Origin of the sequence: Pseudooceanicola marinus (assembly GCF_020177265.1) — a bacterium.
Classification (GTDB): Bacteria; Pseudomonadota; Alphaproteobacteria; order Rhodobacterales; family Rhodobacteraceae; genus Pseudooceanicola; species Pseudooceanicola marinus_A.
This window is the reverse complement of record NZ_JAIVMC010000004.1, coordinates 222236-277607: the sequence shown is the minus strand read 5'-3', so window position 1 is coordinate 277607 and position 55372 is coordinate 222236. Positions and strand designations below refer to the sequence as shown.

53 protein-coding genes (1 of these 53 only partly in view) are annotated in these 55372 nt (G+C 67.9%); 25 read left to right on the top strand and 28 right to left on the bottom strand.

What is annotated here, in order from left to right:
- Positions 1-114 precede the first annotated feature (114 nt).
- Positions 115-465 carry a DUF2794 domain-containing protein gene (locus tag LC066_RS08405; protein ID WP_085889041.1) on the top strand — a complete coding sequence of 117 codons (351 nt, stop codon included), beginning with the start codon at positions 115-117 and terminating at the stop codon, positions 463-465.
- Between the two features lie 7 nt (positions 466-472).
- Here the strand turns inward: LC066_RS08405 and LC066_RS08400 are convergent, their stop codons facing one another.
- From LC066_RS08400 to LC066_RS08390, 3 genes are all read right to left on the bottom strand, one after another.
- On the bottom strand, positions 473-1321 hold the full coding sequence (locus LC066_RS08400) for an NlpC/P60 family protein (RefSeq protein ID WP_224897930.1): 849 nt from the start codon (positions 1319-1321) through the stop codon (positions 473-475).
- Positions 1318-2724 carry a leucyl aminopeptidase family protein gene (locus LC066_RS08395; RefSeq protein WP_224897928.1) on the bottom strand — a complete coding sequence of 469 codons (1407 nt, stop codon included), beginning with the start codon at positions 2722-2724 and terminating at the stop codon, positions 1318-1320. Before LC066_RS08395 ends, LC066_RS08400 begins: the two co-directional genes overlap by 4 nt.
- Before the next feature lie 123 nt (positions 2725-2847).
- Positions 2848-3228 carry a hypothetical protein gene (locus LC066_RS08390; RefSeq protein WP_085889043.1) on the bottom strand — a complete coding sequence of 127 codons (381 nt, stop codon included), beginning with the start codon at positions 3226-3228 and terminating at the stop codon, positions 2848-2850.
- Positions 3229-3498: 270 nt separating this feature from the next.
- Here LC066_RS08390 and LC066_RS08385 point away from each other — a divergent pair, with 270 nt between their 5' ends.
- The gene (locus LC066_RS08385; RefSeq protein ID WP_222477488.1) at positions 3499-4149 is read left to right on the top strand and encodes a carbonic anhydrase; all 651 of its coding nucleotides are present in this window, start codon (positions 3499-3501) and stop codon (positions 4147-4149) included.
- A 299-nt stretch (positions 4150-4448) separates the two neighbouring features.
- On the opposite strand, the gene LC066_RS08380 is transcribed toward LC066_RS08385, so the two are convergent.
- The 7 genes from LC066_RS08380 to LC066_RS08350 form a co-directional block, all read right to left on the bottom strand.
- Complete coding sequence (locus LC066_RS08380) at positions 4449-6128, bottom strand: DUF4139 domain-containing protein (protein ID WP_263625022.1); 1680 nt, start codon at positions 6126-6128, stop codon at positions 4449-4451.
- A gap of 173 nt (positions 6129-6301) precedes the next feature.
- Positions 6302-7324 carry an aspartate-semialdehyde dehydrogenase gene (locus LC066_RS08375; protein ID WP_224897923.1) on the bottom strand — a complete coding sequence of 341 codons (1023 nt, stop codon included), beginning with the start codon at positions 7322-7324 and terminating at the stop codon, positions 6302-6304.
- Positions 7325-7558: 234 nt separating this feature from the next.
- Positions 7559-7795 (bottom strand): DUF2798 domain-containing protein, encoded by a 237-nt coding sequence (locus tag LC066_RS08370; RefSeq protein WP_222477484.1) that lies wholly within the window; start codon positions 7793-7795, stop codon positions 7559-7561.
- 169 nt (positions 7796-7964) lie between these two features.
- Positions 7965-9554 carry an ABC transporter ATP-binding protein gene (locus tag LC066_RS08365; RefSeq protein WP_224897921.1) on the bottom strand — a complete coding sequence of 530 codons (1590 nt, stop codon included), beginning with the start codon at positions 9552-9554 and terminating at the stop codon, positions 7965-7967.
- Entirely contained in the window at positions 9551-10429 is an 879-nt protein-coding gene (locus tag LC066_RS08360) for an ABC transporter permease (RefSeq protein WP_224897919.1), read from the bottom strand. Before LC066_RS08360 ends, LC066_RS08365 begins: the two co-directional genes overlap by 4 nt.
- Positions 10429-11373, bottom strand: coding sequence for an ABC transporter permease (locus tag LC066_RS08355; protein WP_224897917.1), 945 nt, complete (start codon positions 11371-11373; stop codon positions 10429-10431). Before LC066_RS08355 ends, LC066_RS08360 begins: the two co-directional genes overlap by 1 nt.
- Before the next feature lie 220 nt (positions 11374-11593).
- Positions 11594-13093 carry an ABC transporter substrate-binding protein gene (locus tag LC066_RS08350; RefSeq protein WP_224897914.1) on the bottom strand — a complete coding sequence of 500 codons (1500 nt, stop codon included), beginning with the start codon at positions 13091-13093 and terminating at the stop codon, positions 11594-11596.
- Between the two features lie 172 nt (positions 13094-13265).
- Here LC066_RS08350 and panC point away from each other — a divergent pair, with 172 nt between their 5' ends.
- Entirely contained in the window at positions 13266-14156 is an 891-nt protein-coding gene (gene panC, locus LC066_RS08345) for a pantoate--beta-alanine ligase (protein ID WP_224897912.1), read from the top strand.
- Between the two features lie 73 nt (positions 14157-14229).
- Here the strand turns inward: panC and LC066_RS08340 are convergent, their stop codons facing one another.
- A complete protein-coding gene (locus tag LC066_RS08340; protein ID WP_224897910.1) occupies positions 14230-15513 on the bottom strand; it encodes an acetylornithine deacetylase/succinyl-diaminopimelate desuccinylase family protein in 1284 nt (427 codons plus the stop codon).
- A gap of 72 nt (positions 15514-15585) precedes the next feature.
- Here LC066_RS08340 and LC066_RS08335 point away from each other — a divergent pair, with 72 nt between their 5' ends.
- Entirely contained in the window at positions 15586-16143 is a 558-nt protein-coding gene (locus tag LC066_RS08335; RefSeq protein ID WP_224897908.1) for a PAS and helix-turn-helix domain-containing protein, read from the top strand.
- Between the two features lie 232 nt (positions 16144-16375).
- Positions 16376-17488 (top strand): sensor histidine kinase, encoded by a 1113-nt coding sequence (locus tag LC066_RS08330; protein WP_224897906.1) that lies wholly within the window; start codon positions 16376-16378, stop codon positions 17486-17488.
- A gap of 75 nt (positions 17489-17563) precedes the next feature.
- Here LC066_RS08330 and LC066_RS08325 read toward each other — a convergent pair whose 3' ends face one another.
- The 5 genes from LC066_RS08325 to LC066_RS08305 all read right to left on the bottom strand — a co-directional run bounded on the left by LC066_RS08325 (position 17564) and on the right by LC066_RS08305 (position 22711).
- Complete coding sequence (locus tag LC066_RS08325) at positions 17564-18592, bottom strand: LLM class flavin-dependent oxidoreductase (protein ID WP_224897904.1); 1029 nt, start codon at positions 18590-18592, stop codon at positions 17564-17566.
- Positions 18593-18712: 120 nt separating this feature from the next.
- Positions 18713-19327, bottom strand: coding sequence for an alpha/beta family hydrolase (locus tag LC066_RS08320; protein WP_224897902.1), 615 nt, complete (start codon positions 19325-19327; stop codon positions 18713-18715).
- Positions 19328-19387: 60 nt separating this feature from the next.
- Entirely contained in the window at positions 19388-20077 is a 690-nt protein-coding gene (gene rpe / locus LC066_RS08315; RefSeq protein WP_224897900.1) for a ribulose-phosphate 3-epimerase, read from the bottom strand.
- 189 nt (positions 20078-20266) lie between these two features.
- Positions 20267-21208: a class 1 fructose-bisphosphatase gene (locus tag LC066_RS08310; protein WP_224897898.1), complete on the bottom strand. Its 942-nt coding sequence runs from the start codon at positions 21206-21208 to the stop codon at positions 20267-20269.
- A 282-nt stretch (positions 21209-21490) separates the two neighbouring features.
- Complete coding sequence (locus LC066_RS08305; protein WP_224897897.1) at positions 21491-22711, bottom strand: acyl-CoA dehydrogenase family protein; 1221 nt, start codon at positions 22709-22711, stop codon at positions 21491-21493.
- Between the two features lie 157 nt (positions 22712-22868).
- On the opposite strand from LC066_RS08305, the gene LC066_RS08300 reads away from it, so the two are divergent.
- The 4 genes from LC066_RS08300 (at position 22869) to LC066_RS08285 (ending at position 27783) form a co-directional block, all read left to right on the top strand.
- Complete coding sequence (locus LC066_RS08300; RefSeq protein ID WP_224897895.1) at positions 22869-24422, top strand: class I adenylate-forming enzyme family protein; 1554 nt, start codon at positions 22869-22871, stop codon at positions 24420-24422.
- Between the two features lie 3 nt (positions 24423-24425).
- Positions 24426-25208 (top strand): SDR family NAD(P)-dependent oxidoreductase, encoded by a 783-nt coding sequence (locus LC066_RS08295; RefSeq protein ID WP_224897893.1) that lies wholly within the window; start codon positions 24426-24428, stop codon positions 25206-25208.
- Positions 25205-26884, top strand: coding sequence for a long-chain-fatty-acid--CoA ligase (locus tag LC066_RS08290; RefSeq protein WP_224897891.1), 1680 nt, complete (start codon positions 25205-25207; stop codon positions 26882-26884). Before LC066_RS08295 ends, LC066_RS08290 begins: the two co-directional genes overlap by 4 nt.
- 80 nt (positions 26885-26964) lie before the next feature.
- Positions 26965-27783 (top strand): IclR family transcriptional regulator, encoded by an 819-nt coding sequence (locus LC066_RS08285; protein ID WP_222477462.1) that lies wholly within the window; start codon positions 26965-26967, stop codon positions 27781-27783.
- Between the two features lie 140 nt (positions 27784-27923).
- Here LC066_RS08285 and LC066_RS08280 read toward each other — a convergent pair whose 3' ends face one another.
- Positions 27924-28892, bottom strand: a complete 969-nt coding sequence (locus LC066_RS08280) for an NADPH:quinone oxidoreductase family protein (protein ID WP_224897889.1) — start codon at positions 28890-28892, stop codon at positions 27924-27926.
- Positions 28893-29159: 267 nt separating this feature from the next.
- On the opposite strand from LC066_RS08280, the gene LC066_RS08275 reads away from it, so the two are divergent.
- Positions 29160-30800: a long-chain fatty acid--CoA ligase gene (locus LC066_RS08275; RefSeq protein ID WP_224897887.1), complete on the top strand. Its 1641-nt coding sequence runs from the start codon at positions 29160-29162 to the stop codon at positions 30798-30800.
- A 191-nt stretch (positions 30801-30991) separates the two neighbouring features.
- On the top strand, positions 30992-31315 hold the full coding sequence (locus tag LC066_RS08270; RefSeq protein ID WP_224897885.1) for a DMT family transporter: 324 nt from the start codon (positions 30992-30994) through the stop codon (positions 31313-31315).
- A 143-nt stretch (positions 31316-31458) separates the two neighbouring features.
- Here LC066_RS08270 and LC066_RS08265 read toward each other — a convergent pair whose 3' ends face one another.
- The 5 genes from LC066_RS08265 to LC066_RS08245 form a co-directional block, all read right to left on the bottom strand.
- Entirely contained in the window at positions 31459-32181 is a 723-nt protein-coding gene (locus tag LC066_RS08265) for an ABC transporter ATP-binding protein (RefSeq protein ID WP_224897883.1), read from the bottom strand.
- Positions 32178-32945, bottom strand: coding sequence for an ABC transporter ATP-binding protein (locus tag LC066_RS08260; RefSeq protein WP_085889063.1), 768 nt, complete (start codon positions 32943-32945; stop codon positions 32178-32180). Before LC066_RS08260 ends, LC066_RS08265 begins: the two co-directional genes overlap by 4 nt.
- Positions 32942-34192, bottom strand: a complete 1251-nt coding sequence (locus LC066_RS08255; protein ID WP_224897881.1) for a branched-chain amino acid ABC transporter permease — start codon at positions 34190-34192, stop codon at positions 32942-32944. Before LC066_RS08255 ends, LC066_RS08260 begins: the two co-directional genes overlap by 4 nt.
- Before the next feature lie 5 nt (positions 34193-34197).
- On the bottom strand, positions 34198-35130 hold the full coding sequence (locus LC066_RS08250; protein WP_224897879.1) for a branched-chain amino acid ABC transporter permease: 933 nt from the start codon (positions 35128-35130) through the stop codon (positions 34198-34200).
- 102 nt (positions 35131-35232) lie between these two features.
- Entirely contained in the window at positions 35233-36471 is a 1239-nt protein-coding gene (locus LC066_RS08245; RefSeq protein WP_222477452.1) for a branched-chain amino acid ABC transporter substrate-binding protein, read from the bottom strand.
- Positions 36472-36613: 142 nt separating this feature from the next.
- Here LC066_RS08245 and LC066_RS08240 point away from each other — a divergent pair, with 142 nt between their 5' ends.
- The 9 genes from LC066_RS08240 (at position 36614) to LC066_RS08200 (ending at position 44523) form a co-directional block, all read left to right on the top strand.
- Complete coding sequence (locus LC066_RS08240) at positions 36614-37807, top strand: acyl-CoA dehydrogenase family protein (protein ID WP_224897877.1); 1194 nt, start codon at positions 36614-36616, stop codon at positions 37805-37807.
- A gap of 10 nt (positions 37808-37817) precedes the next feature.
- Complete coding sequence (locus tag LC066_RS08235) at positions 37818-38939, top strand: acyl-CoA dehydrogenase family protein (RefSeq protein WP_224897876.1); 1122 nt, start codon at positions 37818-37820, stop codon at positions 38937-38939.
- Positions 38939-39763, top strand: a complete 825-nt coding sequence (locus LC066_RS08230) for an SDR family NAD(P)-dependent oxidoreductase (protein WP_224897874.1) — start codon at positions 38939-38941, stop codon at positions 39761-39763. Before LC066_RS08235 ends, LC066_RS08230 begins: the two co-directional genes overlap by 1 nt.
- Positions 39760-40224, top strand: coding sequence for a MaoC family dehydratase (locus LC066_RS08225; RefSeq protein WP_224897872.1), 465 nt, complete (start codon positions 39760-39762; stop codon positions 40222-40224). The genes LC066_RS08230 and LC066_RS08225 overlap by 4 nt, the downstream gene beginning before the upstream one ends.
- Positions 40221-41144 (top strand): SDR family NAD(P)-dependent oxidoreductase, encoded by a 924-nt coding sequence (locus LC066_RS08220; RefSeq protein ID WP_224897870.1) that lies wholly within the window; start codon positions 40221-40223, stop codon positions 41142-41144. The genes LC066_RS08225 and LC066_RS08220 overlap by 4 nt, the downstream gene beginning before the upstream one ends.
- 69 nt (positions 41145-41213) lie before the next feature.
- A complete protein-coding gene (locus LC066_RS08215) occupies positions 41214-42416 on the top strand; it encodes an acetyl-CoA C-acyltransferase (protein WP_224897868.1) in 1203 nt (400 codons plus the stop codon).
- Positions 42416-43078 carry a histidine phosphatase family protein gene (locus LC066_RS08210; RefSeq protein ID WP_224897866.1) on the top strand — a complete coding sequence of 221 codons (663 nt, stop codon included), beginning with the start codon at positions 42416-42418 and terminating at the stop codon, positions 43076-43078. Before LC066_RS08215 ends, LC066_RS08210 begins: the two co-directional genes overlap by 1 nt.
- A 9-nt stretch (positions 43079-43087) precedes the next feature.
- Positions 43088-44113: a phosphotransferase family protein gene (locus tag LC066_RS08205; RefSeq protein WP_224897864.1), complete on the top strand. Its 1026-nt coding sequence runs from the start codon at positions 43088-43090 to the stop codon at positions 44111-44113.
- An 8-nt stretch (positions 44114-44121) separates the two neighbouring features.
- Positions 44122-44523: a PaaI family thioesterase gene (locus LC066_RS08200; protein ID WP_224897862.1), complete on the top strand. Its 402-nt coding sequence runs from the start codon at positions 44122-44124 to the stop codon at positions 44521-44523.
- A gap of 202 nt (positions 44524-44725) precedes the next feature.
- Here the strand turns inward: LC066_RS08200 and LC066_RS08195 are convergent, their stop codons facing one another.
- Complete coding sequence (locus LC066_RS08195) at positions 44726-45766, bottom strand: NAD(P)/FAD-dependent oxidoreductase (RefSeq protein ID WP_224897860.1); 1041 nt, start codon at positions 45764-45766, stop codon at positions 44726-44728.
- A gap of 70 nt (positions 45767-45836) precedes the next feature.
- On the opposite strand from LC066_RS08195, the gene mnmD reads away from it, so the two are divergent.
- Positions 45837-46535, top strand: coding sequence for a tRNA (5-methylaminomethyl-2-thiouridine)(34)-methyltransferase MnmD (gene mnmD / locus LC066_RS08190; protein ID WP_224897857.1), 699 nt, complete (start codon positions 45837-45839; stop codon positions 46533-46535).
- Positions 46532-47398: a DMT family transporter gene (locus LC066_RS08185; protein ID WP_224897855.1), complete on the top strand. Its 867-nt coding sequence runs from the start codon at positions 46532-46534 to the stop codon at positions 47396-47398. Before mnmD ends, LC066_RS08185 begins: the two co-directional genes overlap by 4 nt.
- Here LC066_RS08185 and LC066_RS21515 read toward each other — a convergent pair.
- Entirely contained in the window at positions 47363-49366 is a 2004-nt protein-coding gene (locus LC066_RS21515; protein ID WP_224897853.1) for a transglycosylase SLT domain-containing protein, read from the bottom strand. The genes LC066_RS08185 and LC066_RS21515 overlap by 36 nt on opposite strands.
- A gap of 149 nt (positions 49367-49515) precedes the next feature.
- On the opposite strand from LC066_RS21515, the gene dapA reads away from it, so the two are divergent.
- Positions 49516-50403, top strand: a complete 888-nt coding sequence (gene dapA, locus LC066_RS08175) for a 4-hydroxy-tetrahydrodipicolinate synthase (protein WP_224897851.1) — start codon at positions 49516-49518, stop codon at positions 50401-50403.
- Between the two features lie 207 nt (positions 50404-50610).
- On the top strand, positions 50611-51426 hold the full coding sequence (locus LC066_RS08170) for a zinc-dependent peptidase (RefSeq protein ID WP_224897849.1): 816 nt from the start codon (positions 50611-50613) through the stop codon (positions 51424-51426).
- Here LC066_RS08170 and LC066_RS08165 read toward each other — a convergent pair.
- The 4 genes from LC066_RS08165 to smpB all read right to left on the bottom strand — a co-directional run bounded on the left by LC066_RS08165 (position 51423) and on the right by smpB (position 54720).
- Positions 51423-52010, bottom strand: coding sequence for a VOC family protein (locus LC066_RS08165; protein ID WP_224897847.1), 588 nt, complete (start codon positions 52008-52010; stop codon positions 51423-51425). The two genes, LC066_RS08170 and LC066_RS08165, sit on opposite strands and share 4 nt — an antisense overlap.
- A gap of 113 nt (positions 52011-52123) precedes the next feature.
- Positions 52124-53308 (bottom strand): aromatic amino acid transaminase, encoded by a 1185-nt coding sequence (locus LC066_RS08160; protein WP_224897845.1) that lies wholly within the window; start codon positions 53306-53308, stop codon positions 52124-52126.
- A 7-nt stretch (positions 53309-53315) separates the two neighbouring features.
- Complete coding sequence (gene sseA / locus LC066_RS08155) at positions 53316-54167, bottom strand: 3-mercaptopyruvate sulfurtransferase (protein ID WP_224897844.1); 852 nt, start codon at positions 54165-54167, stop codon at positions 53316-53318.
- Between the two features lie 79 nt (positions 54168-54246).
- A complete protein-coding gene (gene smpB / locus LC066_RS08150; protein ID WP_222477424.1) occupies positions 54247-54720 on the bottom strand; it encodes an SsrA-binding protein SmpB in 474 nt (157 codons plus the stop codon).
- A 157-nt stretch (positions 54721-54877) separates the two neighbouring features.
- Between smpB and LC066_RS08145 the strand changes: the two genes are divergently transcribed.
- On the top strand, positions 54878-55372 hold the 5' portion of the coding sequence (locus LC066_RS08145) for an NADP-dependent oxidoreductase (RefSeq protein WP_224897842.1). It continues 528 nt past the right edge of the window; 495 of the gene's 1023 nt are visible here — the first part of the coding sequence; the start codon lies at positions 54878-54880; its stop codon lies beyond the right edge, outside the window.

Genomic DNA, 55372 nt, shown 5'->3' with positions numbered 1-55372 from the left:
AGGGCTCCGCTCACGAAGATTTCGCCCTCATTTGAGGCATCGCGCGCGCCGGGGCGGGCCTTCTGTCCGGGAAACCCGCTTGCTTTTGCCCCCTGCCGGGCGCAGGCTTGGGCCATGAACATGCAGACCAATGCCCCGATCCCGGGTGTCTCCGCCGACCAGGTGGTGTTCCACCGGACCGAGCTGAACGTCATCCTGTCGCTCTACGGCCGCTTTGTCGCCGCCGGCGAATGGCGCGACTACGGCATTTCCAGCCTGCGGGAGGTGGCGATCTTCTCGGTCTTCCGCCGCTCGGCCGAATATCCCCTTTACCGGATCGAGAAGCGCCCCAAGCTGCGCAACAAGCAGGGCATGTACGCGGTGGTCGGCATGGACGGGCAGGTGCTGCGCCGGGGTCACGACCTGAAGACGGTGCTGCGGGTCCTGGAACGCAAGCTGATCCGTTCGGTCGATACGCCCGACTGATGCCCGTCTAGAGGCGCCGCCGCGCTGTCACCGGCCCCTCGCCTGCCGCCGCGATGCGGTGGATGGCGCCCGACAGCGCCTCATGTGCGACGCTCATCGTGTGGGCATTGGCGTGCAGGATCCGGTCCGGTCCCGACACCCAGGCCACGTGGCCTTTCCAGAACACCAAATCGCCACGCCGCAGGGGCGCCTCCTCGGGCAGGGCCTCGCCCAGTTCCGCCGCCTGCTGGTCGCTGTCGCCCGGACAGTCGATGCCGCAGGCGCGGCAGGCTTCCTGCACCAGTCCGGAACAGTCGATGCCGCCGGCACCATTGGCGCCCCAGAGATAGGGCAGGCCCAGCAGGCGTTCCGCCAGGGCCACCGGATCGGCGCCCTGCACCGCGGACTGGCTGAGGTGCGACAGGGGAACATGGCCCGCATCGGTCTCTGCCCAGCCGTCGGCCGCACCCAGCACGGTCACCCCCGCCCCGAAGGACAGACGCGCCTGCGCCATGGCCCGGGCCTTCGGCGCCTCCCAGGCCAGGGTTTCGCGGATCGCCACCCAGGCCGACGGCGCCGGCGCGCCCTCCGGCGCCAGCGCCTCGGCCACGACATAGCCGGTGTAGCCGTCGTATTCGGCCTCGACGAAGGCATGGCCCTCGTGGATCTCGTAGACCCGCAGCGCGGCACCGCGCAGCAGCTGGCGATCCCGCGCCCCGCCGGGGGCGGCCAGCAGGTCGGCGGCCGCAGCGCCCAGCACCCGCCGCGTGCCCTCGGTATGGGACACCTCCCCCGCACGCCCCTTCAGGCGCAGGGCGGCGACACGGGTATTGGCGGGCCAGCGGCGCCGGTCCTCGCCGGCGGGAACGGGGCTCAAAGCCCCAGGATCCCCGGCAGGGCGGCGTGCAGCGCGCGAATGCCCTGCCCGGCCCCGCCCTTGGGCCGCGCGGGCTGGGCGGCAGGCACCCAGCCGTAGATGTCGAAATGGGTATAGCGCGCGCGCGGCCCGGCGAAGCGACGCAGGAACAGCGCGGCGGTGATCGCCCCGGCAAAGCCACCCTTGGGCGCATTGTCCAGATCCGCGATCCCCGGCTCGATCATCGTCTCATAGGGCTCGTGGAAGGGCATCCGCCAGACCGGATCGGCCACCACCGCGCCCGCCGACCCGAGGGCAGAGGCGACGTTGACGTCATCGGTGAAGAAGGGCGCGATGTCGGGCCCCACGGCCACCCGCGCCGCGCCGGTCAACGTCGCGAAGGAGATCATCAGGTCGGGGTTTTCCTCCGCCCCGAAGGCCAGGGCATCGGCCAGCACCAGCCGCCCCTCGGCGTCGGTGTTGTTGATCTCGACCGTCAGCCCGTTGCGCGCCGTCAGGATGTCCTGCGGACGGAAGGCATCGCCCGCCACGGCGTTTTCCACCGCCGGGATCAGCACCCGCAGGCGCAGGGGCATGCCGCGCGCCATCAGGATCTTCGCCAGGCCCAGCACGTTGGCCGCCCCGCCCATGTCCTTCTTCATCAATCCCATCGAGGCCCCACCCTTCAGGTTCAGCCCGCCGGTGTCGAAACACACGCCCTTGCCCACCAGGGTCAGCGCCGGGCCGTCATCGCCCCAGCGGATGTCGATCAACCGGGGCGCGCGGGCCTCTGTCGCGGCGCGGCCCACGGTATGGAGCATCGGGAAGTTCTGCTCCAGCAGCTCCGCGCCGGTGGTCACGGCGATGGTCGCGCCATGGGCCTCTGCCAGGGCACGCGCGGCCGCCTCCAGCTCGGCTGGCCCCATGTCGGAGGCGGGCGTGTTGATCAGGTCGCGCGCCAGGGCCTCGCCCGCCGCGATCGCCTCGATCCGGGCGGCGTCCACGCCCTCGGGCGCCACCAGCCGGGCGCCATGGGCGGGCTGGGCACGGTATCGCTCGAAGGTATAGGCCGAGAAGAGCCAGCCGGTCGCCTCGGCCTCCAGCGTCTCATGCGGCAGATCGGTGGCCAGCCGGTAGGCGCCCGCCGGCAGCTTGGGCGCCGCGCCACCCAGCCAGAAGCGTCCGCGCGCCCGGGCCGTCGCATCGCCATAGCCCACCAGGGCCATCGCCGGTGCGCCGCCCTCGCCCGGCACCATCAGGACCTGGCCGAGCCCGCCGGCGAACCCGTTGGCCCGTACCCAGGCGGCCACGCTGTCGGGCTGGCCCTCGACGAAGGCCTCCAGGCCATCGGCCTCGACCAGGTGAAGCGGCAGGGCATCACCCGCGGCATCGGCGGGCAGGAAGGACATCATGTCGGCGGTCATAGCGGGCTCCGGATCTTGTTCGCCCCTCAGCCTAGCCCGGGCATCGCCCGCCGCAAGGGCCTTCGACCGGCCGGCGCATCACCGCCCGAAACCTGGTCGGACCGCTGCGGTCCGGCACCGGGTTCAGAGAGACGCGTCCTGCAGGTCCCAGACGGCGGTGAGAGATCGTTCGCCCACGCGCAGCAGCCGGGCCAGCGTCGCGGCCAGGGCGACCGGATCGCAATCGTCGATACAGCGGGTCACATCCTCGGCCACAGCGGCCAGGTTCTTCATCCCCACCTGGTCGGCGATGGCCACCAGCGACCGGGCGGATTTGCGCATCTCGCGCAGCCGGTCCTGGCGGTAGAGCCGTTCGGTATGCGACAGGCGCACGGCGATCTCCTCCATCGCGCGACAGACCACGTCTTCGGCGCCGGCCTCTCCCAGCCGCATGTACAGCTCGCGCAGCCGCTCCGGGTCCACCCGGACCGGTTCGTCCTGCGTCAGCACCAGGATATGCTCCACGGTTTCACCCCTTTCCCATTCACCCCCACGGCGGCAGACACCATGGCGGGCGGAAGTTCTCAATTCCTTGAAAGCGGGCCGGCAAACGCGCCGGATTTTGCAGGTGTTTTAGGGGGATTTGTCCGGTCTGCCGCCCTGTCGACCACCCGGCTGGCCCCGATCAGGCCAGCCAGGTGCCCATCCGCCCCCGTCAGAACGCCCATTCCCATTTGCCGTGGGGCGGCAGAAGATTATAACGACCGTCACGTATAGCATCCTTAGGAGTCGTTCATGCACAGAGCCAAGCCCCTGCCCTCGCTGCTGGTCCAGCGCTACCATGGCTGGAAAGCGACGACCTATACGGAGAACAAGTCGTGGTACAAACGCCTGGCCGACGAAGGCCAGCGCCCGAAGACCATGATCATTTCCTGCTGCGACAGCCGCGTGCATGTGACCTCTCTCTTCGGCGCCGACCAGGGGGAGTTCTTCATTCACCGCAACATCGCCAACCTGGTCCCGCCCTACGAACCCGACGGCAACCAGCACGGCACCTCGGCGGCAGTGGAATACGCCGTGACGGCGCTGAAGGTGGCGCATCTGATCGTCATGGGCCACAGCTCCTGCGGGGGTGTCGCCGGGTGCCATGCCATGTGTTCCGGCCAGGCGCCCGAGCTGGACGAGAAATCCTCCTTCGTCGGTCGCTGGATGGATCTGCTGCGCCCGGGCTACGAGCGGGTGAAGGACATCGAGGGCGAGCAGGCGCAGCGTGATGCGCTGGAACGCCAGGCGGTGCTGATCTCGCTGGAGAACCTGATGACCTTCCCCTTCTTGCGCGACCGCGTGGAATCGGGCGACCTGTCGGTGCACGGGCTGTGGCACGACATCGGCAACGGCACCCTGGAACAGTATCTGCCCAGCGAAGACAGCTTCGCCGTGATCTGATCCGGCCACGGCGCCGATAGGCGCCGCGGCACAGCCTGAACCAAATGGCCCCGTCGGATGCCTCCGGCGGGGATATTTTTTGGCAAGGAAACGCCGGGACGCGCATAGCCGATGGCCCGTGCCCGCCCAGTCATTTCAATGGAAAGTTAACCCTGCCAGCGCAGTCTCGGCTCTGCGGGACAGGCAGCAATGCCGAAAACCGCGCATAAATGGACCCCCGGTTTCCTCGCTGGCAGCCGGGGGTCGGCCCGGCGCCACCCGCGCCCCTATGAGGGCCGGGAGGCGCCAGGACGCACGGTTCAGCGCAGGACCATGTCCTCGGGCCAGGTCACCTCGTGCGACAGGGCGATCTCCTGCTCGGCCCCCGGCGCCAGCTCGAACTGCCATTCCAGCACCCCGCGCCGGTCGTCGAAATCCTGCACGTCGGGCATCGGCGTGGCCTCCCAGGCGATATCCAGGTCCTCCTGCTCGGAATAGGGCACGCGGTCCAGCAGGCGCAGATCCCAGGCCTGATCGGTGCGGTTCTCGGCCGTGATCGTCACTGCCTCGCGGCGGTCGTTGGCGCGGCGGATGACGCCCCGGTCACCTTCCATCCGGTCGTCCAGCCGGCGGGTGACGCGCAGCCCGTCGATGGGACCGAAGGCCCATTCGACCTCCTCGTCCACCGGCAGCATGTCGAGATGCGTGCGCCCGACATAGGTGCCATCGCGGAACAGCTGCGCCGGGCCGGGCAGCAGCATCTCGCCGCTGTCGTTGGTCAACTGCGCCACGAGGTAGGCCGACGGATCGTAAAGCGGCACCGCACGGGCGAAGACCTCCGGGGTCATCTCCAGCCGGCCCAGCTCGATCTTGGCGGCATCGGCGCCATTGGCCAGGCTGACGGGCTGCGGCGCGGCATAGGTCACGTTGATCCCGTCGAAACCGGCCTGCGCTTCCTCCATCACCGGCTCAGCCATGGGGGCCATCGCCATGTCGGCGCCAGCCGCGCGGGAGAAGAGCTCCGGCGCCTTGGGTTGCGGTGCTTCCGGGTCGACGATGCGCAACAGTTGCCCCGAGATCCCGCTGGGCGCGATCCGCCCCGAGGGGCGCGCGGTCGAGAGGGTCACCGCCACCTCCGACCAGTCCTCGCCGGTGGCCTGGCTGAGGTAGGCGCCACGGCGGACCTGCAGCGCCGGCGTCTCGCCCGTCTGCAGATGCAGGTCATAGGCGGGATACCAGGAAGCCTCCCAGCTGGTGTAGTGCAGGGTCAGCACGCCGGAAACCGGGGCCTCGGCGATGACCTCCACCGCCAGAACGCTTTCGTCCCCGGAGGCGGTCAGCAGCGCATCCAGGGCGGCCTCGGCCTCGGCCAGATCCTCTTCCAGCGGGGTCTTCTCCTCGCGGATCTCGCGGGCCCGCAGGTCCGCCTCGCGGGCGGCGCGGCGGGCGGCAAGACCCTCCTCTCCCACCAGTTCCAGCAGCATCTGCAACCGGTCCCGATCGGCGCCGCCGGCGGCGTCGGATCCGCCCAGCCCGGTGAGGAAGGCGATGCGGTCGCGGCTTGCTTCGGCTTCCAGTTCGGCCGCCCGGGCGCGGTCCTCGACCGCCTGGATCCGGTCCTCTATCTCCTCGATCCGGTCGCGGGCCGCGGCGATCTCGGCCGGCTCCTCGGCGCCCGACGGGGGCACCTGGCGGTCGCGGTAGGACAGGGTGCCGATGGTCAGCCCCTCGGCCGCCAGGCGCAGGCTGTCCAGCTCGATCAGCGGCATGTCGGTCAGCACCAGGGTGTGCCGCCCGGCGGGCAGGTCGAAGGCGGCCTCCCGCGTCAGCGTGGCGCCTTGGGGGTAGAGCACCGCCTCGGTCACGGCGCTGTCGGCGTCAAAGCTGTCGGCCATGGCGGCGCTGCCCGCCAGGGCGGCGGCCAGGGCCAGGGCGCTGGTGGTCCGCGCGGTGAGGGGGCGGGCAAAGGGGGAACGGGCAAACAGGGGGCGGGTGGTCATCGGCTCTCCTCCGGGTGGTCTTTTCCCCAGAGGACATGAGCGCGCCGGAAAGGCCAAGTGACGTTTTGCGTTACCAGCGGTGATGGGCGGGTTTCGGCACGCCGCCAAAAGCAGAACGGCGCCCCCTTCGCAGGGGACGCCGCTTTGGAAATCTGGGGCCGTCAGGCGGGGCGTCAGCCCTTCTGCAGCACGCGCTTGCCCAGGGTCTCGGCGATCTGCACGGCGTTCAGGGCCGCGCCCTTGCGCAGGTTGTCCGAGACGCACCACAGGTTGATGCCATTCTCGACGGTCACGTCCTGACGGATGCGGCTGATGAAGGTGGCGAAATCGCCGACGCATTCGATGGGGGTGACGTAGCCACCGTCCTCGCGCTTGTCGATCACCATGATGCCCGGCGCCTCGCGCAGGATGTCACGGGCCTCGTCCTCGTCGAGGAAGTCCTCGAACTCGATGTTGATCGATTCCGAGTGGCCGACGAAGACCGGCACGCGCACGCAGGTCGCGGTGACCTTGATCGACGGATCGACGATCTTCTTCGTCTCCGTGACCATCTTCCATTCTTCCTTGGTGTCGCCGCTGTCGAGGAACTTGTCGATATGCGGGATCACGTTGAATGCGATCTGCTTGGGGTAGACCTTGGCTTCGTAGTCGTCGGTCGGGTTGTAGATCGACTTGGTCTGATCCCAGAGCTCGTCGATGGCATCCTTGCCCGAGCCGGAAACGGCCTGGTAGGTGGAGACGACGACGCGCTTGATCTTGGCGCGATCATGCAGCGGCTTCAGCGCCACGACCATCTGCGCGGTGGAGCAGTTGGGGTTGGCGATGATGTTCTTCTTGGCGTAGCCGTCGACCGCCTCGGGGTTCACTTCCGGCACGACCAGCGGGATGTCCGGGTCGTAGCGGTAGAGCGAGGAGTTGTCGATCACGATGCAGCCCGAGGCCGCGGCCTTGGGGGCGTACTTCTCCGTCGGGCCGGAGCCCACGGCGAAGAGCGCGATGTCCCAGCCGGTGAAATCGAAGGTATCCAGATCCTGGGTCTTGAGGGTCTTGTCGCCAAAGCTCACCTCGGTGCCCAGCGACTTCCGGGATGCGAGCACGGCAATCTCGTCCACCGGGAAGTGGCGCTCGGCCAGGATGTTCAGCATTTCGCGGCCCACGTTGCCCGTGGCGCCTGCGACGACGACCTTATAGCCCATAATGGATGACTCCTTTCAATAGGGACGGGGGTGCATACCCCATGTACGGATGGCATGAAAGGGTATTGCGGTGATGGGCGATATCAAGGGATGCGATATGGGGGCCTGCATGGGGGCCTGCGCGGCGACGCCGGAGGGGGCGCTGCCCCCGGCGCCTGGACGGCGCATCCCCCGGAGTATTTCCGGCCAACGTATGGGGACGGGCGGGCGCCCGGGATCAGCCGGGGCGCGCCGTCACTCCGGGCTGTAACGCGCCACCAGACGGGCCGAGACCCCGCCGACACGCGGCCCCAGAACGATCACCAGCGCACAGGCCAGCGGCCAGGCGGTCAGCCAACTGCGCATCCAGGCGCCGGGCCAGTCAGCGGTGAAGCCGCGCGGCAGCCAGCTTAGGAAACCGGACAGGCAGAAGGACATGATCCCCGACATGAGGACAGCGGCCAGAAGGGCGGTCTTGCGTTGCGCGGACATGAAAGGCGGACCTGGACGAATCGGTGGGGGACTTGGGGGCGCCCTTCTGCACCGGACGCCCCGAAATGCCAATGCCCCGCCGCGGCGTCATCCGGTCGCGCCGACGCTCGGGTAGGCGGGGCCCGCCTCAGGCCGTCCCGGTCAGGCGGCCCCGATCAGGCAGTCCTGATCAGGCCGCCACGTCGTCGGGCAGCACCGGGGCCGCGGCCACCAGCGCCTGAGTATAGGGGTGCTGCGGGCTGTCGAAGACCTGTTCGGTCGGCCCCTCCTCGACGATCTCGCCGGACTTCATCACCAGGACCCGATCAGTGATCGAACGTACCACCGACAGGTCGTGCGAGATGAAGAGGTAGCTGAGGCCGAAGCGATCCGACAGATCCGCCAGCAGGTCGAGGATCTGCGCCCGGACCTGCACGTCCAGCGCGCTGACCGCCTCGTCCAGCAGGATCAGCTCGGGCCGGGTGATCAGGGCGCGGGCGATGGCGATCCGCTGACGTTGCCCGCCGGAGAACTCGTGGATGTACTTGGCGCCGTCGGCGGCCGACAGTCCCACGGCCTCCAGCGCCTCGGCCACGGCGCTGTCACGCTCCGCCCGGGGCGTGTCGGGCAGCAGGTGGAAGGGTTCGGCCACCAGGCGGGCCACCCTGTGACGCGGGTTGAAGCTGCCATAGGGGTCCTGGAAGACCACCTGCATCTTGCGCCGCACCTCCGGGTTGGGCTTGTGCCCGGTGAAGACCGGGGCACCCGCGAGCGCGATCTCTCCCGACTGGACCTCTTCCAGCCCCAGAATCGCGCGGGTCAGGGTGGACTTGCCGCAACCCGATTCGCCCACCAGCCCGAGGCTTTCGCCGCGCTTCAGGGTGAAGGAGACGCCCTTCACCGCCTCGATCTCGCGCCGCGCGCCGAAGGGCGTCTTGGCCGGCAGGGCATAGCTGCGGCGCACCTTGCGCACCTCCAGAAGGGGCGTCTCCGCCACCTCCGAACCGCGTTCCGGCGCATGGGTGGAGGCCGCCAGCAGGGCCTTGGAATAGGGATGCCGCATCTCGCAGAAGAGCGTCTCGGCCGGGCCGGTTTCGACCACCCTGCCCTTCTGCATGATCGCGATCTCATCGGCCATGTCGGCCACCACGGCGAGGTCATGCGAGATCATCATCAGCCCCATGCCTTCCTCGCGCACCAGCTTCTTCAGCAGGGCGAGGATCTGGGCCTGGGTGGTGACGTCCAGCGCGGTCGTGGGTTCATCCGCGATCAGCAGGCGCGGGCGCAGGGCGATGGCCATGGCGATGACGACCCGCTGGCGCTGGCCGCCCGACAGCTCATGCGGGAAGCGAGACATGGGGAATTTCTCGGGGGGCAGTTCGGCCCGGCGCAGGGCATCAGCCGCCCGTTCCATCGCGGCGCGGCGGGGGACCCGTTCGTGCTGGGTGATCGTTTCGGCCACCTGGTCGCCGATCCGCTTCAGCGGGTTCAACGCCGTCATCGGCTCCTGGAAGACCATGCCGATCTCGCGCCCGCGCACGGAACACATGTCGCGTTCGGTCCGGGTCAGGATGTCCTGCCCGTCGAGCAGGATTTGCCCGGTCGGTTCGGCCCCCTGCGGCAGCAACTGCATGGTGGAAAAGGCGGTCATCGACTTGCCCGAACCGCTTTCGCCGATCACGCCCAGGATGCGGCCCGCCTCCAGCGTCAGGGAGACGTCGTGCAGGATCGGCGTGCCGTGGATGGCCAGCGACAGATTGCGAACGTCCAAAAGGCTCATGTGCGGCCCCTCCGCAGCTTGGGATCGAAGAGGTCGCGCAGCCCGTCGCCCATCAGGTTCAGGCCCAGCACGGTCAGCAGGATTGCCAGCCCCGGGAACAGAGCCATGTGCGGGGCGAAGCTGATGAAGGTCTGGCTGTCGGCCAGCATCCGGCCCCAGCTGGGCGTGGGGGGCTGCGCGCCCAGGCCCACGTAGCTGAGGCCCGCCTCGGCCAGGATGCCTAGGCTGAACTGGATGGTGCCCTGCACGATCAGCAGGTTCAGCACATTGGGCAGGATGTGTTCAAAACTGATCCGCGCCGATCCCTTGCCGGCCACGCGAGCGGCCAGGATGAAATCGCGGTTCCACAGGGTCAGCGCGCCGGAGCGGGTGATCCGGGCGAAGACGGGGATGTTGAAGATGCCGATGGCGACGATGGCATTGGTGGCCGAGGGGCCGAAGGCCGCCGTGATCATCACCGCGATGACCAGGCTGGGGAAGGCGAAGACCAGGTCGTTGCCACGCATGATCACCTCATCCAGCAGTGAGCCGCGCTTGGCCGCGGCCCAGAGGCCGAGGGGCACGCCGATGACCATCCCGATGCCCACGGCCAGAACCGCCACGGCGATGGAGGTGCGCGCGCCCACCATCAGCATCGACAGGATATCGCGCCCGTAATGATCGGTGCCCAGCAGGTGGTCGGCATAGGGTGGCTTGATCTTGTTGGCGATCGCCATCTGGGTGACGTCATAAGGCACCCAGAGGAAACTCAGCAGCGCCGCGCCCAGGAAGACCAAGGTCAGCAGGCCGCCCAGGATCAGGTTGCGATTGCGCAGGGCGGCGGCCAGCGTGCCCTGTTCGGTGGGGGCGGCGGTGTCGGTTTGGCTATGGGACATCAGCGGGCCCTCAGTCGGGGGTCGACGGCGGCATAGGCCAGCTCGACCAGGAAGTTCACGACGATCACGGCGAAGACCAGCAGCATTACCACGCTTTCCACCACGATCAGGTCACGGGCCGAAATCGCCTGGAAGATCAGCCGGCCGAGGCCCGGCAGGTAGAAGACGTTCTCGATGATGATGCCCCCCGCCAGCAGGAAGGAAAACTGCATGCCGATGATCGTCAGCACCGGGATCAGCGCATTGCGCAGGGCATGGCGCCACAGCGCCTCGCGCCGCGACAGGCCCTTGGCGCGGGCGGTGCGGATGAAGTCCTCCGACAGCGTGTCCAGCAGGGCGGACCGCATGACCCGCGCCAGGATCGAGGCCTGCGGCAGGGCCAGGGCGATGGCCGGCAACGTGAGCGATTTCAGCGCCGGGAACAGCCCGGCATCCCAGCCGGCGAAGCCGCCGGCGCTGAACCATTGCAGGTTGATGGCAAAGACCAGCACCATCAGCATGGCGAACCAGAAATTCGGGATGGCGACGCCCAGCTGGGTCAGCCCCATGATGGCGACATCGGCCACCGATCCGCGCCGGGCGGCGGCCCAGATCCCCACCGGAAAGGCGATGACGACGGTCAGCGCCAGCGAGAACAGCGCCAGCGGCAGCGACACGGCCAGGCGGTCCCCGATCATCTCCACCACCGGGGTGCGGTAGGTGTAGGAAATGCCGAAATCGCCCTGCAGCAGTCCGCCGATCCAGTCGAGGTAGCGGGCCGCCATGGGCTGATCCAGCCCCAGCTCGGCCCGCAGGGCCGCCAGGGTGTCGGGCTGGGCGTTGACGCCCAGCATGATCGAGGCCGGATCGCCCGGCAGCACCTCGATGGCGGCGAAGATCACCACCGAGGCCACCGCCAGGCTGAGGCAGAGCGAAAGAAGCCGGGTCAGCGTAAAGCGCAGCATGTCTTTTCAGCGGTCCACTTGTTGAGGTCGGGACGCGGGGACGCTGCCCCCGCACCCCCGGAAGTATTTGAAACGAGATGAAAAGGAGCGCCGCACCCCTGGCTTCATCTCGTTTGAAATACTCCCGCCGGAGGCGGTGCGACGCAGGCCACGGGCGGCCCGGCCGGGACATGGAAACGGGGGCCACATGCGTGTGGCCCCCGCAGATGATCACAGGGGATCAGTTGTCCCAGTAGACGGCGGTCAGGTCGGTGGCCTGGGTCGGCATGTTGACCCACAGGCCCTCGACGCCGGTCTTGGCAACCGTGTGCAGCGGCAGTTCGAAGAGGAAGCCCGCGACATAGTCCTCGGCCAGCATGGTCTGGGCCTGGCCCAGCAGGTCCGAACGCACCTCCGGATCGCTTTCCACGGCGATCTGGTCGATCACCTCGCGGAAGGCGGAGTTGTCATAGCCGGTGTAGTAGTCCGGATCGGCCAGCGAGGCGATGTCCATCGGTTCGGTGTGGCTGATGATCGTCAGGTCGTAGTCATGGGCGTTGCGGAAGGTGTTTTCCAGCCACTGGGCCCATTCGACGTTCTCGATCTGCGCCTCGATGCCGACCTCGCGCAGCTGCGCCGCCACGATCTCGCCGCCGCGACGGGCATAGGAGGTCGGCGGCAGGGTCATCTTGACCGACAGCGGCAGCTCGACACCCGCCTCTTCCAGCAGCGCCTTGGCGGCCTCGGGGTCGTAGGCCGACATCTCAGTCAGATCGACGTAGTCAGGGTTGTGCGGGGCGAAGAACGTGCCGATCGGAGTACCGTAGCCGAACATGGCGCCGTCGATGATGTCCTGGCGGTTGATGGCATGGGCCACCGCCTCGCGCACCATCTTGTTGTCGAAGGGCGGGCGGGCGTTGTTCATCGCCACGATGGTCTCGCCCTCGGTGTTGCCGATCAGCACGTTGTAGCGCGGGTCGGCGTCGAACTGCGGCAGGTTTTCCGGCGCGGGGAAGGCCACGAAGACGTCGACGTCGCCGGCCATCATCGCCGCAAAGGCCGCGGTCGGGTCCGAGATGAACTTGAAGGTGGCGCTGTCCAGCATGGCCGGCTCGCCCCAGTACTCGGGGTTCTTCTGCAGGGTGATCGAATCGCCCTGCACCCAGTTGCCGAAGGTGAAGGCGCCGGTGCCCACGGGGTTGGTTGTGATGTCCTCGATCGACTCGGGCGCGACGATCACGGCGTCCCCCCAGGCCATCTTGAACAGGAACATGCCGTCGGGGGCCGACAGGGTCACCTGCACGGTGGCCGGGTCCAGCGCCTCGACGCTTTCGATGCCGGCAAAGAGGGATTTCTGCGCATTCACGCTGTCCTCGGCGCGGGCGCGGTCGAGGGTGAAGACCACGTCGGTCGCCTCGAAATCGGTGCCGTCATGGAACTTGGCGCCCTCCACCAGGTGGAAGGTGTAGGTCAGACCATCCTCGGAGATGTCCCAGCTTTTCGCCAGGCCGGGGTTCACCGACCCGTCGGAGCCGAAGCGGGTCAGCCCCTCGAAGACGTTGGCATAGACCACCTGGTCGATGGCGCCCGCGGCGGCCGAGGTCGGGTCCATGTGCGGCGGTTCCAGCTGCAGGCCCAGCGTCAGGCTGTCCTGGGCCATCGCCGCCCCTGCGCCGGCCGTCAGCGCGATCACGCTGGCCGCCGCCGCTGTCTTCGCCACACTTCTCAACGTGTTGGTCATGGGGTCAACTCCTGTCTCTGCGGGGCCTTTTCCGGCGCCCTTCCCTGTTGTGTCCGCATGCTTGTCTCCTGCCGGGGCAGGGTCAAGCCTTTACGGCTTCTGTAATCTCTGGACCCGGGCGCGCAATATTGTTACCCCGCCAACCGCCCGAGTGCTGTTGGAGGAGCAGAGCATGACCGCGCCCGAACCGATGTCCCCGCCCGAGGGCGAAGGGACGATCCTGCGTCGCCTGGACAGCTTGCGCGACCGCACCCGTACCTGGCGCCGCCGGGGCGAGGTCATCGGCGTCGTGCCCACCATGGGCGCCCTGCACGAGGGGCACCTGTCGCTGGTCCGCGCGGCCTGCGCCGATTGCGACCGGGTGATCGTGACGATCTTCGTCAACCCGCGCCAGTTCAACAGCCCCGAAGACCTGGCGAACTACCCCCGCACCGAGATCGAGGATGCCGCCAAGCTCGCCCCCTTCGGCGTCGACGTGATCTACGTCCCGGATGGCGACCAGGTCTATCCGTCGGGCTTCGCCAGCACCGTCAGTGTCGAGGGGCTGACGCAGGTCCTGTGTGGCGCGCACCGGCCGGGCCATTTCGACGGCATGGCGACTGTGGTGGCGAAACTCTTCGCGCAGACTGCCGCGCACCGCGCCTATTTCGGGCGCAAGGACTGGCAGCAGTTGCAGGTCGTGCGACGCATGGCCCGCGACCTGGACATGGAGATCGAGGTGGTGGGCTGTCCCACGGTGCGCGAGGCCGACGGTCTGGCCATGTCCTCGCGCAACCTGCGGCTGGATGCCGAGGCCCGCGCCCGGGCGCCGTCCCTCGGCGCGGTGATACGCGACATGGCCGCGGCCCTGCGCGACGGCGCGGCGCTGACCGATCTGCTGCCCGGGGCCCACGCCCGTCTGGCCGAGGCCGGCTTCGGCGCCATCGACTACCTGGAGCTGCGCGAGGCCAGCACGCTGGAGGCCCGCGACCACGCGACAGGCGCCACGCGCCTCTTCGCCGCCGCCTGGCTGGGCGATGTGCGGCTGATCGACAATATCCCGGTCTCCGGCGAAAGCACCTGAACAGGCATGGGCGGACAACCGGCGGGCCGGGGCCCGCCGCCGGGGCCAGTTATGCCGCGCCGCGCCCATCCGTTCAGCCGGTCAGCAGGTCGGCCAGCGACAGCGCCATGACCTCGGCCGATTGCAGCATGTCGTCGACGCCGACGTATTCGTCGGGCTTGTGCGCCAGGTCGAGGATGCCGGGGCCATAGGCGATGCAGTTCTTCAGGCGGCCGATGCGGTCGATATGCTTCTGGTCGTAGGTGCCGGGGCTGACCACGTATTGCGGCGCGGTGCCCATGGTGTCCTGGATGGCACGGGTCACCGACTGCACCACCGGCGCCTCGCGCTCGGTCATGGTGGGCAGCACGCGCATCATCTCGCGCATCTCGTAGCTGAAGTTCGGGCGCTCGCCCTTCACCTTGTCCAGCACCGTCTTCATCTCGCCGATGACCTCGTCGATGCTTTCCTCGATCAGGAAGCGGCGGTCGATGACCATCCGCGCGCTGTCGGGGACGCAAGGCGAGGGCAGCGCATTGGCGTCGCGCGGGATTTCCGCCTGGCCGCCGTGCAGCGAATTGATGTTCAGCGTCGACTGCTTCGCACCCTCGGGGACCACGGGCATCTCGGTGCGCTTCTGGGCCAGGGCCGGGAAGAGGCTTTCCTCCATCTCGTGCAGCACGGCGCCCATGTGGCGCACGGCGCAATCGCCGAGGAAAGGCATCGAGCCATGGGCGATCTCGCCATGGGTCTCGATCTCCGCCCACCAGACGCCACGGTGGCCCAGGCAGATGCGGTCCTTGTTCAGCGGCTCGGGGATGATGACGTGATCGACCTTGGCGTAGAACCCCTTCTCCGCCAGGTAGGCCACACCGCCGAAGCCGCCCGATTCCTCATCCGCCGTGCCGGAGATCTCGATGGCACCGGAGAAGTCGGGGCAGACGTCGATGAAGGCCTCGGCCGCGATGATCGAGGCGGCGAGGCCCCCCTTCATGTCGCAGGCGCCCCGGCCATAGATCTTGCCGTCCTTCAGCTCTCCGCCGAAGGGGTCGGTCGTCCAGCCGCGGCCCACGTCAACCACGTCGATATGGCTGTTGAAATGCACGCATTCGCCGGACCGCGCACCCTCCTTGCGGGCCACGATGTTCCAGCGGGGATACTTGTCGCTGTCGCCCACGGCGCCCTCGGCGCGGACCAGCTGGGTCTCGAACCCCTTGCCGCGCAGCCGGCGGTCCAGGTAGTCGCAGATCTCCCGGTAGTTCTCCCCCGGCGGGTTCAGGGTCGGGATGCGGATCAGGTCCTGGGTCAACGCGATCAACTCGTCGCGGCGGGCCAGGATCGCCTCGTGCAGGCGCATTTTCACTTGGGGCTCAGTCATGGGTTCCAGCTTTTGCCGGGACGGGCTACGGTCTCAATACCGTAGAACCACGGTGTGAAATAGTATAACAGCATGTCTCTGCCCCCTCTCGACGCAATGGAACGCCTGGCCTGGGATCACGCCCCCATGGGCCTTGTACTGGCCCAGGACCGGGTGATCCGCGCCTGCAACCTGCCCTTCGCCCGGATGGTGGGCCGGACGCGCGAGGCCCTTGTGGGGCAGAGTTTCCGCGTCCTCTATTCCTCCGACCAGGAGTTCCAGACGATCCGTGACGTGGGCCTGGCCGCGCTGGCGGAAACGGGCATCTATTCCGACGAACGCATGATGCGGCACCCGGAAACCGGCGCCTTCTGGGTGCGGTTCCGCGCCCGCACGCAGACGCCCGAGGCGCCCCTGTCCAGCGTGGTGATGAGTTTCGCGCCGCTTTCGCGGGCAGAGGACAGCCGCCTGACCCCGCGCGAACGCGACGTGGTGGCGGGGCTGGAACGCGGCGAGACCTCGAAGGAGATGGCGCGCCGCCTGGGGCTGTCGCCCCGCACGGTCGAAGATGTCCGCGCGCGCCTGCTGAAGAAATACGGAGTGCGCAATGCCGCCGGGCTGATCCGGCGACTGGCGGGGCCGGGGCTGTAGTCGGGGCCGTCAGCGAGGCCGATCCGTGGTGCCCTGAGGAGGCAGGCGCCCGGACCGGGCCCACGGCCTTTCAAGCACAACATACGCAACCACCTGTATACACTCGACTTTCGGCGCCATCATTCCCTTACGTCAATTGCTCCGTATGGGGATAAAAGATTTTGCAAACGCGCCTTTGCAGGCTAAGGCTTTTCGACGCGCTCCTGCTCTCTTCCCGTGAACGGATGGACTGATGAAGCCCCCTCTGCATCCCGATGAGGCACACCGCCTCTCTATCCTGCGCTCCTTCGAGATCCTCGACACGGATCCCGAGGCGCCTTTCGATGACGTGGTGAAACTGGCCTCGGCGCTCTGCGGCACGCCGGTGTCACTGATCAGCTTGGTCGACGAAGACCGGCAGTGGTTCAAGGCGCGCCACGGCCTGGACATCGACAGCACCCCGCGCGAGCAGTCGATCTGTGCCCATGCGATCCTGCAGGACGACGATTTCCTGGAGGTGCCCGACGCCACCAAGGACCCGCGCACCGCCGACAATCCGCTGGTTCTGGGCGACGAACACCTGCGGTTCTACGCCGGGGTCGTGCTGCGCAGCGAGGAAGGGTCGCCCGTCGGGTCCCTGTGCGTGATCGACCGCGAGCCCAACCGCCTGACGCCGCTGCAACGCGATGCCCTGCGGGTGCTGGCCGCCCAGGTCATCGCCCAGATGGAGCTGAAGCGCGCCCTGTCCAAGGCCGAGCTGATGCGTCACGAGGTGGACCACCGGGTGAAGAACTCGTTGCAGTCGGTGTCGGCCCTGACCCGGATGCAGGCGCGCAGCGCCTCGAACGAGGAAACCCGCCTGGCCCTGCTGCAGGTCGGCCGCCGGATCGAGACGGTGGCGGCCCTGCACGAACAGCTGTACCGCGCCGACCGGGCGGAGACGATCTCGCTGGCCAGCTTCGGCCCGTCGGTCTGCCGCCTGATCGGCCAGTCTGCTCCGCCCAACATCACCCTCAGCGCCGACTGGCCGGCGGCGGACCTGGACCCGAGCGTCGCCGCCGCCCTGGGGGTAATCCTGAACGAGTTCGCCTCCAACGCGATCAAGCATGCCTTCCCAGATGGCCAGGCCGGCACGATCTCCTGCCGGGTCGATCCGCCGGTCGAGGGGCGCTGCAAGCTGACCCTGGCCGACAACGGCGTGGGCCTGCCGGAAGGCGTCACGGCGAAACAGGGGTTGGGGATGCAGGTGATCGAGGCCTCGGCGCGTCAGCTGGGCGGCACCTTCGCCCTGGCCTCCGGCCCGGACGGGACGCGGATCACCCTCGACTTCCCCCTGCAGGAGGCCGAGGCGACGCCCGGAACCTGAGCGAGGTCCGGGGGCCAGCCCCCGGACCCCCGGAGCATTTCCAGCCGTAGAACAGGGACAGGGGCGCGACGCCCCTCAGCCCGCCTTGCGCAGCTCGGGCAGGACCTTGGTGCCCACGGTTTCGATCGCCTTCAGCATCTCGGCGTGGTCGATCACGCCGATGGCCATCTGCAGGGTCACCCGGTCGAAGCCCAGGTCCTCCTTCAGGCCCAGGATCTTGTCGACGATCTGTGCCGGGCTGCCGACGAAATTGGCGCCCTCGGGCGTGATCGAGGCATCGAACTGCGCTCGGCTCTGCGGCGGCCAGCCGCGTTCGCGGCCGATCTGGTCCATCACCTGTTTCTGCGCCGGGAAGAAGATGTCGGCGGCCTTCTGGCTGTCCTCGTGGACGAAACCGTGCACGTTCAGCGACACGCGCGCCTTGTCTGCGTGGCCCGCCTGGTCCGCAGCGCGACGGTAGAGATCCGCCAGGGGCGCGAAGCGGCGCGGCTGGCCTCCGATGATCGCGAGCGCCAGCGGCGCGCCATAGGCCCCCGCGCGCACCATCGACTGCGGCGTGCCCCCGGCAGCGATCCAGATCGGCAGCTTGTCGTGCACCGGGCGCGGGTAGATGCCGAGGCTTTCCACCGCCTGGGTGTGCTTCGTGCCCTGCCAGGAGAGTTTCTCGCCCTCGTTCAGGGCCATCAGCATGGCCAGCTTCTCCTCAAAGAGGTCGTCGTAATCGCGCAGATCATAGCCGAAGAGAGGGAAACTCTCGATGAAGCTGCCGCGCCCGACCATGATCTCGGCCCGCCCGCCGGAGAGGCCGTCGATGGTGGCGAACTGCTGATAGACACGCACCGGGTCCTCGGAGCTGAGGACGGTCACGGCGCTGCTGAGCTTGATCTGCCGGGTCTGCGCGGCGGCGGCGGCCAGCACCGTGGCCGGGCTGGAGATGGCGTAGTTGGGACGGTGGTGTTCGCCCAGACCGAAGAGGTCGAGGCCCAGCTCGTCCGCCAGCCGGATCTCTTCCAGCAGGCGGGTCAGCCGGGTGGGCGCATCCACCTGCTCGCCTGTGACCGGGTTCCGCCCGACATCGCCGAATGTGTACAGACCGACTTCCATGGGTGTCCTCCGTGGCTGTTTGCCCCGCGCCTGCCGCCGGGCCCTTGGGCGCCAAGCTAGGGCAGCGGCGTGCGGCGCGCCACCGGGGGTCATCGCACAGGCGCTGTGCGGGGAGGTCGTTCAGCCGGCTTGGTGCTTGATCCAGTTCGCCACGAACTGCGCGGTCTCGGCCAGGTAATCGTCGAGCGTCCGGCCCGTTTCCCGCTTGCGCGGCTTCAGATCGTGGTCGCCGTCATCGAGCCAGTGCAGCTCTATGGCGTCGGACAGGGCGTAGCCTGCCACCTCCTCCGCCGTGCCAAAGGGATCGCGGGTGCCCTGGCAGATCAGCGTGGGCGTCGCGAGGTCCGCCAAATGTTCGGTGCGCAATTTCTCCGGCTGCCCCTGAGGGTGGAAGGGATAGCCCAGGCAGACGAGGCCCGCCACGCCCGCGCTGTCGGCAATCAGGCTGGCGACACGCCCGCCCATGCTCTTGCCGCCGATGAAAAGTGGCCCCTCCGGCGCCAGCGCCGCGATGGCCGCCCGGTATTCTTCCTGCAGCTGGTCAACCTTCGGCGGCGGGCGTTTCGATCCGCCGGTGCGGCGCCCGGCCATGTAAGCGAATTCAAACCGCGCCACGCGCAGGCCATGGCCCGTCAGCGCGGCGGTCAGGGCGGTCATCCAGGGCGTGTCCATCGCGGCGCCCGCCCCATGGGCCAGCAGCAGGGTCGGCCCCTCGCCTTCGATCAGAAATTCCATCGCCTCTCTCCCCAAGCAAAAGGGCGCCTCCCGGGCGCCCTTGTCGTCGGTTCAGACCGCTCAGACCAACGTGTCGCAACTGGTGCGGATCGCGCGGATGTTGGCGCCATAGGGCGCGGGGTCCGCGACCGAACCGCCCTTGAAGACGGCTGAGCCTGCCACCAGCACGTCGGCGCCCGCCGCGCGCATCAGCGGGGCGGTTTCGGGGGTGATGCCGCCGTCGATCTCGATATGGATGGGACGGTCACCGATCATGGCGCGCAGTTTCTCGACCTTGGCGATCTGGGAATGGATGAACTTCTGCCCGCCGAAGCCGGGGTTCACGGTCATCACGCAGATCAGGTCGATCATGTCCAGCAGGTGTTCCACCGCGTCGATGGGCGTGCCGGGGTTCAGCGCCAGACCCGCCTTGCAGCCCGCGCCACGGATGGCCTGCAGGGTGCGGTGGATATGCGGCCCGGCCTCCAGATGCGCGGTCAGCACATCGGCGCCGGCGTCGACGAAGGCGTCGATGTAGGGATCGACGGGGGCAATCATCAGGTGCACGTCCATGACCGTCTTGATGTGCTTGCGGATCGCCTTCACCAGCGGCGGGCCGAAGGTCAGGTTGGGCACGAAATGCCCGTCCATCACATCAACATGGATCCAGTCGGCACCCTGCGCCTCCACCGCCTCGATCTCGGCGCCGAAGTTGGCGAAATCGGCAGAAAGGATCGAGGGCGCGATCTTCAGGGTGCGATCAAGGGACATGGGGCGGGCCTCCTGCTGGGTCTGGCGCCCCTATAGCGCCGCCCGAGCCGTATGGGAAGCCAAAGGGCGTGGGGGCCTTGCCCCCCTTGAGCCCGTGCCGGGCTCAATTCCCCCCAGAGTATTTCCGGCCAACGTATGGGAGGGGCGCGGCGCCGGGGGCGAGCGGGGCGCCTTCGCCTGCGCCGCGGCTCAGCCGTGCAACGCCGCGATGCGCTCCACCTCTTCGGCAGAGCCGAAGACGAAGGGGCGGCGCTCGTGCAGCTGTTCGGCCGTCAGCGACAGGATCGGAGCCACACCATCGGTGGCCAGCCCGCCCGCCTGTTCGACAAGGAAGGCCATGGGCGCCACCTCGTAGACCATGCGCAACCGGCCGTTTTCATAGCCCGGGCGCGCGTCAGACGGGTAGAGGAAGGTGCCGCCCCGGGTCAGGATGCGGTGCGTTTCCGCCACCAGGGACCCGACCCAGCGGAAGTTCATGTCCTTGCCCTTGGCACCGGTCTTGCCCGCCTCGTTCTCCTCGACATAGGCGCGCACCGGCGCCGTCCAGTGGCGGCGGTTGGAGCTGTTGATCGAGAACTCCTTCGCAGCCTTGGGCAGAGCCATCTTCTCGTCGGCCAGGGCAAAGGCGCCGGTTTCGGGATCCAGCACGTAAAGCAGGGTGCCCTCACCCCATGTCAGCGCCAGCAGGCATTGCGGCCCATAGGCGATGTAGCCCGCCGCCACTTGCTCCGACGCAGGCCGCAGGAAGCTCTCGTTCGCGTCCTCCTTCGCCTCGAAGACCGAAAAAATGGTGCCGATGGTCACGTTGACGTCGATGTTGGACGAGCCATCCAAGGGATCGGCGGCCACGGCGTAGCGCCCGGAGGCGTTGAGGCTCAGCACCTCTTCCTGCTCCTCGGAGGCATAGTATTTCACCCCGGCCTCGCGCAGCGCCGCCTCGAACATCTCATCGGCCAGCACGTCCAGCGCCTTCTGCTGGTCGCCGTCGCTGTTCTCCCCCACGCCCGCGCCCAGGGCTTGGCCCAGGGGTCCACGCGCGACAATGCGCGCGACGGCGGCGCCGGTGGCGCAGAGCGCATCGATGACGGGGAAAAGGTCGGCGGGAAGGCGGGCGGGATCAATGGCGGGCATGGAAAACTCCTTGGGCTTCGCCAGCGTTATTCCACATCCCCCGCAAGGGAAAAACGGCTTTTCCGCCCGGCACGGAGATGAGAACGCTAACGCGCGCAAAACCGCCCCGTCCCGGTCCCGGCGTGCCCTCCTTTGGCCAGAGGCCGCCCCGCCCCTGCGTCAAAGGGCGCGCGCCCCGGCCTTGCGCGCCCCGCCCCCTGCTTCACGTCGTCCGAAATACTCCGGGGGAGTCGCGCCCCGCGCGACGGGGGCAGAGCCCCCACCCCCATCCGGGCCGGGCGCTCAGTTGCGGTACTGCTTCAGCTCCAGCTTGGCGATGGTCTCGCGGTGCACCTCATCGGGGCCGTCGACCAGGCGCATGGTGCGCGCATTTGCGAAGGCGGCCGCCAGGAAGGTGTCCTGGCTCACCCCCTGGGCGCCGTGCACCTGGATGGCGCGATCCACGACGCGCTGCACCATGTTCGCGCCCACGACCTTGATCATGGCGATCTCCTTGCGAGCCGCCTTGTTGCCCACGGTGTCCATCATGTAGGCCGCGTGCAGCGTCAGCAGGCGGGCCTGTTCGATCTCGCAGCGGCTCTCGGCGATCCAGTGCTTGGTCACCCCCATCTCGGCAATCGGCTTGCCGAAGGCGGTGCGCGCCATGCCGCGTTCGCAGATCGACTGCAGCGCCCGTTCCGCCTGCCCGATGGAGCGCATGCAGTGATGGATCCGCCCCGGTCCAAGCCGGCCCTGGGCGATCTCGAAGCCGCGGCCCTCGCCCAGCAGGATGTTCTCGACCGGCACGCGCACGTTCTCGTAGTGGATCTCCGCATGGCCGTGCGGCGCGTGATCATAGCCGATCACCTCCAGCGGGCGCACGACCTTCACGCCGGGCGTGTCCAGCGGCACCAGGATCATGCTCTGCTGCCGGTGCTTTTCGGCCCCGGGATCGGTCTTGCCCATGACGATGGCGATCTTGCAGCGCGGGTCGTTCCCGCCCGAAGACCACCACTTGCGCCCGTTGATCACGTAGTGATCGCCGTCGCGCTCGATCCGGGTCTCGATGTTGGTGGCGTCCGAACTGGCCACATCAGGCTCGGTCATGGAAAAGCACGAACGGATCTCGCCGGCCATCAGCGGCTTCAGCCACTTCTCGCGATGCGCATCGGTGCCATAGGCAAAGATCGTTTCCATGTTGCCGGTATCGGGCGCCGAGCAGTTGAAGGGTTCCGACCCGATGGCCGAGCGGCCCATCAACTCGCAGAGCGTGCCGTATTCCACATTGGTCAGGCCCATCCCCTCATAGCCCGGCTTCGAGTGCGGCAGGAACATGTTCCACAGCCCCGCCGCGCGCGCCTTCTCCTTCAGCTCTTCCATGATCGGCACCGGCTGCCAGCGGTCGCCCTCGGCCACCTGCGCGGCATAGGTCGCCTCCGCCGGGAAGATATGCGCGTCCATGAAGGCGATAAGCTGCTCGCGCAGCTCTTTCGCCCGATCGGAAATCGGGAAATGATCGTACATCTTTGTCTCCTCCACTCTTGCCCTCCTTGATGCCCGGCCCGCCCCCGCCCGTCAAGTTGCGGAATACTTTTCCGATATGCGGGATATTGACGCGCGCGCTGACCCCGTGCCAGTCTCCATGGATCAGAGGAGAACTCCTGGGGAGGAGGGGTCCATCATGACCGACATGACAGAGGTCCGGCTGCGCGCGGCGCAGGTACCGGACGAGATATTCGTGACCTTCGGCAAGGTGATCGCGGAGAACGGCGCCCGCCTGGGCGACCGCCCGGCGGTGACCGACGAGACCGGCACGATGAGTTGGGCCGACTTCGCCGCGCTGGCCGCGCGGATCGCCGGGCGGCTGGCCGAGCACGGCATAGGGCCGGGTCATCGCGTCGCCTCGCTGTCGGAGAACTCCGTCGCGCACCTGGCGCTTTATGCGGGCGTCCTGTCGGCGGGGGCCTGCATGGTGCCGCTGCCCTTCTCTGCCTCGGACGAGGCGCTGGCGAAGATGCGTGCCGATTGCGAGGCGGAGCTGCTCTTTGCCTCGGCCCCCCAGGCAGGCCGGGCCGCCACCCTGGGCGCCGAGGTCGTGGCGCTGGAGGATCTGGCTACCTGGGCCGAGGGCCCCGAGGCCGCGCCCCGCGACGTGACCCCGGACGATCTGTTCGACATCATCTATTCCTCGGGCACCACCGGCACCCCCAAGGGCATCCAGCACGACCATAGCTTCCGGTCGCGGCAGTTCGGGCGTTTCACCGTCTTCGGGCTGGACACCGAGGCGGTGCAGATCATGTCGACCCCACTTTATTCCAACACCACCCTGGTCGCCGTCCTGTCAGGCCTGGTGGGCGGCGGGCACGTGGTGTCCATGGCCAAGTTCGACACGCTGGGCTTCCTCGATCTGGCGGCGCGCCACCGCGCCACCCACGCCATGCTGGTCCCGGTCCAGTACATGCGCCTGATGAAGGAAGAGCAGTTCGACGACTTCGACCTGTCGGCCTTCCAGTGCAAATTCTCCACCTCCGCCCCCCTGCCCGGCGTGCTGATCAAGCAGGTGATGACCCGCTGGCCCGGCAACCTGGTGGAATTCTACGGCATGACCGAGGGCGGCGTGACCACGGTGCTGGATTGCGCCGCGCACCCCGACAAATGGGACACCGCCGGGATCGTCCCCGACGGCAACGAGGTCAAGATCATCGACGAAGAGGGCCGCGAGCTGCCCCCCGGCGATTTCGGTGAGATCGTGGGCCGTTCGGGTTCCATGACGCCGGGCTACCTGAACCTGCCTGACAAGACCGCCGAACTGCTGTGGCGCGACGCCGAGGGCCGCGATTTCATCCGCACCGGCGACATGGGCCGGATCGACGAGGACGGCTTCCTGCACCTGATGGACCGCCGCAAGGACATGATCATTTCCGGCGGCTTCAACGTCTATGCCGCCGATCTGGAGGCCGTGTTGCGCCACCACCCGGCGGTGGCCGATGTGGCGGTGATCGCCGTGCCGTCCGAGGACTGGGGCGAAACGCCCCTGGCCCTGGTGGTGCCCGAGGGTAGCCTCGATCCGGAAGAAATCCGCACCTGGGCCAACGCCCGCCTTGGCAAGCTGCAACGCATTTCCGAGGTCGAATTCCGCGACCACCTGCCCCGCTCCGAGATCGGCAAGATCCTGAAGCGAGAGCTGCGCGTGCCCTACTGGGACGCGGTGAAGACGGCAGAGGAGGTCTTCTGAGCCATGCCCGCGATCACACGTTTTGACGGCAAATATGCCATCGTCACCGGGGCCGCCTCGGGCATTGGGCGCGCCACCGCCGCACGCCTGGCCGAGGAAGGTGCCCGTGTCCTGCTGCTGGACCGCAACGCCGAAGCCCTTGAGGCAGCTACCCCCGAAGGCGACCACCTGACCCGCACTTGCGATGTCTCGGACGAGGCCCAGGTGGCCGAGGCCGTGGCCTTTGCCCAGGCCCACTTCGGCCGCATCGACGCGCTGGCCAACAACGCCGGCATCATCTGCGATCGCTCGCCCATCACCGAGACGGACAAGGCCACCTGGGAACGCACCCTGGGGGTCAACCTGATCGGTGCGGCGATGATGCTGAAGCATGTGGGCAAGGTTATGCAGGCGCAGGGCACCGGCGCCGTGGTCAACACCGCCTCGGTGGCGGGGATCCGATCCGGCGCCGGGGGCAATGCCTACTCCGCCTCCAAGGCCGGGGTGATCTCGCTGACCATGACGGCGGCCTGTGACCTGGGCCAGTACGGGGTGCGCGTCAACGCCGTCTGCCCCGGGCTGATCGAAACCGGCATGACCGCCCCCGTCTTCGACTACGCCCGCGAGCACGGCAAGGAAGACCGCCTCGGCGCCCGGGCCGAGCTGCGCCGCTATGGCCACCCCGAAGAGATTGCGGCGGCCATCGCCTTCCTCGCCTCCGACGACGCCTCCTTCATCACCGGGCAGGCCCTGCCGGTGGATGGCGGCAATACCGCCTCGCTGAACCTGCCGGGGATGAAGGTATGACGACGCGCCACCACGCCCACTGGCCTCCCGATCTGCCGATGGATTTCCCGCTGCCGCAGGAGTCGGTGGCCCTGAACCTGGAACGATCTGCCGCCCGCGTGCCCGATCAGACCGCGCTGAGCTACCACGGCCACGGCCTGAGCTATGCCGAGCTGAACGACGCCGTCCAACGCCTGGCCGGCTGGCTTCAGGCCCATGGGGTGGTGAAAGGCGACCGTGTCCTGCTCTACATGCAGAACGCGCCGCAATACGTCATCGCCTACTACGCCACCCTGCGCGCCGATGCCGCCGTGATCCCGGTGAACCCGATGAACCGCCAGGCCGAGCTGGAACACCTGGCCCGCGACACCGGCGCCCGGGTGGCGATCTGCGGCACTGAACTGCTGGCCCATGTGCAGCCCCTGGCCGAAGCCGGGCTGCTGGATCACATCCTGGCCGCCGCCTATGCCGATATGGCCGAACCCGACCACGACATCCCCCTGCACGACACGCTGTGCGGGCACAGCGACACGCGCGCGCGCGGCCCCGGCACCCTGCCCTTCCGCGCGGCCCTGGCCGCCGGTCACGCCCCCGGGCCGATCACCGCCGGGGCCGAGGATCTGGCGGTGATCCCCTATTCCTCGGGCACCACCGGCCACCCCAAGGGCTGCGTGCATACCCATGCCTCGGTTCAGGCCACGATCCACGGCGGCGCCGCCTGGAACCCATCCGAGGAAGAGGACGAGGTGCATCTGACCACCCTGCCGCTGTTCCATGTGACGGGGATGCAGAACGGCATGTCGATCCCGATCCTGAACGGCCAGGAGATCGTGCTGATGTCCCGCTGGGACCGCGAGGCCGCCTGTGCTCTGATCGACCGACACCGGGTGACCCGCTGGCGCTCGATCGCGACCATGGCTATCGACCTGTTGCAGGTGCCGAACCTCTCGGACTACGACCTGACCTCTCTGCGCGGCATAGGCGGCGGCGGCGCGGCCATGCCCGAGGCGGTGGCGGCGAAGCTGCACGCGCTGACCGGGCTCGACTATATCGAGGGCTACGGGTTGTCGGAAACCATGGCCGGCACCCACATCAATCCCACCCACCGGCCGAAACGACAATGCCTGGGGATCCCGGTGATGGGCGTCGACAGCCGGGTGATCGACCCCGACACGCTGGAGGAACTGCCCCCCGGCGAAACGGGCGAGATCATCACTCATGCGCCGCAGGTCTTCCGCGGCTACTGGAACCGCCCCGAAGAGACCGCGGCGGCCTTCATCGAGCGGGACGGCAAACGCTTCTTCCGCACAGGCGATCTGGGCTATCATGACGAAGAGGGCTACTTCTTCATGGTCGACCGGGTGAAACGGATGATCAACGCCTCGGGCTTCAAGGTCTGGCCGGCGGAGGTCGAGGCCCTGATGCACGGCCACCCGGACCTGGCCGAGGTCTGCATCATCGGCACGCCCGATCCGCGCCGTGGCGAGACGGTGAAGGCCCTGGCCGTGCCACGGGCGGGCGCCGAGAACCTCAGCGAAGCCCGGGTGATCGACTGGTGCCGGAGCCAGATGGCGGCCTATAAATGCCCGAAATCCGTGGATTTCGTGGACAGCCTGCCGAAGTCCGCATCCGGCAAGGTGCTGTGGCGGGAACTGGCGGAAAAAGAGGCGCGCCGGGACAGCGCGCCGGTCACGTGACCATGCGGCAGGCGGGGTGCCTTGACCCTCCGGCTGCCGCTTTGTAGCTGCGTCGAGACGCGCATCGGGGATATGAGTACATGCGGAAACGGGTAAGCGAGACGGGGACCGAGGCAGAGAAGGGCGATGGCGACCGCCAGTTCGTAACGGCGCTCTACCGGGGTCTGGAAATTCTCAAGGCCTTCCGCCCGGCGGACAAGGCGGGGCTGGGCAATTCCGAACTGGCCGAACGCACCGGCTTGCCCAATTCCACCGTGTCGCGGCTGACCTTCACCCTGCTGAAATCCGGCTACCTGGTCTATGACGAGGGCACGGGCCGCTACCGCATGGGCCTGCCGGTGCTGTCGCTGGGCTATGCCTGCCTGGCTGGCATGCAGGTGCGCGAAACGGCGCAGGTCTACATGCAGAAACTGGCCGATGATTGCGGTGACGGGGTGCTTGTAGCCCTGGGCGGGCGCGACGACATGGCGGTCACCTATATCGCCGCGGCGCGCTCCGAAGGGGTGATCTCGCTGCAACTCAACGTCGGCTCGCGCATCTCTCTGGCGCGCTCGGCCATGGGCCGGGCTTATATCGCGGGCACCCACGAGGCCGAACGGGCCGAGATTCTCGACCGCATCCGCGACCGCTACGAGGGCGACAAGCTGACCGAGGTGCTGCGCGGCATCGAGGACGCCCAGGACCAGATCGCCCGCAAGGGCTTCTACGCCAACTTCGGCGAATGGCAGCGCGACGTGCACGCGGTTTCGGTCCCCTACCGCTCACCCCAGCCCGACACGCCGATGCTGGCCTTCAACCTGGGCGGCTACGCCTTCTCGTTGACCCGCGACCGGCTGGAGCATGAACTGGGCCCGAAACTGGTCGACCTGTCCCGCATGGTCAGCCGCACGGGGTACTGAGCGCGCTGCGCCCGGCACCAGGCGCCTGTCTCGCGACTGTTTCATAAACGCGCGTCCCGCGTGACCCTGCTCTTATCCGATTGCCCAAAATACTCCCGCCGGAGGCATCGGCCGCCAGGCCGATCCCCCCGCGCCCCCTTTCAGGGCACCAGCGCGATCTTTCCCGTGGCGCCGCGGCCCAGCACCCGGCTCAGCACGCTTGCCGCATCGGCCATCGGGTAACGCCCCTCGATCAGCGGTTTTACCCGGCCTTCGGCATACCACTCCAGCAACTCGGCCATATTGGCGCGATAGGCCTCCGGCTCGGCCCGGGTCCAGTTGCCCCAGAAGACGCCGACCACCGCATATTCCTTCACCAGCGCCAGGTTCACCGGGAACTGCGGGATCTCGCCACTGGCAAAGCCGATCACCAGCAGCCGCCCGTTGCGCGCCATGAACCGCGCAGCCGCGTCGAAAGCAGCGCCACCGACTGGATCGTAGACCACATCGGCGCCATGGCCGTCGGTCAGCGCCTTCACCTCAGCCTTCAGATCGTCATAGCCGATGGCGTGGTCGGCCCCGTTCTCCAGCGCGATGGCACGCTTTTCCTCGGTGGAGCAGACGGCGATCACCTTTGCGCCCATGACCTTGCCGATCTGCACCGCCGCGATCCCGGTGGCGCCGGCCGCGCCGAAGACCACCAGCCAGTCCCCCGCCGCCAGCGCCCCGCGCTGTTTCAGCGCATGGTGCGAGGTGCCATAGGCCACCAGCAGGGCGCAGGCCTCCGCCGCGTCCATCCCCTCGGGCAGGGGCATGCAGCGCGCGGCGGGGCAAACCGCCTTTTCCGCGTAGCCGCCCATCTGCACCGCCGCCAGCACCCGGTCGCCCGGCGCCAGGCCGGTGACGCCCTCGCCGACGCTCTCGATCTCTCCCGCGACCTCCATCCCCGGGGAAAAGGGGCGCTCGGGCTTCACCTGGTAGAGGCCCTGGACCAGCAGGCCGTCGGGGTAGTTCACCCCCGCCGCCTCGGTGCGGATCAGCACCTCGCCGGGGCCGGGCCGCGGGTCGGCGACCTCCTCCCAGGCCAGGTCGTCCAACGGTCCGAATTCATGACAGACGATGGCTTTCACGTCGCGCCTCCCTTGCGATTCGCGCCTCGCGTCTCCCGCGCGGGGCTTCTGCCGCAAGACTAGGCCAGGCGCCCGGATATGGCATTGAAAACGCTACGGAATGCGCGGAGATTCACCGAAAACCGGCGCCGCAACGCAGCAAACCGCCCGGCATTTCCGACGGGCGGAATTAAAACGGAAAAATATTCCGCAGACGCTGCGTCGCCCTTGGGGGCGCCCCGGCGCGAGGTTACATTTCTCCCAGATAGTTCTGGGAGGAGAACCGCCATGGAAGGCATGATGATGCACCGGCCGCTGCTGGTGTCGAATATTCTTGAATACGGCATGAACGCGCACCGCAAGGCGGGCATCACCTCGGTCCGGACCGAGGGGGACATCCATTCCTACACCTACCCCGAGGCCGGCGCCCGCATCGCGCAGCTGGCGCACGGGCTGCGCCGCCGGGGCGTGCAGATCGGCGACCGCGTGGCGACCCTGGCCTGGAACGGCTACCGCCATTTCGAGCTCTACTACGCCGTGGGCGGCATCGGCGCGATCTGTCACACGATTAACCCCCGCCTCTCGGCCGAGCAGCTAATCTACATCGTCAACCACGCCGAGGACAAACTGCTGTTCCTCGACACAACCTTCGTGCCGGTGATCGCCGCCGTGGCCGAGCACCTCCCCGACGACCTGACCTTCGTCATCATGACCGACCGGGCGCATATGCCCGACACCCCCTTCGACGCGCTCTGCTACGAGGAGCTGCTGGAGGGCGAAGAGGAGGCGATCGCCTGGCCCGAGCTGGACGAGAACACCGCCTGCGGGTTGTGCTACACCTCCGGCACGACGGGCCATCCGAAGGGCGCGCTCTATTCCAACCGCTCCTCCGTGCTGCATGCCCTGACCCTGGTGGTCAGCCAGGAGCGCAGCTTCGAGGAGGGCAAGCCGATCCTGCCCGTGGTGCCGCTGTTCCACGTGAACGCCTGGGGCCTTCCTTATGTCGCGCCGATGATCGGCGCCTCTCTGGTGATGCCAGGCCCCGCGCTGGACGGGCCGAGCCTGTTCAAGCTGATGGACCAGGAAAAGGTCTATTCCGCTTGGGGCGTGCCCACCGTCTGGATGGGCCTGCTGGGAGAGATCGAGGCCCAGGGCCGCATCCCCGAAGGCTTCGGCGACGTGGTGATCGGTGGCTCCGCCGCGCCACGCTCGATGATCGAGGCCTTCGAGACCCGCGGCGTGAAGGTTGGCCATGCCTGGGGCATGACCGAGATGTCGCCCATCGGCACCCACGGCTGCCTGCCCGCCTGGATGGAGGAACTGCCCTTCGAGGAGCGCATCGACGCCAAGACCAAGCAGGGCCGGCGCTGCTACGGCGTCGACCTGAAGATCGTCGACGAGGACGGCAAGGTCCTGCCCCAGGATGGCGAGGCCGTGGGTGAGCTCTACGTGCGCGGCAATGCCGTGGTCGCGGGCTACTTCCGCAACCCCGAGGCCTCGGCCAAGTCCCATGATGCCGACGGCTGGTTCGCCACCGGCGACGTGGCCTCGGTCGATCCCGACGGGTTCCTGTCGATCCAGGACCGGGCGAAGGACCTGATCAAGTCAGGCGGCGAGTGGATTTCCTCGATCGACCTGGAAAACGCGGCCACCGCCCATCCGGCGATTGCGCAATGTGCCGCCATCGGCGTGCCGCACCCCCGTTGGGACGAACGCCCCGTGCTGGTCGCCGTGGCCGCCGGCGAGGACCGCCCCACGGCGGAGGACCTGCACGAGCTGCTGTCGGAACATTTCGCCAAGTGGCAGATGCCCGACGACATCATCTGGCTGGACAGCTTGCCGATGACCGCCACCGGCAAGGTGTCGAAACTGACCCTGCGCAAGACGCTGGGAGACTACCAGCACCCGGACCTGCGCGTCAGCGCCTGATTCATCGCGTTCGGGCCAGACAAGAGGGGCGTCCCGCCGGGCGCCCCTTTTTGCATGGCGGCCATGGCCGGGCGCCGCGGGGCGGCGATTGACCGGCTCCGCCCCGGTTGCTAGGCCCGGGGCGCGTCGGGACGACCCGGCGCCTGGTTCTCATCCCGGGACGGCCCGGCCCCTGGAACGGAGGTCAGGTCATGCCCTGGCTCTATCTCACCCTCGCCGGTTGCCTGGAAATCGTCTGGGCCAGCTTCATGAAGAAGTCTGCGGGTTTCACCCTGCTGGTGCCCTCGATCATCACCCTTGTCACCATGATCGCCAGCTTCAGCCTGCTGGCGCTGGCCATGCGGTCCCTGCCCCTGGGCACGGCCTACACGGTCTGGACCGGCATCGGCGCGATCGGCGCCTTTGCAGTGGGCGTGCTATGGATGGGCGAGGCGGTGACACCCCTGCGCCTGCTAGCCGCCTTGCTGATCCTGTCGGGGATCGTGCTGATGAAGCTGTCGGGCGCGGAGCACTAGGCGCGACAGAGGGCGCGCCCGCAGGTTTCTCAAACGCCCGCCCGGAGCATTGCCCGGGCGAAGCGCAGTTCAGGAGGGGCTCCGCCCGTGAAACCCCCAAACCCTCCCCGGAGGGTTTGCCGCGCGCAGCGCGGTTCGGGGTTTCACACCTCCAGCCATTCCTTGCGGATGTCGTCGCGGGTGGCGAAATCGGCGGGGGTGCCGCCGTAGACGATCTCCCCATGGCCCATGACATAGACCCGGTCGGCGATCTTCAGCGCGATGGACAGCTTCTGTTCCACCAGCAGGATCGACACCCCCGCCTTGGCGATCTCGGCGATCATCTCGCCCACCTGTTGCACGATCAGCGGGGCCAGCCCCTCTGTCGGCTCGTCGATGATGATCAGCTCCGGGTCGCCCATCAGGGTCCGACACATGGTCAGCATCTGCTTTTCGCCCCCCGACAGCACCCCGGCAGCGTTGTCCGCGCGGCGGCCGAGGTTGGGGAACATCTCCAGCATCTGGTCGATCGTCCACTTGCCGGGGCGGCGCATGTTCTTGATCCCCAGCATCAGGTTCTGGCGCACCGTCATGGTCGGGAAGATGTCCCGGCTTTCCGGCACGTAGCCCAGGCCAAGGCGGGCGATGCGGTGATTGGCCATGCCGCCGATCTCCTGCCCCTTGAACCGGACGGAGCCGACGGGCACCACCTCTCCCATGATCGCCTTTGCGGTGGTGGACCGACCCACGCCGTTGCGGCCGAGAAGGGCGATCACCTCGCCCGGCATGATCTCCAGGTTGACGCCGTTCAGCACGTGGCTCTTGCCGTAGTAGGCATGCAGATCCGTCAGCTGCAGCATCGGTTCGGGTTTCGCGTCCAGGCTCATGCCACGCCCTCCAGTGCCTGGGCATCCTCGCCCAGATATGCTTCGCGGACCTTGGCATCGCCGCGGATTTCCTCCGGGGTGCCGGTGGCGATGATCTCGCCATAGACCAGCACGGAAATCCGGTCGGCCATGCCGAAGACCACGCCCATGTCGTGTTCGACGATCAGCAGGGTCTTGCCCTGGCTAGCCTTCTCGATCAGCGCCACGGCACGGTCGGTTTCCGAATGGCTCATGCCAGCGGTCGGTTCGTCCAGCAGGATCACCTCCGCCCCGCCGGCGATGGTGATCGCGATCTCCAGCGTGCGCTGATCGGCATAGGGAAGCGAGGCCGCAGGCAGGTTCGCCTTGTCCAGCAGCCCCACCTCGTCGAGGATCTGCGCCGTCTTCTGCGACACCTCCTTCAGGTTGCCGATATTGCGCCAGAAGCTCATGCCGTAGCCCATGGAGTAGAGGACGCCGCAGCGCACGTTCTCCCGCACGGTCATGTTGGTGAAGATGTTCGACACCTGGAAGGACCGCGACAGCCCCATCCGGTTGATCTCGAACGGGCGCTTGCCCGAGATCACCTCGCCGTTCAGCTTTACCTCTCCCGAGGACGGGAAGAACCGCCCCGAGATCAGGTTGAACAGCGTCGACTTGCCCGCCCCGTTGGGGCCGATGATCGCGTGCCGTTCGCCCTTCTCGATCTGCAGGTTCACCCCCTGGATGATCTTGGCGGGGCCGAAGCTTTTCCTCAGGTCCTTGAGTTCGAGGGCCAGGGTCATTTGCCACCTCCCTTCGCGGCGCGGCGCAGGGCGAGGATGCCCAGCACCAGGGACAGGATGCCGATCACCCAGGTCAGCGGGTTCTCGACGGTCAGTTGCAGGCCGAAGGGTTCGAACACCTCGCCGTAGCCATCGGACCAGCGGAAGGCGACCTCGACGATGGTGATGATCGCGGCGCCCACCAGGGCCAGCCCCACGAGGCGCAACATCCAGGTGCGCCACATCTCGCCCGCGCGGCCCTGGCGGATCGTGTCGGCGGTGCCGTAGACGATGCCGGCGATGCCGTCGGGCAGGAACATCACCACGCAGACGAACATCAGCCCCAGGTACAGCAGCCAGCCGGCGGTGTAGTCGGAAAGGTTGCTGCCCATGTAGGTCATCACGATGGCGCCCATGATCGGCCCGGTGAAATAGCGGATCCCGCCCACGTAGGTGGCGATCAGGATCGCGCCCGAGGGGATCAGCGACAGGTTCTCCGGGGTGAAGATCTCATCCTGCACGGCCGACATGCCACCCGCCATGCCCGCGAAGGCGCCGGCGAAGATGAACACCAGGTAGCGCACGCGCTGCGGGCTGTAGCCGACGAATTCCACCCGTTCGGGATTGTCGCGCGTGGCCTCCGACAGCTTGCCCAGGGGGGTGCGGGTGAAGGCATAGGTGCCCAGCACGCCGATGAAGGTCCAGAAGGCGATGAACCAGTAGACCTCGTCCACGGGACCCAGCGACAGGCCGAACAGTTCCGGCCCGTTCATCCGGTCGCCCGATATGCCCATCTCGCCGCCAAACAGGCTGTCGAACATGAAGCCAGCGGCGGCCACCAGCTCGGCCACGCCGAGGGAGATCATTGCAAAGGGCGTGCCCGCACGGCGACACGACGGCCAGCCGATCACGGCCCCGGCCAGCGCGCCCGCGCCAAAGCCGAAGGCGGGCATGGAGAACATCGGGACCGAGCCCCAGATGCCGGTGCCCTCCGCGATCCAGTTCATCACGTGGACCGCGAAGTAACCGCCCAGCCCCATGTAGACCGCATGGCCGAAGGACAGCAGCCCGGCGCGGCCCAGCAGCATGTTGTAGGACAGCGCGAAGACGATGGTGATGCCCATGTGGTTCAGCAGGGTCACCATGCTGCGCGAGGGGTTGAACAGCGGGATCACCAGCAGGACCACGGCAAAGAGGATCAGAGGCACGGTCCGCTGGCGGAACTTGTCGCTGCGCGAGGGTTCCAGAGCAGCGTGGGATGCAGTCATGTCGGTCATACTTCACGGTCCCCCATGAGGCCGCGCGGGCGGATCATCAAGATCAGCACCAGCAGCAGGAAGGGCAGCATTGGCGCCATGGAGGCGATGGTGATCTCGCCCAGTTCGGTGTCGGCCCCCAGGCCGATGAAGCCGAAGATGTCGGCCAGCGAGGCATTGATGGAAATCGCCGAGGTCTGCAGCAGGCCGATCAGCATGGCGGCGACAAAGGCGCCCTCCAGGCTGCCCAGGCCGCCGACCACCACGACGACGAAGACGATGGGCCCCATCTGCACGGCCATGGCCGGGTCGGTGACGAAGTAGTTGCCGCCGATGACCCCTGCCAGACCGGCCAGGGCACAGCCCGCGCCGAAGACGGTCATGAAGATCAGGGGCACGTTATGGCCCAGGCTGCCCACCATGTGCGGGTGGCTCAGCGCCGCCTGGATGATCAGGCCCGCGCGGGTCTTCTTCAGCAGATACCACAGCGCCACCAGCATGAAGGCCGCAACGAAGAGGATGAAGATCCGGTAGGCCGGGTATTGCGCCCCGTAGAGGGTGAAGAGCGGGAAATCCAGGATCTCGGGCACGCGGTAGTTCACCGCCGTGCGCCCCCAGAAGATCTTCACCAGCTCGTCGATCAGATAGGCCAGGCCGAAGGTGAACAGCAGCTCCGCCACATGCCCCTGAGCATGGACCTTCCGCAGGCCATAGCGTTCGACCAGCATGCCGACGCCGCCGACCAGGACCGGCGCCAGGAACAGCGCGATCCAGAAGGAGGTGCCCTCGGTGATCGTGAAGGCCAGGTAGGCCCCCAGCATGTAGAAGCTTGCATGGGCGAAGTTCAGCACGCCCATCATCGAGAAGATCAGCGTGAGCCCGCTGGACAGCATGAAGAGCAGAAGCCCGTAGATCGCGCCGTTGAGCAGCGCGAAGACCAGAGTTTCCATGAGAGAGGTCCTGTCTTGTCCCACCCCGCCGTCCGTCGGCGGATGGGCGATGTCACGACTGGCCAGACCCTCCGTGACATCGCGGTTGCAGTGGGGAAGGGCTTAGTCGGGCCGTTCCATTTCGCAGGTGGTGGGCGTCTCCGCCGCGTCAGCCGGAATCACGCCACCCTCGACCAGGCGCCAGCCCAGGTTGGTGTTGTCGACCGGATAGGTGACATCCGCCGCAACGGTGGTGATGTAGAGCGGCTGTTGCAGCTGGTGATCCTCGGCCCGCATGGTGGCGGCGCCATAGCCGCCCTCGACCGACATCCCTTCCAGGGCATAGGCCACGGCGATGGGATCGTTGCTGCCGGCCTCCTCGGCCGCCTTGTCAAACATGTCCAGCGTCACGAAGGCGCGGTGGTAGTAGTAGTCATAGTCGGGGAACCGCTCCTTGTACTCTTCCACCAGGGCGTTCTGTTCCTCCGGGACGTCCTCCATGTTCGCCGCCAGTTCGGAGACCTGGTACAGCGTATCGATCGCCCCCTCACCCAGGGCCGCCACGGCCCCGTTCGAGCCGCCATAGAAAGTCAGGTATGGAATTTCCTGACCCGCGTCGGCGGCGGCCTTGACCAGCAGGGTCATGTCCTGACCCCAGTTGCCGGTGATCACCGCATCGGCGCCGGAGGAGATGATCTTCTGCACGTAGGGGGTGAAATCCTTCACCTTCGCCAGCGGGTGCAGCTCGTTGCCGACGATCTCGATATCCGGGCGCTTCTCGGCCAGCTGGGTCTCGGCGGCATGGGCCACGGCCTCGCCGTGCACGTAGTCCTGGCCGATCAGATAGACCTTCTTGATGTCCTCGCGCGAGGCGATCCAGTCGGTGATCCCGTTCATCTTCATGTCCGTATGGGCATCGAACCGGAAGTGCCAGAAGCTGCAGGCCTCATTGGTGAACTCGGGCGTGACCGCAGCATAGTTGAAGAATACAACCTCTTCACCGGGGTTCCGCGCGTTGTGCTTGTTCACCGCGTCGATGATTGCCGAGGCCACGGAAGAGCCGTTGCCCTGGATGATATAGCGCGCGCCCTGGTCGATCGCCTTCTGCAGCTGGACCAGCGATTCCTTCGGGCTGATCTTGTTGTCCAGGCCCAGGATCTCGATCATGTCGCCATTCACGCCACCGTCGGCGTTGATGTGCTCGGCGGCCAGGACGAAGCTCTGGTAGGCGGGTTCACCCGAAGAGGCCATGGCACCCGACAGCGGGTCGATGAAGGCCATCTTGAGGGTGTCGGCCTGCGCGGCCTGAACGGCGCACAGCGACACGGCAGCCGCAAGCGCGGCTTTCACGGTCGATTTCATAATGTTCTCCTCCCTAGATGGAAAACAGGGTATGCAGGCCCCGCTTTCCTGCCAAGGATCAAAAGACCTCGGCGGCGGCTTGTCAAGCAATGTGTGAAATTCTATTCTGCAATGCGAAAGACAAACCGTTGGGGAGGACGGTATGCTGCAGCACAGCGACGACCCGGACACGTTCCGGGCCAATATTTCCTCATGGATCGAGGCCCATTGCGCCCCCGAGCTGCGGGCGATTCCCCGCACCGATCAGCAGATCTGCTGGGGCGGCAAACGCTTCGACTTTTCCAGCGCGGCGCAGAAGGCCTGGATGCAGGCGGCGGCGGAAACCGGCCTGTCGGCCCCCCGCTGGCCGGTCGAGTACGGCGGCGCAGGCCTGTCGCGCCAGCAGGAGAAGATCTACCGCGAGGAGCTGGCGCGGCTGAACGCGCCCACGCCGCTGGAAAGCTTCGGGTTGTGGATGCTGGGCCCGGCCCTGCTGGAATTCGGAACCCATGACCAGAAGCTGCACTATCTGCCGCAGATCACCCGGGGCGAGATCCGCTGGTGCCAGGGCTATTCGGAACCGGGCGCGGGCAGCGACCTGGCCAGCGTGCAGACCCGGGCGGAGGACCGCGGCGATCACTGGGTGGTCAACGGATCGAAGATCTGGACCAGCTACGCCGATCAGGCCGACTGGATCTTCGCCCTGGTGCGCACCGACCGCGAGGCGCCCAAGCATCGCGGCATTTCCTTCATGCTGATCGACATGGAGGCCGAGGGCGTCAGCACCAAACCCATCCGCCTGATCTCCGGCGCCTCGCCCTTCTGCGAGACCTTCTTCGACAACGTCGTCGTGCCGAAGGAAGACCCGGCGGGCCTGTCGCGCATCGTGGGCGAGTTGAACCGCGGCTGGGACGTGGCCAAGCATCTGCTGACCCACGAACGCGAGATGATCGGCGGCGGCGCGCAGGGCCTGCTGGGCACCCGCTCTCTCGGCGCTTTCCTGCAGGACCTCGACGATCAGGTGCTGGCCGACCCGGTGCTGCGCAGCCGCGCGATGGAGCTGGAGGTCGACAGCCTGGCCACCGCCATGACGCTCGACCGCTACAAGGACATGGCGAAACAGGGTGGCGTCGGCCATGCCTCCGCCATGCTGAAATACGCGGGCACCGAGCTGAACAAGCGCCGCTATGAACTGCTGATGTCGGTGACCGGCAGCGACGGGCTGGACTGGGACGGGGCCCATGGCGCCCTGCCGTCCGAATGGCTGCGCACCAAGGCCAACTCGATCGAAGGCGGCACCTCGGAAGTGATGCTCGACATCCTGTCGAAACGCGTCCTCGACCTGCCCAGCCAATAGGAGATCCAAGATGACCGCTTCTCTTGTGCCCTCCGGGGACGAAGTGATGCTGCGCGACAGCGCCCGGGCCTTTCTGGCAGAGGCCAGCCCGGTCAGCGCCCTGCGCGCCAACCGCGACGGGGGCCGCCCCTATGATCCCGCCCTCTGGTCCGAGATGGTAAAGATGGGCTGGGCCGGTGTGCTGCTGCCCGAAGAGGCGGGCGGGTCCGACATGGGCCACCGCGCCGCCGGGATCCTGGCCGAGGAGATGGGAGAGGTGCTGGCCGCCTCGCCCTTCCTGTCCTCCGCCGTCATCGCCGCCACCGCCCTGCGCGCGGCGGGCAGCGCGCGGCTGGCGGGTATCGCCGAAGGCGCGACCTATGCGCTGGCCCTCGACGAGACCTCGAAATTCGCGCCCGAGCGGGCGGGCCTTCAGGCCACCCGCGCCGGGAACGGCTATCGCCTGACGGGGCGCAAGTGCTTCGTCGCCGATGGCGGCAGCGCCGACCGGGTGCTGGTGCTGGCCCGCACCGCAGGCGCCCCGGGCGAGGCAGAGGGCCTGACCCTCTTTGACCTCGACGCCAATAGCGCCGGAATCACCCGGACCGCCCGCGCCACCGTGGACAGCCGCGACCATGCCAATCTCGACTTCGACGGGGTCGAGGCCACAGGCGAGGACGTGCTGGGCGAGGCCGACAACGCCATGGCCGTGCTGGCCCCTGCCCTGCGGGCCGGTCAGGCGGGACTTTCGGCCGAGCTTCTGGGTCTGACCTCGGGCGCTTTCTGGATGACAGCAGCCTACCTGCGCGAACGCCGCCAGTTCGGCCGCACCATCGGGTCGTTCCAGGCGCTACAACACCGCGCCGCGCATCTGTGGTGCGAGATCGAGGTGACCGCCTCCGCCGTCGCCAACGCGGGCCGGGTGCTGGACGAGACGCCGGAGGAGGCCGATCTGGCCGTCTCGGTCGCCAAGGCGCGGGCCACGCGGACCGCGAAACTGGCGGTCAGCGAAGGCGTGCAGATGCATGGTGGCATCGGCATGACGGACGAGTTCGACATGGGGTTCTACATGAAACGCGCCCGGGTGGGCGCCGAATGGCTGGGCGACTACGGCTATCACGCCGCCCGCGTCGCTGCCGCAAGGGGGTTCTGATGAGCTTGAAACCATCCGATCTGAACGATCTGACCGGCAAGGTGGCGCTGGTCACCGGCGGCGCCACGGGCATCGGCCGCATGGCCGCCGAGGGGCTGGTGGCCGCGGGCGCCCGGGTGCTGATCGCGTCCCGCAAGGGCGAGGCCTGCGAGGCCGTCGCAGAGGAGCTGAACGCGCTGGACCTGCCGGGCAGCGCCGAGGGTTTCGCCGGCGACGTCGGCAGCGAGGCGGGCATCGCGGCGCTTGCCGAGGCCGTGGCCGCGCGCACCGGCCAGCTGCATATCCTGATGAACAACGCGGGCCGCACCTGGGGCGCGCCCCTGGGCGAGTTTCCCCATGATGCCTGGGGCAAGGTGCTGGATCTGAACGTCACCGGCATGTTCCAGCTGACCCAGGCCCTGTTGCCCCTGCTGGAGGCCGCAGCAACGCCCGATGACCCGGCCCGCGTGGTCAACGTGGGTTCCGTCATGGGCGAGATCCCGAAAGGTCAGGGCGCCTATTCCTACGCCACATCGAAGGCAGCGGTGCACCATATGACCCGCATCCTGGCGAATGAGCTGACGCCGCGCGGCATCACCGTCAACGCCATCGCGCCCGGCCCCTTCATGTCCAAGATGATGGCCTTCGCCATCGGTCACGAGGAAGGGCGCCGCAAGACTGCCGCCACCGTCCCCGCCGGCCGTGTGGGCCGCGAGGAAGACGTGGCGGGCGTGCTGCAATTCCTGTGCGGGCGCGGCGGCAGCTATGTCTCGGGCGCGGTGATCCCGCTGTCGGGCGGGATGCAGGTCGCCACAGCCCAGGCCGCCTTCCTGGAGGACGCATGACCGAGCTTTCACTGGAAGAATACACCGCCCTGACGGGGCAGGAGCTGGGCCTGTCGGACTGGATCGAGGTCACCCAGGCCCGGATCGACGCCTTTGCCGACTGCACCGAGGATCACCAGTATATCCACACCGACCCGGCCCGCGCCGCAGACAGCACCTTTGGCGGCACCATCGCCCATGGCTTCCTGACGCTCTCGTTGCTCTCGGCCATGACCTACCAGATGCCCAATATCACCGGCACCAGGATGGCGGTGAACTACGGCATGAACCGCGTCCGGTTCATCTCGCCCGTCCCCTCGGGCGCGCGCATCCGCGGACGGTTCCTGCTGCAAAAGGTCCACCAGATCCGCCCGGGCGAGATCCAGACCACCACCGAGGTCACGGTCGAGATCGAGGGACAGGACAAACCCGCGCTGGTCGCCGAATGGCTGGGGCGGAGATATTTCGGAGAAACTTCATGAGCATTTCCTTTGCGGGCCGCGTGGCCATCGTCACCGGTGCAGGCGTGGGCCTGGGCCGCAGCCACGCCCTGGGCCTCGCCGCACGCGGCGCCAAGGTTGTGGTGAACGATCTGGGCGTGGCCACCGACGGCACCGGCCAAAGCTCGGCCGAGGCGGAGGCCGTGGTCGAAGAGATCCGCGCAGCCGGGGGCGAGGCCATGGCCCATGGCGCCAACGTGACCGATGCCGCCCAGGTGCAGGACATGGTGGATCAGGCCGTGGCCCAGTGGGGCAAGGTCAACATCCTCGTCTGCAACGCGGGCATCCTGCGCGACAAGACCTTCACCAAGATGGAGCTGGACGACTTCGCCAAGGTGGTCGATGTTCACCTGATGGGATCCGTGGTGCCGACCAAGGCGCTGTGGGACCACTTCCGCGAACAGAATTACGGGCGCATCGTCTATACCACCTCTGCCTCGGGGCTTTACGGGAACTTCGGCCAGTCGAACTATGGCGCGGCCAAGGCGGCGCTGGTCGGGCTGATGAACGTGCTGACCCAAGAAGGGGCCAAGTACAACATCCGCGCCAACCTGCTGGCCCCCACGGCGGCCACCCGGATGACCGAAGGCCTGCTGCCGCAGCAGGTGCTGGACCTGCTGCGCCCCGAGACCATCACCCCGGGCCTTCTGACCCTGCTGCACGAGGACGCCCCCAGCCGGATGATCCTGGGCGCGGGCGGCGGCTGTTTCACCGAAACCCGCATCTATGAGACCCCCGGCGCGGCCTTTGCCGACGACGAGCTGGACCCCGACACGATCGCCGCCCGGATGGAGGAGATCCGCGCGGAAGAAGGCCAGGAGGTCATGCCGGGCGCCTTCGCCCAGACGCGCAAATATGCCGCCATGGCGGCCAAGCTGCGCGGCATCGACCTACCCGACTAACCCACGAACGACAGGCGCGGCCCAGGGGCCGTGCCCACCCCAAAACCGTCTCAGGGAGGAGACCCAACCATGCGTGACGCCGTCATCGTCTCGACCGCCCGCACCCCGATCGGCAAGGCCTTTCGCGGTGCCTTCAACAACACCCAGGCGCAGGAGCTGATCGGCCATGCCGTCCGCCACGCTGTGGACCGCGCCGGTCTGGAAGGCCCCGAGGTGCAGGACTGCGTCGTCGGCTGCGCCATCCAGCAAGGCTCCACGGGGGGCAACATCGGCCGCCAGGCGGTGATCCGGGCGGGTCTGCCGACCTCGGTCGCGGGCTTTTCCATGGACCGGCAGTGCGCATCGGGCATGATGGCCATCGCCACGGCGGCCAAGCAGATCATCACCGACGGGATGCAGGTGGCCATCGGGGGCGGGGTCGAATCGATCTCTCTGGTGCAGAACCAGAACATGCGCACCGACCGCGCCCGCGATCCCTGGATCATGGAACACCGCCCCGACATCTACATGACCATGCTGGAAACCGCCGAGATCGTGGCCGACCGCTACGGCGTCACCCGCGAAGACCAGGACGCCTATTCCCTGCGGTCCCAGCAACGCACCGCCGCCGCCCAAGAGGCGGGCAAGTTCGACGATGAAATCGTGCCCCTGACCACCACCATGGGCGTCATGGACAAGGAGACGAAAGAGGTCTCCTTCCACGAGGTGACCCTGGCCAAGGACGAGGGCAACCGACCCTCGACCACGCTGGAGGGGCTGCAATCGCTCTCGCCGGTCTTCAAGGATGGGCAGAAGGTGAAAGAGGGCAAGTTCATCACCGCCGGCAATGCCTCGCAGCTGTCCGATGGCGCCTCTGCTTCGGTGCTGATGGAGGCGAAGGAGGCCGAGAAGCGCGGGCTGCAACCGCTGGGCCGCTACATCGGCGTCATGGCCGCCGGTCTCGATCCCGAGGAGATGGGCATCGGCCCGATCCATGCGGTGCCGAAACTGCTGGCAGCCCACGGGCTGACCATGGACGACATCGGGCTGTGGGAGCTGAACGAGGCCTTCGCCTGCCAGGTGCTGCATTCGGCGCGCGTTCTGGGCATCCCGGACGAGATCCTGAACGTCAACGGCGGCGCCATTTCCGTGGGTCACCCCTACGGCATGTCCGGCGCCCGCATGGTCGGCCACGCCCTGATCGAGGGCAAGCGCCGCGGCGCCCGCTACGTGGTCTGCACCATGTGCGTGGGTGGCGGCATGGGCGCGGCTGGCCTCTTCGAAGTTCTGTGATGGGCACGCTCTACCTGATCCGGCATGGCCAGGCCTCCTTCGGCGCGGCGGATTACGACGTGCTGTCGGAGGTGGGCCATGCCCAGTCCCGCGCCCTGGGCCGCTGGTTCGCCGCCCAGGGCATCCGGCCCGACAGGGCCGCCCATGGCGGGCTGAAGCGCCAGCGCGACACGCTTTCGGGCGTGCTGGAGGGGGTCGAGGCCGCGCCGGAGCCCGAGGTGCACCCCGGCCTGTCGGAGTTTGACTTCAAGGCCCTGCTCGATGCGCGCTTCGCCAGGGGCGGCGCGCCCGAACATATGCACGACGACCGCCGCAGCCATTTCCGTACCCTGCGTGACACCGTTCTGATGTGGCAGCGGGACGAGGTGGAAAACCCGCCCGAACCCTGGGCCGATTTCGCCGCCCGGGTCGAAGCCGCCCGCGCCCACCTGATGCGCGACGGCGCCGAGACGGTCTTTGCCGTCTCCTCCGGCGGGGCCATCAGCCAGATGATCGCCGCCACCCTCGGCGCCCCCGGCCAGGCCCAGATCGAGCTGCAATTGCAGACCCGCAACTGTGCCGTGGCCCGCTTCGTCTTCTCCCCGCGCCGCCATTTCCTGAACGGCTTCAACGAGACGCCCTTCCTCGCCAGCCCCGCTGACCCGCTGCTGACCTATTCCTAGGAGGCCCCGATGACGACCCAGACCCTCGACCTTGCCGCCGTCGAACGCTGGCTGAAAGACAGGCTGCCCGGCTTCAAAGGCCCGCTGGAGGCGGAGAAGTTCGCCGTGGGCCAGTCGAACCCCACCTTCCGCCTGACCACCCCGACGAAAAACTACGTGCTGCGTCGCAAGCCACCGGGCGTGCTGTTGAAGTCCGCCCATGCGGTGGACCGCGAGTTCCGCGTGCAAAAGGCCCTGGCTGACACGGATGTGCCGGTGGCGAAGATGCATCTGCTTTGTGAAGACGACAGCGTCATCGGCTCGGCCTTCTACGTGATGGACGAGGTCCAGGGGCGGCATTTCAACCTGCCCGACCTGCCGGAGCTGGCCCGAGAGGACCGCCGCCCCGTGCAGGCCGAGATGTCGCGCGTGTTGGCCGCGATCCACGGGGTGGATCTGCAGGCCACGGGCCTCGACGACTATGGCCCTGCGGGCAACTACTACCGCCGCCAGATCGACCGCTGGACGAAGCAGTACCGCGCCGCCGAGACCGAGGCACGGCCCGACATGGACGCGCTGATCGCCTGGCTCGACGCCAACATCCCGCCCGACGACGGCATGCGTACCCTTGTGCATGGGGACTACCGGATCGACAACATGCTGTTCGAACAAGGCAGCCCCCGCATCGCCGCCGTGCTGGACTGGGAGCTGTCCACGACCGGCCACCCCTATGCGGATGTGGCCGCGGTCATCATGCAATGGTCCATGCCGCAGGGGCCGGACGGGCGCGGACTGGCCGGTGTCGACCGCCGCGCGGCGGGGCTGATGGAGGATGAGGAATTCCTGACCGACTACTGCGCCCGCGCCGGGCTGCCCGGGATCGAGGGGTTCGGTTTCTACCTGGCCTTCACCTTCTTCCGCATGGCTGGCATCATCCAGGGTGTCTACAAGCGCGCGCTGGACGGCAACGCGTCGAACCCGGAACGCGGCCGCCAGATGGGCGCGCTGGTGCCCCGGTTCGCCGCCGCCGGCCTGGAGGCCGCGAAAACCGTCTGAGAGGTACCATGGACCCGAACCTGGTCGAAGACCCCTACGCCCTGCAACGCCACCTCGGCTTCTACATCACCGACTGGCGCGAGGATTACGCCCGTTTCGAACTGCCGATGGAAGACTTCCTGATGAACCGCTACGGCATCCTGCATGGCGGCGTGCATTCGATGATGTGCGACACCGCCATGGGCTTCGCCGGCTGCTACACCGGCGATCCCGAGGAGAAGCGGCTGGCGATGACGCTGAACCTCAGCGTGAACTTCCTCGGCCAGATGAAGGGCAAGACGCTGATTGCAGAAGGGTTCCGAACGGGGGGCGGCTCGAAGACCTTCTTCGCCGAGGCGAAGATCAGCGACGAGTTGGGGACGCTGGCGGCCACCGGCACCGGCGTCTTCCGCGTCCGTCAGGGCGGCTGAGCTGGGTTTCGGCCCTTTCGGGCCGACGCCTCCGGCGGGAGTATTTCCAACAAGGTGAAGATGGGAACAGTCCTTGCCCCAGAGTGGCCGACTTTGGCAAGGGGCGGGTCCCGCCCGTGGCCAAAGTCGGCCACATCCGTCCGTGCGGGAGGCCCCCTTGTCTTCACCTCGTTCCAAATACTCAGATGGCAGCGCACCCTCCTCAGAACAGCGCTTCGGCGCGGAATCCCTCGGGGATCGCGTCGATGCCCTCCAGCACCAGGTCGGCCATCACCGCGCCCACATTGGGGCCCATGCCGAAGCCAATCTTGAAGCCGCCATTGGCGATGTAATGCCCCGGCCGCCCCGGCCAGGCGCCCAGCATCGGCGCGCGGGACCGGGCGCGCGGGCGCAGCCCCGCCCAGCGGTCGATCACATCCGCCTCGCGCAGGACCGGTACGGCCGCACGCGCCGCCTCGATCACTGCGTCGAGTTGATCATCGGTGCCGAGCCCCTCGAACTCCCGCTCCGAGGTCGAGCCCACGGCGACGGTGCCGTCCGCATGGGGCACCACGTGGACGCCCCCGGCGAAGACCTGCGGCACAGCCCCCGCATCAAAGCGCAGCAGCGCCGCCTGGCCCTTGATCGGCACGCCCACCTGGCGGCCCGCTTCGCGACTCATGTCCTCCAGCCCGGCGGCGCCGGTGGCCCAGATCACCGCGCCTTCGTCCGCGGCCTCGGCCACCACCTCGACCCCGCGCGTGGTGAGGGCGGCCACCAGGGCGGCACAGGCGCGGCGGGGGTGCATGCGGGCGGTCAGCGTGTCGTGGACCAGAAGCCCCGTGGGGCTGGCGGGTTCAAAGGCGGCGCCGGTCACGGCGATAACCTGCCAGCTGGCCCGCCCCTGCCAAAGCTCTGCCGCCGTCGCCTCGCGCCCGCGCGCCAGGGCGATCGCCGCCTCATCCGCCAGGGGCTGCAACCGGCCCGACCGTGCATAGCCCGCCGTCACGCCGCCCGTCGCCTCGACCTCGGCCCAGAACGCCTCGGCCATCAGCAGGCTGTCGAGCTGGAAGGCCTTCTTGTCGTTCCAGTTCTCCGGCACATGGGGCGCCAGCGCGCCCACCACGCCACCCGAGGACCCGGCCCCGGGCCCGAAGGGATCGACCACGCGCACCCGCGCGCCGCGCTGCACGCAGGCCCAGGCGCAGCTGAGGCCGAAGATCCCCGCACCGCGCACGGTCACGTCCACGCTGCCGCCTGCCATTCCCCCGCTTGCCAATTCCCGGCCTCCGTTCCATCTTGCCGCTGATTTGCCCTTCCTAGAGGATCGCCCCATGCAGGGCCAGAGACCCGCGCTGGCGTGGAAAGAGGGCGACGTGCCCGTCGCCACCCGCTTCGACGACCCCTATTTCAGCCTCGGCAACGGGCTGGCCGAAACCGGCCATGTCTTCCTGGCCGGCAACGACCTGCCCGCGCGGTTCGGCGCCGGGTTCCGCGTGGCCGAGCTGGGCTTCGGCACCGGGCTGAACCTGCTGGCGGTGTGGAAGCTGTGGCGCGACACAGGGCAGAGCGGCCCCCTTCATTTCACCACCTTCGAGGCCTACCCGATGGAGGCCGCCGACATGGCCCGCGCTCAGGCGGCCTTTCCGGAGATCGCGGAGCTGGCTGCGGAGCTGGCGCCGCACCTGGGCAAGACGGCCTTCACCCTGCCCGATCTGACCTTCGAGATGATCGTGGGCGACGCGCGCGACACCCTGCCCACCTGGGACGGTCGGGCGGACGCCTGGTTTCTCGACGGCTTCGCGCCTGCGAAGAACCCCGAGCTTTGGGGCGAGGACCTGATGCAGGCGGTGCATGATCACACCGCCCCGGGCGGCACGGCGGCGACCTATACGGCGGCGGGCCACGTGCGGCGCGCCCTGGCGGCGGCCGGGTTCGAGGTGACGCGCGCCCCCGGCTTCGGACGCAAGCGGCACATGACCCGGGCGCAGCGGCCCGACACGGATGCAGGCACAGAAGGACAAGAGGCATGAGCGACCAGAACACCCGGCGCGGCATCTGGCTGATGATCCTGACGACCTTCATCTTCGCCGCCCAGGATGCGCTGTCGCGGCATCTGGCGGGAACCTACAACACCTGGATGGTGGTGATGATCCGCTACTGGTTCTTTGCCGCCTTCGTCATCCTGCTGGCCACGCGCAAGGCCGGCGGCGTGCGCGCCGCCGCCGCCACCACGCAGCCGGTGCTGCAGATCATCCGCGGTGTCCTGCTGGCGCTGGAGGTCTGCGTGATGGTCGTCGCCTTCACCCACCTCGGGCTGATCGAGACCCAGGCCGTGTTCATTTCCTACCCGCTGCTGATCGCCGCCCTGTCGGGGCCTGTGCTGGGGGAAAAGGTGGGCTGGCGGCGCTGGTCGGCCATCGCCGTGGGCTTCGCCGGGGTCATGGTGATCCTGCAGCCTGGCATGGCCGTCTTCGCCCCCGCCGCCATCCTGCCGCTGATCGCCGCCGGCATGTTCGCCACCTACAGCCTGCTGAACCGCTACGTGGCCCGGCGCGACAGCTCGGCCACGTCGTTCTTCTGGACCGGCGCCGTCGGCTGCATCGTGATGACCCTGCTGGGCGCCTGGTGGTGGGAACCGATGACGGCGCCGGACTGGGGCTGGATGGCCCTGCTCTGCATCACCGGCGCCTCGGGCCACTACCTGCTGATCCGCGTCTACGAACTGGCCGAGGCCAGCGCGGTGCAGCCCTTCGCCTATTTCCAGCTGGGGTTCGGCGCGCTGATCGCCATTCCGATCTTCGGCGAGACGATCCGGCCCAACGTCGCGCTCGGCGCCGCCATCGTCATCGCCGCCGGCCTATTCACCCTGTGGCGCGAGCGGCATCAGGGTTGATCCCTGAAGCTCGGCCGTGAAGGGGATGGGCAGCGGATCGCGCCCCAGCCGGGCCCGGTAGACCGGAAGGCTTTCGGCCACTCGCTGCACGTAATTGCGGGTCTCGCGGTAGGGGATCGTCTCGATCCAGTCGACGATGTCGATGTCGGGATTGCGCGGGTCGCCGTAATCCTCGATCCAGGCGCGGGAACGGTGCGGCCCGGCGTTGTAGCCGATCGACATCAGCACGACATTGCCCCAGAACTCCTCGCTCAGCTCGGCCAGGTAGGCGCCGCCCAGGGTGGCGTTATGGCGCCAGTCCCCGGTCAGCCAGGCGGGATCATGGGCGATCTCCAGCCCGTTGGCGACATGGGTCGCAGTGCCCGGCATCAGCTGCATCAGCCCCGCCGCGCCGACCGGAGAGCGGACGGTGGGGTCGAACTCGCTTTCGCGCCGGGCGATGGACAGGGACATTTCCGGGGCGATCGGCAGGGGCATCTCGGCCAGCGGGTGCAGCGGATAGTAGGCGCGCGGCAGGATGACGTTTTCCTGAGCCGCCAGCTTGCCGAGGCGGACAGCCAGGTGTGCCTCGCCGCGCGCCTCCAGCAGGGCCGACAGACGTCCCAGGTCGTCGGGGCCGAGGCTTTCGGCCCAGTGCATCAGGAAATACTCCCCCGTCGCCGGCTGGCCCGAGGCGGTCAGCAGCATGGCCGCCTGGCGCAGCTCTGCCGTTTCGACGGCACTGCCACGCCACTCGGGCGGCGCCTGGGTGCCGGCCAGGCTGGCGTCGAAGGGCACGCCCGCCTTCTCGGCGGACAGCAGGCCATAGTAGGTCGTCTGCAGCTGCGCGCCGGCCTCATAGGCCACCTGCGCCTTGGCGCTGTCACCCAGGGCCTCTTGCGCGCGGCCGATCCAGTACCAGGCCCGCCCGCGCGAGATGGCGCCGTCGACGCCCTTTTCCAGCGCACTGAAATGTTCCAGCGCGGTCGCCGGATCCTCCAGCCACCTCAGCGCGATATAGCCCGACAGCCATTCCAGGTCGGCAAAGGTGCCGCCGCCAGACAGTTGGTGGTGGGCCGCCAGCACATAGGCCTCCTGGGGCTTGTCATCGTCGAAGAGCGTCAGCCGCGCCCAGAGGCGGCGTTCGGGGCCCCAAAGCTCCGGCCGGCCCAGCCCGCCGGGCACCTCGCTCTGCGCCAGCAGGATCTCGCGGGCGGCGTCATCGCGCCCCGCGGCCAGCTCCCCGCGAAAGCGCGCGTAGGCCAGCGCCGGATCGTCGCGGGCAGCGCGGGGCAGATCCGCGATGGCCTCGGCGGCCTCCGGCGCGCCCGACCGGGCCAGGCGGCGGGCCTCCGACAGGGCGGCCTCGGCTCCGGACAGATGGGCGGCCATGCGTTTCTGATCGTCCGGGGCGCCGGCCCAGAACATCGCCTCGGCGCGCTCCGCATGGTGCGGGGCCAGAACCGAACCGAACTCGGCGAGGTAGGTTTCCTCCAGCGAGGCGGGCATGGGCATCTCGCGCCAGGCGCGCAGCACCTGCGCCTCCGCGCCCGCGCTGTCGCCCCCGGCGGCCAGGGCGCGGGCGTAGATCACGGCGCCTTCCGGCGTCTGCGGCGGGTGGCCATCGAAGAAGGCACGCACCTGCGCGGCGGAGGCCCCGGCGAAGGCCGGTTCGCTCTGCCGTCGCATCAGGTCCAGCCCGGGCCAGTCGGGATGGGCCGCGAGGAAGACCAGCACGTCGGCCGGGGTGCCTTCGCCGGCCCGCAGGCGGGCCCACTCCACGATTTCCTGGGCCACCGGCCCGTCGCGTTTCGCCACCTCCGCCGCGCGGTCCCAGTCGCCCCGGGCGATGGCCCGGAACGCCCAGGCCAAGGGACGCGGCATCATGCGCGAGGGTTCGCCGTCGCCGGTGGCCTGGGTTGCCGCAGCCCCGCCGAGAGGCGCCATAAGCGCCGTGCAAAGGGCGAAAACCGCCGGAAATCGTCTCACTCTCACTTGTTTTGGCCCCGTTCCGAAGGTATGCGACCACGACGATAATGCGCCGTCTCTGTCTCTCAACTCACATATCCGGCAGAGCGGTTTCACCCACCGGGTCCGCGCGGTTTTCCGCCACCCGCCACTTTTAGAAGGAGCGTGTCATGTTCAAAGGGTCGATTCCCGCCCTGGTCACGCCGTTCAAGGACGGCGAGCTGGATCTGGTGACGCTCAAGAAACTCGTGGACTGGCATGTGGCCCAGGGCTCGAACGGGATCGTGCCGGTCGGCACCACCGGCGAATCGCCCACCCTGTCGCTGCGCGAGCATGAGATCGTGGTGGAAGAGGTGGTGAAATACGCCGCCGGCCGCATTCCGGTGATCGCCGGCGCGGGCGCCAACAACACCAAGGAAGGCGTGCGCCTGATCTCCCACGCGGCCGAAGTGGGCGCTGATGCCGCCCTGGTGGTGACGCCCTATTACAACAAGCCGACCCAGGCGGGCCTGATCGCGCATTACACCGCGATGCACGACGCCGCCGATCTGCCGATCGTTATCTACAACATTCCCGGCCGGTCGGTGATCGACATGCTGCCCACGACCATGGCCGAGCTGGCCAAGCTGGAGCGCATCGTCGGCGTCAAGGATGCCACCGGCAAGCTGGAGCGTGTGGCCTTCACCCGCATGCTTTGCGGGGCCGACTTCTGCCAGCTGTCGGGCGAGGATGCGACCGCCGTCGGTTTCAACGCCATGGGCGGCGTCGGCTGCATCTCGGTCACCGCCAACGTGGCGCCGAAGCTCTGCGCGGAAATGCAGGCGGCAACGCTCGCGGGCGACTACGCCAAGGCTCTGGAATACCAGGACCTGCTGCTGCCCCTGCATGAGGCGATCTTCATCGAGCCGGGCGTCTCGGGCGCCAAGTTCGCCATGTCCGAGCTGGGCCTGTGTTCCCCGGAGGTGCGCCTGCCCCTGCTGGAGCCCTCGGAGCCGGTGAAGGAAAAGATCCGCGCCGCCATGCAGCACGCCGGTCTCTACGAGACCGCCGCCGCCTGAGCGCGGCACGCGACTTGATCCAGAGGCCGTCCTTAGGGGCGGCCTTTTGCGTTTCGGCCCCCGTCTGCGCGAGCCGACCCGGACGGGTCCGTGGTGTTTGAGTATTTTTGGCTATCGGATGGGAGGGGCGTGCCGCGCAGCCCTGCGTGGATCTTTGTCTTTCGCCCGCTGGGTGACTAGGTAGGAGAGACAATTTCCGAGGACCCCATGATCGAGTTCCTGCTTGTCGTCCTGATCCTTGTCGCGGCCCTTGTGGGCGTGCTGGCCCTGCGTCGCCGAGCCCGGCAGACCCGACGCGACGCCGGGCTGACCGAGGCACAGCGCGCCATCGTCGCCGAGGAGGTGCCCCTGTCGCGCGCCCTGCCCGCCGAGGTCCGCCCCGCCTTCGAGGCGCGGATGGTCGATTTCCTCGATCAGGTGGAATTCACCGGCTGCAACGGGCTGGAGGTGACGGATGCCATGCGCCTGTCCATCGCCGCCCAGGCCTGCCTGCTGATCGCCAATTCCGGCGCCTGGTACGAGACCCTGCGCAGCGTGCTGGTCTACCCCGACGCCTTCCGGTCGAAGATGAAGGACCACGACGGCTACGTGGTGACGGAACGCGAGACGGTGCGCAGCGGCGAAAGCTGGGCGCGCGGTCCGGTGGTCCTGTCCTGGGCCGATGCGCAACAGGGGGCGGAGGCCCCGCACGACGGTCACAACGTGGTTTTCCACGAGTTCGCGCATCAGTTGGACGACCTGTCGGGCGCCACCGACGGCATGCCGGACCTGGCCCCGGGCCAGAGCCATGCCGAATGGCGTCATGTCTTCGACGAAGCCTACGCCCAGCACCTCTACCGGGTGGAAAACCACCGCCACACGCTGTTCGACCCCTACGGCGCCGAGGGCCCGCAGGAGTTCTTTGCCGTGGCGGTCGAGGCCTTCTTCGAGACCCCACACCGCGTCCGCGACCACGCGCCGGAGCTCTATGGCCAGCTGGCGCGGTTCTTCGCGCTGGACCCGGCCAGCTGGCGACAGCCCTAGCGCCGGTAGGGATCGGCGGGCGCGCGGCTGTCGGACAGGGTGCCGGTGCGGCGTTCCACGATCAGCTCGATCGCATCGGCCAGGTGCTCTTCGGCGATGTTGTAATCGCCACGCGCCACGCGGATGCGGTGCGCCTCCAGCAGAACCTCGGCATGGGTCGATCCCTCGGGCGGGAAGAACTTGTAGCTGGCCAGTTCGATCAGCAGACCCAGCGGATCCTTGAAATAGATCGAATCCATGAAGCCGCGGTCCTTCACCCCCGAATGCTTGATCCCGCGCTCATCAAGCCGCGTCACGGCCTGGGCGAAACTCGCCGCCGAGACATTGAAGGCCAGGTGATGCACGCAGCCGGGGTCCATCGGCGTCCGGTCATGCACCGGCCCGCGGTCCTCGTTGGTGAAGATGGTGATCAGCCGCCCGTCGCCGGGGTCGAAGTAGAGATGCCCCTGGTTCGGGTCATCCAGGTTGGGCTGATCGAAGACGAAGGGCATGCCCAGCACCCCTTCCCAGAAGTCGATGCTGGTCTGCCGGTCGGCTCCGGTGAGGGTGATGTGGTGCACCCCCTGAACCTGAAGTTTGCGCATGGCCGTCTCCTCCGCTTGGTCTGCGGAAGATCGTCGGCCAGACGCGGGTTCTGGTCAACGCAGCGGGTCCACAGTCACCTGCGAACCCGCGCACCATTTCCCGGACGGCCGGCTCAGATGCCGGCGTCGACGATGGCCTTGGCCAGGATCGGCACGGTCTTGGTATTCAGACCGGCGATGTTCATGCGGCTGTCGCCGACCATGTAGATCCCGCTCTCGTCGCGCATCTTCTCGACCTCTTCGGTCGAGCAGCCCAGGCGCGAGAACATGCCGCGGTGCTCGGCCAGGAAGGCGAACCGGTCGGAGTTGGTCAGCCGCGCCAGTTCGGCCGCCAGCTGCTTGCGCAGCTCCAGCATGCCCAGGCGGACTTCTTCCAGCTCTTCCTTCCACATCGCCGTCAGTTCTTCGTCATGCAGGATGGTGGCGACGATGCGGGCGCCGTGATCCGGCGGGAAGGAATAGTTCTGGCGGTTCAGGTAGGCCAGGGTGCCCTGGTTGACCTTTGTCTTGCCCCCGTCCTTGGACACGGCCATCAGCAGGCCGGTGCGTTCGCGGTAGATGCCGAAGTTCTTCGAGCAGGACGCGGCGATCAGCAGCTCGGGCACGTTGGCGGCCACGTAACGGGTCGCGGCAGCATCCTCGTCCAGACCATCACCGAAGCCCTGGTAGGCGATGTCGATCATCGGCAGCGCCTCGATGGCGTTCAGCGTCTCGACGACCTTCTTCCACTGCTCCAGCGTCAGGTTGGCGCCGGTCGGGTTGTGGCAGCAGCCGTGCAGCAGCACCACGTCGCCCGGACGCGCCGCCTGCAGATCCTCGATCATGCCATCGAAGTTGATGCCACCGGTGGTGCTGTCGAAGTAGCGGTAGGGCACGGTCTCGATGCCGAGGTACTTCAGGATCGACAGGTGGTTCGGCCAGGTCGGATCCGACACGAAGACGCGGGCGCCGGGGTTGGCCATCTTGATCATCTCGAAGGCCTGGCGCACGGCGCCGGTGCCGCCGGGGGTGGTCACGCCGGCGACCTGCTCGGGCGCAACGGCATCGGCCAGCACCAGCTTGCGGATCGCCTCGATGAACAGCGGCTCACCGGCCAGGCCGGTGTAGCTTTTCGAAGTCTGCTCTTCCCAGATGCGCTTCTCCGCGGCCTTCACCGCACGCATCACCGGGGTCACGCCCTCAGCGTTCTTGTAGACACCGACGCCCAGGTCGACCTTCTGCTCGCGCGGGTCGGCGCGATACATTTCCATCAGGGCCAGGATCTTGTCGGCGGGTTGTTCCTTGAGGTTCTCGAACATTTCTCTCTCACTCTCCGGTGGCCACGGGCAGGGTGGGGAAGGCCCCCCACTCGGTCCAGGAGCCGTCGTAAACTGCATGGTCCGTCTTGCCGATCCGTTCCAGCGCCAGGGCCAGGACGCAGGCCGTCACGCCCGATCCGCAGGAGGCGATGACCGGCTTCTTCAGATCGACGCCAGCGCCTTCGAAGACACCGCGGATGCCCGCCGGGTCCTTCATCGTCTTATCGTCGTTCAGCAGGGCGGTATAGGGCACGTTCTTCGCCCCGGGGATGTGCCCCGAGCGCAGGCCGGCGCGCGGTTCGGCCACTTCGCCGCGGAACCGTTCGGCAGCGCGGGCATCGACGATCTCGTAGTCGCCCAGCTTGGCGGCGGCGCTGACCTGGGTCACGTCCTTCACCATCTGGTTCTGGCGGCGCACGGTCATGTGGCGATCGCGGATCACCGGGTCCATGTCCTCGACCTCGCGGCCCTCGGCGACCCACTTGGGCAGGCCGCCGTCCAGCACGGCAATGTCGAACTGGCCCATCAGGCGGAAGGTCCACCAGACACGCGCGGCGGAGAACAGGCCCTGGCTGTCATAGACCACCACCTGGTGGCCATCGCCCACGCCCATGGCCCGCATGCGCGACATGAACTTCTCCACCGTCGGCACCATATGCGGCAATTCCGAACGCTGATCGCTGATCTCGTCGATGTCGAAGAAGCGGGCGCCGGGGATATGCGCGGCCCCGTACTCGGCCCGCGCGTCACGATCGGTGCCGGGCAGGAACAGGCTGGCGTCGAGGATCCGCAGGTCGGGATCCTTCAGGTGATCGGCCAGCCAGTCGGTGGAAACCAGTATCCGCGGGTCGTCCTGCATGATGCGCCTCTCCGATGAAAACCGCCGATTCCCTAGCCCCCCTGCCCGCACAAGGCAAGGGAAAGCCCGGGGCGGCGCGTCAGTGCTGTTCCTTCAGCAGGCGCTGCTTCTGCCGGTTCCAGTCGCGTTTGGCCTCGGTCGCGCGCTTGTCGTGGTTCTTCTTGCCCTTGGCGATGCCGATCTTCACCTTCGCCATGCCGCGATGGTTGAAGTAGAGGACCAGCGGCACCAGGGTCATCCCCTTGCGCTGCGTCGAGTTCCACAGGTTCGCCAGTTCCTTCTTAGAAACCAGCAACTTGCGCCGGCGACGATCCTCGTGGCCGAACATCGCCTGCTCATAGGGGGCGATGTAGGAGTTGACCAGCCACAGCTCGCCGTCCTCCACCGCCGCATAGCTTTCGGCGATGTTGGACTGGCCCGTGCGCAGGCTTTTCACCTCGGAGCCCTGCAGCTGGATCCCGCACTCCAGATCGTCCTCGATCGCATAATCGAAACGGGCGCGGCGGTTCTCCGCGATGACCTTGTAATTCGGGTTTTCTGGTTTCTTCGCCATGATCGGGCCTCTTTACGCCAGCCGGGCGGGCACTGTCCATCCGGGGGTTCTTCGCCCCGATCCGGCCACGCCGCAGCGTTGCGGAAACGATTTCCGCAAAGCGGGTTGTCGCGACCGCCGGATGCCTTAACCTGTGTGCAAAGGAAAGGATTTCAAGATGACCGACACGATGCAACGGATCGTCCAGGCGCGCCGTCCCGATGGCTTCCCGGTGGAGGAGGATTTCCGGCTGGAAGAGATCCCCCTGCCCAGCCCCGGCGAGGGCGAGATCCTGGTGAAGGTGACCCACCTGTCGCTGGATCCCTACATGCGCGGCCGCATGGATGACGTGGCCAGCTACGCGGAACCGCAGAAGCTGAATGAAACCATGGGCGGTGGCGCCGTGGGCGAGGTGCTGGAAAGCCGCAGCGAGGCCTTCGCGCCGGGCGACCTGGTGCTGGGCTTCTTCGGCTGGGCCAGCCACGGCGTGGCGCCCGCAAAGGCCTGCCGCAAGCTCGACCCCGAGCTGCCGCCCTCCACCGCGCTTGGCGTGCTGGGCATGCCCGGCTTCACCGCCTGGGCAGGGCTGGAGGCCTATGGCAAGCTAAAGAAGGGCGAGACCCTGGCGGTGGCCGCCGCCACCGGCCCCGTGGGCTCCATGGTGGGTCAGCTG

Excerpts from the sequence above, each read along its gene's own strand:
- LC066_RS08370 (WP_222477484.1), bottom strand. The coding sequence starts at position 7,795 with ATGTCCGCGCAACGCAAGACCGCCCTTCTGGCCGCTGTCCTCATGTCG.
- LC066_RS08295 (WP_224897893.1), top strand. The coding sequence starts at position 24,426 with ATGCCCGCGATCACACGTTTTGACGGCAAATATGCCATCGTCACCGGG.
- LC066_RS08230 (WP_224897874.1), top strand. The coding sequence starts at position 38,939 with ATGAGCTTGAAACCATCCGATCTGAACGATCTGACCGGCAAGGTGGCG.
- LC066_RS08195 (WP_224897860.1), bottom strand. The coding sequence starts at position 45,766 with ATGGCAGGCGGCAGCGTGGACGTGACCGTGCGCGGTGCGGGGATCTTC.
- LC066_RS08320 (WP_224897902.1), bottom strand. The coding sequence starts at position 19,327 with ATGGAATTTCTGATCGAAGGCGAGGGGCCGACCCTGCTGCTGGCCCAT.
- LC066_RS08365 (WP_224897921.1), bottom strand. The coding sequence starts at position 9,554 with ATGAGCCTTTTGGACGTTCGCAATCTGTCGCTGGCCATCCACGGCACG.
- LC066_RS08205 (WP_224897864.1), top strand. The coding sequence starts at position 43,088 with ATGACGACCCAGACCCTCGACCTTGCCGCCGTCGAACGCTGGCTGAAA.
- LC066_RS08225 (WP_224897872.1), top strand. The coding sequence starts at position 39,760 with ATGACCGAGCTTTCACTGGAAGAATACACCGCCCTGACGGGGCAGGAG.
- LC066_RS08335 (WP_224897908.1), top strand. The coding sequence starts at position 15,586 with ATGTCTCTGCCCCCTCTCGACGCAATGGAACGCCTGGCCTGGGATCAC.
- LC066_RS08240 (WP_224897877.1), top strand. The coding sequence starts at position 36,614 with ATGCTGCAGCACAGCGACGACCCGGACACGTTCCGGGCCAATATTTCC.
- LC066_RS08360 (WP_224897919.1), bottom strand. The coding sequence starts at position 10,429 with ATGTCCCATAGCCAAACCGACACCGCCGCCCCCACCGAACAGGGCACG.
- LC066_RS08210 (WP_224897866.1), top strand. The coding sequence starts at position 42,416 with ATGGGCACGCTCTACCTGATCCGGCATGGCCAGGCCTCCTTCGGCGCG.
- LC066_RS08355 (WP_224897917.1), bottom strand. The coding sequence starts at position 11,373 with ATGCTGCGCTTTACGCTGACCCGGCTTCTTTCGCTCTGCCTCAGCCTG.
- LC066_RS08250 (WP_224897879.1), bottom strand. The coding sequence starts at position 35,130 with ATGGAAACTCTGGTCTTCGCGCTGCTCAACGGCGCGATCTACGGGCTT.
- LC066_RS08310 (WP_224897898.1), bottom strand. The coding sequence starts at position 21,208 with ATGCCCGCCATTGATCCCGCCCGCCTTCCCGCCGACCTTTTCCCCGTC.
- LC066_RS08235 (WP_224897876.1), top strand. The coding sequence starts at position 37,818 with ATGACCGCTTCTCTTGTGCCCTCCGGGGACGAAGTGATGCTGCGCGAC.
- LC066_RS08325 (WP_224897904.1), bottom strand. The coding sequence starts at position 18,592 with ATGGAAGTCGGTCTGTACACATTCGGCGATGTCGGGCGGAACCCGGTC.
- dapA (WP_224897851.1), top strand. The coding sequence starts at position 49,516 with ATGTTCAAAGGGTCGATTCCCGCCCTGGTCACGCCGTTCAAGGACGGC.
- LC066_RS08170 (WP_224897849.1), top strand. The coding sequence starts at position 50,611 with ATGATCGAGTTCCTGCTTGTCGTCCTGATCCTTGTCGCGGCCCTTGTG.
- LC066_RS08285 (WP_222477462.1), top strand. The coding sequence starts at position 26,965 with ATGCGGAAACGGGTAAGCGAGACGGGGACCGAGGCAGAGAAGGGCGAT.
- LC066_RS08405 (WP_085889041.1), top strand. The coding sequence starts at position 115 with ATGAACATGCAGACCAATGCCCCGATCCCGGGTGTCTCCGCCGACCAG.
- panC (WP_224897912.1), top strand. The coding sequence starts at position 13,266 with ATGACCGCGCCCGAACCGATGTCCCCGCCCGAGGGCGAAGGGACGATC.
- mnmD (WP_224897857.1), top strand. The coding sequence starts at position 45,837 with ATGCAGGGCCAGAGACCCGCGCTGGCGTGGAAAGAGGGCGACGTGCCC.
- LC066_RS08260 (WP_085889063.1), bottom strand. The coding sequence starts at position 32,945 with ATGACCCTGGCCCTCGAACTCAAGGACCTGAGGAAAAGCTTCGGCCCC.
- LC066_RS08265 (WP_224897883.1), bottom strand. The coding sequence starts at position 32,181 with ATGAGCCTGGACGCGAAACCCGAACCGATGCTGCAGCTGACGGATCTG.
- LC066_RS08215 (WP_224897868.1), top strand. The coding sequence starts at position 41,214 with ATGCGTGACGCCGTCATCGTCTCGACCGCCCGCACCCCGATCGGCAAG.
- LC066_RS08275 (WP_224897887.1), top strand. The coding sequence starts at position 29,160 with ATGGAAGGCATGATGATGCACCGGCCGCTGCTGGTGTCGAATATTCTT.
- LC066_RS08300 (WP_224897895.1), top strand. The coding sequence starts at position 22,869 with ATGACCGACATGACAGAGGTCCGGCTGCGCGCGGCGCAGGTACCGGAC.
- sseA (WP_224897844.1), bottom strand. The coding sequence starts at position 54,167 with ATGCAGGACGACCCGCGGATACTGGTTTCCACCGACTGGCTGGCCGAT.
- LC066_RS08290 (WP_224897891.1), top strand. The coding sequence starts at position 25,205 with ATGACGACGCGCCACCACGCCCACTGGCCTCCCGATCTGCCGATGGAT.
- LC066_RS08340 (WP_224897910.1), bottom strand. The coding sequence starts at position 15,513 with ATGACTGAGCCCCAAGTGAAAATGCGCCTGCACGAGGCGATCCTGGCC.
- smpB (WP_222477424.1), bottom strand. The coding sequence starts at position 54,720 with ATGGCGAAGAAACCAGAAAACCCGAATTACAAGGTCATCGCGGAGAAC.
- LC066_RS08200 (WP_224897862.1), top strand. The coding sequence starts at position 44,122 with ATGGACCCGAACCTGGTCGAAGACCCCTACGCCCTGCAACGCCACCTC.
- LC066_RS08245 (WP_222477452.1), bottom strand. The coding sequence starts at position 36,471 with ATGAAATCGACCGTGAAAGCCGCGCTTGCGGCTGCCGTGTCGCTGTGC.
- LC066_RS08160 (WP_224897845.1), bottom strand. The coding sequence starts at position 53,308 with ATGTTCGAGAACCTCAAGGAACAACCCGCCGACAAGATCCTGGCCCTG.
- LC066_RS08185 (WP_224897855.1), top strand. The coding sequence starts at position 46,532 with ATGAGCGACCAGAACACCCGGCGCGGCATCTGGCTGATGATCCTGACG.
- LC066_RS08270 (WP_224897885.1), top strand. The coding sequence starts at position 30,992 with ATGCCCTGGCTCTATCTCACCCTCGCCGGTTGCCTGGAAATCGTCTGG.
- rpe (WP_224897900.1), bottom strand. The coding sequence starts at position 20,077 with ATGTCCCTTGATCGCACCCTGAAGATCGCGCCCTCGATCCTTTCTGCC.
- LC066_RS08165 (WP_224897847.1), bottom strand. The coding sequence starts at position 52,010 with ATGCGCAAACTTCAGGTTCAGGGGGTGCACCACATCACCCTCACCGGA.
- LC066_RS08305 (WP_224897897.1), bottom strand. The coding sequence starts at position 22,711 with ATGTACGATCATTTCCCGATTTCCGATCGGGCGAAAGAGCTGCGCGAG.
- LC066_RS08220 (WP_224897870.1), top strand. The coding sequence starts at position 40,221 with ATGAGCATTTCCTTTGCGGGCCGCGTGGCCATCGTCACCGGTGCAGGC.
- LC066_RS08255 (WP_224897881.1), bottom strand. The coding sequence starts at position 34,192 with ATGACTGCATCCCACGCTGCTCTGGAACCCTCGCGCAGCGACAAGTTC.
- LC066_RS08395 (WP_224897928.1), bottom strand. The coding sequence starts at position 2,724 with ATGACCGCCGACATGATGTCCTTCCTGCCCGCCGATGCCGCGGGTGAT.
- LC066_RS08380 (WP_263625022.1), bottom strand. The coding sequence starts at position 6,128 with ATGACCACCCGCCCCCTGTTTGCCCGTTCCCCCTTTGCCCGCCCCCTC.
- LC066_RS08330 (WP_224897906.1), top strand. The coding sequence starts at position 16,376 with ATGAAGCCCCCTCTGCATCCCGATGAGGCACACCGCCTCTCTATCCTG.
- LC066_RS08375 (WP_224897923.1), bottom strand. The coding sequence starts at position 7,324 with ATGGGCTATAAGGTCGTCGTCGCAGGCGCCACGGGCAACGTGGGCCGC.
- LC066_RS08385 (WP_222477488.1), top strand. The coding sequence starts at position 3,499 with ATGCACAGAGCCAAGCCCCTGCCCTCGCTGCTGGTCCAGCGCTACCAT.
- LC066_RS08350 (WP_224897914.1), bottom strand. The coding sequence starts at position 13,093 with ATGACCAACACGTTGAGAAGTGTGGCGAAGACAGCGGCGGCGGCCAGC.